General features: G+C 62.3%; 48 protein-coding genes (2 of these 48 only partly in view). 25 read left to right on the plus strand and 23 right to left on the minus strand.

Annotated elements, in window-relative coordinates; genetic code table 11:
* The 3 genes in view from mexE to C8K58_RS23820 are tightly spaced (at most 15 nt apart) and all read left to right on the plus strand, a layout consistent with a single transcriptional unit that may run on beyond the window.
* A protein-coding gene (gene mexE, locus C8K58_RS23810; protein ID WP_065927800.1) for a multidrug efflux RND transporter periplasmic adaptor subunit MexE crosses the window boundary here: on the plus strand, positions 1-786 show its 3' portion. 456 nt of this gene lie to the left of the window's left edge; only the last 786 of its 1,242 coding nucleotides appear in the window; its start codon lies off the left edge, out of view; the stop codon is at positions 784-786.
* A gap of 15 nt (positions 787-801) precedes the next feature.
* Positions 802-3,981: an efflux RND transporter permease subunit gene (locus tag C8K58_RS23815; protein ID WP_027605655.1), complete on the plus strand. Its 3,180-nt coding sequence runs from the start codon at positions 802-804 to the stop codon at positions 3,979-3,981.
* Positions 3,978-5,393 (plus strand): efflux transporter outer membrane subunit, encoded by a 1,416-nt coding sequence (locus tag C8K58_RS23820; RefSeq protein WP_092359455.1) that lies wholly within the window; start codon positions 3,978-3,980, stop codon positions 5,391-5,393. The genes C8K58_RS23815 and C8K58_RS23820 overlap by 4 nt, the downstream gene beginning before the upstream one ends.
* A 331-nt stretch (positions 5,394-5,724) precedes the next feature.
* Here the strand turns inward: C8K58_RS23820 and C8K58_RS23825 are convergent, their stop codons facing one another.
* Together C8K58_RS23825 and C8K58_RS23830 are read right to left on the minus strand one after the other, a co-directional pair.
* Positions 5,725-9,549 carry a hypothetical protein gene (locus tag C8K58_RS23825; RefSeq protein WP_133822148.1) on the minus strand — a complete coding sequence of 1,275 codons (3,825 nt, stop codon included), beginning with the start codon at positions 9,547-9,549 and terminating at the stop codon, positions 5,725-5,727.
* Between the two features lie 100 nt (positions 9,550-9,649).
* The gene (locus tag C8K58_RS23830) at positions 9,650-10,666 is read right to left on the minus strand and encodes an AraC family transcriptional regulator (protein WP_092359452.1); all 1,017 of its coding nucleotides are present in this window, start codon (positions 10,664-10,666) and stop codon (positions 9,650-9,652) included.
* A 168-nt stretch (positions 10,667-10,834) separates the two neighbouring features.
* Between C8K58_RS23830 and efeU the strand changes: the two genes are divergently transcribed.
* From efeU to efeO (C8K58_RS23850), 4 genes are read left to right on the plus strand one after another with little or no spacing between them, the layout of a single operon-like run.
* A complete protein-coding gene (efeU, locus tag C8K58_RS23835; protein WP_027607884.1) occupies positions 10,835-11,680 on the plus strand; it encodes an iron uptake transporter permease EfeU in 846 nt (281 codons plus the stop codon).
* A gap of 10 nt (positions 11,681-11,690) precedes the next feature.
* Positions 11,691-12,893 (plus strand): iron uptake system protein EfeO, encoded by a 1,203-nt coding sequence (gene efeO, locus C8K58_RS23840; protein ID WP_092359451.1) that lies wholly within the window; start codon positions 11,691-11,693, stop codon positions 12,891-12,893.
* 14 nt (positions 12,894-12,907) lie between these two features.
* Entirely contained in the window at positions 12,908-14,212 is a 1,305-nt protein-coding gene (efeB, locus tag C8K58_RS23845; RefSeq protein ID WP_108574493.1) for an iron uptake transporter deferrochelatase/peroxidase subunit, read from the plus strand.
* A 25-nt stretch (positions 14,213-14,237) separates the two neighbouring features.
* A complete protein-coding gene (gene efeO, locus C8K58_RS23850; RefSeq protein ID WP_027607887.1) occupies positions 14,238-15,056 on the plus strand; it encodes an iron uptake system protein EfeO in 819 nt (272 codons plus the stop codon).
* A gap of 36 nt (positions 15,057-15,092) precedes the next feature.
* On the opposite strand, the gene C8K58_RS23855 is transcribed toward efeO (C8K58_RS23850), so the two are convergent.
* Both C8K58_RS23855 and pssA read right to left on the minus strand, forming a co-directional pair.
* The gene (locus C8K58_RS23855; RefSeq protein WP_108574467.1) at positions 15,093-18,491 is read right to left on the minus strand and encodes a hypothetical protein; all 3,399 of its coding nucleotides are present in this window, start codon (positions 18,489-18,491) and stop codon (positions 15,093-15,095) included.
* Positions 18,492-18,850: 359 nt separating this feature from the next.
* The gene (gene pssA, locus C8K58_RS23860) at positions 18,851-20,194 is read right to left on the minus strand and encodes a CDP-diacylglycerol--serine O-phosphatidyltransferase (RefSeq protein WP_108574468.1); all 1,344 of its coding nucleotides are present in this window, start codon (positions 20,192-20,194) and stop codon (positions 18,851-18,853) included.
* Between the two features lie 125 nt (positions 20,195-20,319).
* Between pssA and C8K58_RS23865 the strand changes: the two genes are divergently transcribed.
* Both C8K58_RS23865 and C8K58_RS23870 read left to right on the plus strand, forming a co-directional pair.
* Positions 20,320-20,883, plus strand: coding sequence for a TetR/AcrR family transcriptional regulator (locus C8K58_RS23865; RefSeq protein WP_027607890.1), 564 nt, complete (start codon positions 20,320-20,322; stop codon positions 20,881-20,883).
* Between the two features lie 54 nt (positions 20,884-20,937).
* Positions 20,938-21,417: a nuclear transport factor 2 family protein gene (locus tag C8K58_RS23870; RefSeq protein WP_092359444.1), complete on the plus strand. Its 480-nt coding sequence runs from the start codon at positions 20,938-20,940 to the stop codon at positions 21,415-21,417.
* Positions 21,418-21,459: 42 nt separating this feature from the next.
* Here the strand turns inward: C8K58_RS23870 and C8K58_RS23875 are convergent, their stop codons facing one another.
* Positions 21,460-22,617: a PQQ-dependent sugar dehydrogenase gene (locus C8K58_RS23875; RefSeq protein WP_108574469.1), complete on the minus strand. Its 1,158-nt coding sequence runs from the start codon at positions 22,615-22,617 to the stop codon at positions 21,460-21,462.
* Positions 22,618-22,629: 12 nt separating this feature from the next.
* Complete coding sequence (locus tag C8K58_RS23880) at positions 22,630-22,944, minus strand: hypothetical protein (RefSeq protein ID WP_092359439.1); 315 nt, start codon at positions 22,942-22,944, stop codon at positions 22,630-22,632.
* Between the two features lie 184 nt (positions 22,945-23,128).
* Here C8K58_RS23880 and C8K58_RS23885 point away from each other — a divergent pair, with 184 nt between their 5' ends.
* Both C8K58_RS23885 and ligD read left to right on the plus strand, forming a co-directional pair.
* On the plus strand, positions 23,129-23,968 hold the full coding sequence (locus C8K58_RS23885) for a Ku protein (RefSeq protein WP_027607894.1): 840 nt from the start codon (positions 23,129-23,131) through the stop codon (positions 23,966-23,968).
* A gap of 24 nt (positions 23,969-23,992) precedes the next feature.
* Positions 23,993-26,467 carry a DNA ligase D gene (ligD, locus tag C8K58_RS23890; protein WP_108574470.1) on the plus strand — a complete coding sequence of 825 codons (2,475 nt, stop codon included), beginning with the start codon at positions 23,993-23,995 and terminating at the stop codon, positions 26,465-26,467.
* Positions 26,468-26,485: 18 nt separating this feature from the next.
* Here ligD and lpxO read toward each other — a convergent pair whose 3' ends face one another.
* On the minus strand, positions 26,486-27,385 hold the full coding sequence (lpxO, locus tag C8K58_RS23895) for a lipid A hydroxylase LpxO (RefSeq protein WP_065948679.1): 900 nt from the start codon (positions 27,383-27,385) through the stop codon (positions 26,486-26,488).
* A gap of 334 nt (positions 27,386-27,719) precedes the next feature.
* On the opposite strand from lpxO, the gene C8K58_RS23900 reads away from it, so the two are divergent.
* Positions 27,720-28,106, plus strand: a complete 387-nt coding sequence (locus tag C8K58_RS23900; protein ID WP_098479636.1) for a TIGR03067 domain-containing protein — start codon at positions 27,720-27,722, stop codon at positions 28,104-28,106.
* A gap of 137 nt (positions 28,107-28,243) precedes the next feature.
* Here the strand turns inward: C8K58_RS23900 and C8K58_RS23905 are convergent, their stop codons facing one another.
* Positions 28,244-29,056: a bifunctional 2-polyprenyl-6-hydroxyphenol methylase/3-demethylubiquinol 3-O-methyltransferase UbiG gene (locus tag C8K58_RS23905; protein ID WP_092359433.1), complete on the minus strand. Its 813-nt coding sequence runs from the start codon at positions 29,054-29,056 to the stop codon at positions 28,244-28,246.
* Positions 29,057-29,210: 154 nt separating this feature from the next.
* Between C8K58_RS23905 and C8K58_RS23910 the strand changes: the two genes are divergently transcribed.
* From C8K58_RS23910 to C8K58_RS23930, 5 genes are all read left to right on the plus strand, one after another.
* Positions 29,211-30,449 carry an MFS transporter gene (locus tag C8K58_RS23910; RefSeq protein WP_027607900.1) on the plus strand — a complete coding sequence of 413 codons (1,239 nt, stop codon included), beginning with the start codon at positions 29,211-29,213 and terminating at the stop codon, positions 30,447-30,449.
* A gap of 49 nt (positions 30,450-30,498) precedes the next feature.
* Entirely contained in the window at positions 30,499-31,074 is a 576-nt protein-coding gene (locus C8K58_RS23915) for a hypothetical protein (protein WP_027607901.1), read from the plus strand.
* Positions 31,075-31,145: 71 nt separating this feature from the next.
* A complete protein-coding gene (locus C8K58_RS23920; protein WP_027607902.1) occupies positions 31,146-31,472 on the plus strand; it encodes a DUF2388 domain-containing protein in 327 nt (108 codons plus the stop codon).
* A gap of 221 nt (positions 31,473-31,693) precedes the next feature.
* Entirely contained in the window at positions 31,694-33,280 is a 1,587-nt protein-coding gene (locus C8K58_RS23925) for an ABC-F family ATPase (protein ID WP_027607903.1), read from the plus strand.
* A gap of 352 nt (positions 33,281-33,632) precedes the next feature.
* Entirely contained in the window at positions 33,633-34,808 is a 1,176-nt protein-coding gene (locus C8K58_RS23930) for an MFS transporter (RefSeq protein ID WP_027607904.1), read from the plus strand.
* Here C8K58_RS23930 and C8K58_RS23935 read toward each other — a convergent pair.
* Together C8K58_RS23935 and C8K58_RS23940 are read right to left on the minus strand one after the other, a co-directional pair.
* Complete coding sequence (locus tag C8K58_RS23935; RefSeq protein ID WP_108574471.1) at positions 34,802-35,839, minus strand: dienelactone hydrolase; 1,038 nt, start codon at positions 35,837-35,839, stop codon at positions 34,802-34,804. The two genes, C8K58_RS23930 and C8K58_RS23935, sit on opposite strands and share 7 nt — an antisense overlap.
* Positions 35,840-36,079: 240 nt before the next feature.
* Positions 36,080-36,691 carry an FMN-dependent NADH-azoreductase gene (locus C8K58_RS23940; protein ID WP_108574472.1) on the minus strand — a complete coding sequence of 204 codons (612 nt, stop codon included), beginning with the start codon at positions 36,689-36,691 and terminating at the stop codon, positions 36,080-36,082.
* A gap of 126 nt (positions 36,692-36,817) precedes the next feature.
* Between C8K58_RS23940 and C8K58_RS23945 the strand changes: the two genes are divergently transcribed.
* Both C8K58_RS23945 and C8K58_RS23950 read left to right on the plus strand, forming a co-directional pair.
* Positions 36,818-37,726: a LysR substrate-binding domain-containing protein gene (locus C8K58_RS23945; RefSeq protein WP_027607907.1), complete on the plus strand. Its 909-nt coding sequence runs from the start codon at positions 36,818-36,820 to the stop codon at positions 37,724-37,726.
* On the plus strand, positions 37,723-38,085 hold the full coding sequence (locus tag C8K58_RS23950; protein WP_027607908.1) for an MmcQ/YjbR family DNA-binding protein: 363 nt from the start codon (positions 37,723-37,725) through the stop codon (positions 38,083-38,085). The genes C8K58_RS23945 and C8K58_RS23950 overlap by 4 nt, the downstream gene beginning before the upstream one ends.
* On the opposite strand, the gene C8K58_RS23955 is transcribed toward C8K58_RS23950, so the two are convergent.
* Positions 38,068-38,451: a DUF1294 domain-containing protein gene (locus C8K58_RS23955; protein ID WP_027607909.1), complete on the minus strand. Its 384-nt coding sequence runs from the start codon at positions 38,449-38,451 to the stop codon at positions 38,068-38,070. The two genes, C8K58_RS23950 and C8K58_RS23955, sit on opposite strands and share 18 nt — an antisense overlap.
* Entirely contained in the window at positions 38,448-39,278 is an 831-nt protein-coding gene (locus C8K58_RS23960) for an undecaprenyl-diphosphate phosphatase (RefSeq protein WP_027607910.1), read from the minus strand. The genes C8K58_RS23955 and C8K58_RS23960 overlap by 4 nt, the downstream gene beginning before the upstream one ends.
* A 229-nt stretch (positions 39,279-39,507) precedes the next feature.
* Here C8K58_RS23960 and C8K58_RS23965 point away from each other — a divergent pair, with 229 nt between their 5' ends.
* From C8K58_RS23965 to C8K58_RS23975, 3 genes are all read left to right on the plus strand, one after another.
* Positions 39,508-41,142, plus strand: a complete 1,635-nt coding sequence (locus tag C8K58_RS23965; protein WP_027607911.1) for a methyl-accepting chemotaxis protein — start codon at positions 39,508-39,510, stop codon at positions 41,140-41,142.
* A 178-nt stretch (positions 41,143-41,320) separates the two neighbouring features.
* Complete coding sequence (gene pnuC, locus C8K58_RS23970; RefSeq protein WP_108574473.1) at positions 41,321-41,884, plus strand: nicotinamide riboside transporter PnuC; 564 nt, start codon at positions 41,321-41,323, stop codon at positions 41,882-41,884.
* Positions 41,881-42,399 (plus strand): AAA family ATPase, encoded by a 519-nt coding sequence (locus tag C8K58_RS23975; RefSeq protein WP_027607913.1) that lies wholly within the window; start codon positions 41,881-41,883, stop codon positions 42,397-42,399. Before pnuC ends, C8K58_RS23975 begins: the two co-directional genes overlap by 4 nt.
* Before the next feature lie 93 nt (positions 42,400-42,492).
* Here the strand turns inward: C8K58_RS23975 and ggt are convergent, their stop codons facing one another.
* The 10 genes from ggt to C8K58_RS24025 all read right to left on the minus strand — a co-directional run bounded on the left by ggt (position 42,493) and on the right by C8K58_RS24025 (position 54,226).
* Positions 42,493-44,217 carry a gamma-glutamyltransferase gene (gene ggt, locus C8K58_RS23980; RefSeq protein WP_108574474.1) on the minus strand — a complete coding sequence of 575 codons (1,725 nt, stop codon included), beginning with the start codon at positions 44,215-44,217 and terminating at the stop codon, positions 42,493-42,495.
* Positions 44,218-44,309: 92 nt separating this feature from the next.
* Positions 44,310-47,012: a cystathionine beta-lyase gene (gene metC / locus C8K58_RS23985; RefSeq protein WP_108574475.1), complete on the minus strand. Its 2,703-nt coding sequence runs from the start codon at positions 47,010-47,012 to the stop codon at positions 44,310-44,312.
* Between the two features lie 154 nt (positions 47,013-47,166).
* The gene (locus C8K58_RS23990) at positions 47,167-47,760 is read right to left on the minus strand and encodes a cysteine dioxygenase (protein WP_027607916.1); all 594 of its coding nucleotides are present in this window, start codon (positions 47,758-47,760) and stop codon (positions 47,167-47,169) included.
* A gap of 16 nt (positions 47,761-47,776) precedes the next feature.
* A complete protein-coding gene (locus C8K58_RS23995; RefSeq protein ID WP_027607917.1) occupies positions 47,777-48,601 on the minus strand; it encodes an amino acid ABC transporter ATP-binding protein in 825 nt (274 codons plus the stop codon).
* The gene (locus C8K58_RS24000) at positions 48,588-49,271 is read right to left on the minus strand and encodes an amino acid ABC transporter permease (RefSeq protein ID WP_027607918.1); all 684 of its coding nucleotides are present in this window, start codon (positions 49,269-49,271) and stop codon (positions 48,588-48,590) included. The genes C8K58_RS23995 and C8K58_RS24000 overlap by 14 nt, the downstream gene beginning before the upstream one ends.
* Positions 49,261-49,986, minus strand: coding sequence for an amino acid ABC transporter permease (locus C8K58_RS24005; RefSeq protein WP_027607919.1), 726 nt, complete (start codon positions 49,984-49,986; stop codon positions 49,261-49,263). The genes C8K58_RS24000 and C8K58_RS24005 overlap by 11 nt, the downstream gene beginning before the upstream one ends.
* Positions 49,983-51,185 (minus strand): aminotransferase class I/II-fold pyridoxal phosphate-dependent enzyme, encoded by a 1,203-nt coding sequence (locus tag C8K58_RS24010; protein ID WP_092359421.1) that lies wholly within the window; start codon positions 51,183-51,185, stop codon positions 49,983-49,985. The genes C8K58_RS24005 and C8K58_RS24010 overlap by 4 nt, the downstream gene beginning before the upstream one ends.
* Positions 51,182-52,603 (minus strand): FAD-binding oxidoreductase, encoded by a 1,422-nt coding sequence (locus tag C8K58_RS24015; RefSeq protein ID WP_108574476.1) that lies wholly within the window; start codon positions 52,601-52,603, stop codon positions 51,182-51,184. Before C8K58_RS24015 ends, C8K58_RS24010 begins: the two co-directional genes overlap by 4 nt.
* Complete coding sequence (locus C8K58_RS24020; protein WP_027607922.1) at positions 52,596-53,402, minus strand: transporter substrate-binding domain-containing protein; 807 nt, start codon at positions 53,400-53,402, stop codon at positions 52,596-52,598. Before C8K58_RS24020 ends, C8K58_RS24015 begins: the two co-directional genes overlap by 8 nt.
* 2 nt (positions 53,403-53,404) lie before the next feature.
* On the minus strand, positions 53,405-54,226 hold the full coding sequence (locus C8K58_RS24025; protein ID WP_027607923.1) for a transporter substrate-binding domain-containing protein: 822 nt from the start codon (positions 54,224-54,226) through the stop codon (positions 53,405-53,407).
* 243 nt (positions 54,227-54,469) lie between these two features.
* Between C8K58_RS24025 and C8K58_RS24030 the strand changes: the two genes are divergently transcribed.
* Both C8K58_RS24030 and C8K58_RS24035 read left to right on the plus strand, forming a co-directional pair.
* The gene (locus C8K58_RS24030) at positions 54,470-55,321 is read left to right on the plus strand and encodes a LysR substrate-binding domain-containing protein (protein ID WP_370671275.1); all 852 of its coding nucleotides are present in this window, start codon (positions 54,470-54,472) and stop codon (positions 55,319-55,321) included.
* Positions 55,322-55,399: 78 nt separating this feature from the next.
* Positions 55,400-56,545, plus strand: coding sequence for a MalY/PatB family protein (locus C8K58_RS24035; protein WP_027607925.1), 1,146 nt, complete (start codon positions 55,400-55,402; stop codon positions 56,543-56,545).
* Positions 56,546-56,592: 47 nt separating this feature from the next.
* Here C8K58_RS24035 and C8K58_RS24040 read toward each other — a convergent pair whose 3' ends face one another.
* A complete protein-coding gene (locus C8K58_RS24040; protein WP_003173733.1) occupies positions 56,593-56,808 on the minus strand; it encodes a molybdopterin-binding protein in 216 nt (71 codons plus the stop codon).
* A 340-nt stretch (positions 56,809-57,148) separates the two neighbouring features.
* Here C8K58_RS24040 and C8K58_RS24045 point away from each other — a divergent pair, with 340 nt between their 5' ends.
* On the plus strand, positions 57,149-57,671 hold the 5' portion of the coding sequence (locus C8K58_RS24045) for an aliphatic sulfonate ABC transporter substrate-binding protein (protein ID WP_027607926.1). 449 nt of this gene lie beyond the right edge of the window; only the first 523 of its 972 coding nucleotides appear in the window; its start codon is at positions 57,149-57,151; the stop codon falls past the right edge of the window.

Consider the following 57,671-nt stretch of genomic DNA (forward strand, 5'->3'; position numbering starts at 1 on the left):
GCCGCCGTCGCCGGGATCCAGGCGCAGTTGGACCTGGCCAAGCTGAACCTGAGTTTTACCCGCGTGACCTCGCCGATCAGCGGCCGTGTCAGCCGTGCCGAAATCACCGCCGGCAACCTGGTGACCGCCGACGTTACCGCGCTGACCAGCGTGGTCTCCACCGACAAGGTCTACGCCTACTTCGACGCCGATGAACGTGTGTACCTCAAGTACACCGAACTGGCTCGCCAAGGCCGCCGTGGCGCCACCACCCCGGTGTACCTGGGGCTGTCCAACGAAACCGGCAACCCGCACCTGGGCCAGATGAACTTCGTCGACAACCAGGTCAACCCGGCCACCGGCACCATCCGTGGGCGCGCCGTGTTCGATAACAGCAAGGGCGAATACACCCCTGGCCTGTATGCGCGCCTGAAGCTGGTCGGCAGCGGCACCTACTCCGCCGTGCTGATCAACGACGAGGCCGTCGGCACCGACCTGGGCAAGAAGTTCGTGCTGGTGATGGAAGGCGACAAGCCGGCGTATCGCGCGGTGGAACTGGGGCCGAAGATCGAAGGCCTGCGCATCGTGCGCAGCGGCCTGAACAAGGACGACACCATTATCGTCAAGGGCCTGCAACGCGCGCGCCCCGGCTCGCCGGTCGCCCCGGAAACCATTCCGATGGCCAGCAAGGAAACCCTCGCCGCCTTGGCCCAACAACGACAAGCGCTTGAAGCCAGCAACCTGGAGCAAGTGGCGCCGGAAAAAACCGCGCCCAAGCTCGCAGCCGTTGCGTCTCCACGCGGTTAAGGGATACGACTCAAGATGAATTTTTCCAAGTTCTTCATTTCACGGCCGATCTTCGCAGCGGTGCTGTCGCTGCTGATCCTGATCGCCGGTGCGATCTCGCTGTTCCAATTGCCGATCAGCGAATACCCGGAAGTCGTGCCGCCGACCGTGGTGGTACGCGCCAACTTCCCGGGCGCCAACCCCAAGGTCATCGGTGAAACCGTGGCCGCGCCGCTGGAGCAAGCCATCACCGGCGTCGAGGGCATGCTGTACATGTCCTCGCAATCGACGGCCGACGGCAAGCTGACCCTGACCATCACCTTCGCCCTGGGCACCGACCTGGACAATGCGCAGGTGCAGGTGCAAAACCGGGTGACACGGACTCAGCCAAAACTGCCTGAGGAAGTGACGCGCATCGGTATCACCGTGGACAAGGCCTCCCCCGACCTGACCATGGTGGTGCACTTGACCTCCCCGGATCAGCGCTACGACATGCTGTACCTGTCCAACTACGCGATCCTCAATATCAAGGATGAACTGGCCCGCCTGGGCGGCGTCGGCGACGTGCAGTTGTTCGGCATGGGCGACTACTCCCTGCGTGTCTGGCTGGATCCGAACAAGACCGCCTCGCGCAACCTGACTGCGACCGATGTGGTCACCGCGATCCGCGAGCAGAACCGCCAGGTGGCAGCCGGTGCCCTGGGCGCCCAGCCTGCACCGTCGGACACCAGCTTCCAGTTGTCGGTGAACACCCAGGGCCGCCTGGTCACCGAGGAAGAGTTCGAGAACATTGTGATCCGCGCCGGCGCCAACGGTGAAATCACGCGCCTCAGGGACATCGCCCGGGTCGAGTTGGGGTCGAGCCAATACGCGCTGCGCTCGCTGATCGATAACCAGCCGGCCGTCGCAATTCCGATTTTCCAGCGCCCCGGCTCCAATGCCATCGACATCTCCAACGATGTGCGCGCCAAGATGGCCGAGCTGAAAAAGAGCTTCCCGGCCGGCATGGATTACCGCATCGCCTATGACCCGACGATCTTTGTGCGCGGTTCCATCGAAGCGGTGGTGCACACCCTGTTCGAAGCGCTGATCCTTGTGGTGCTGGTGGTGATCCTGTTCCTGCAGACCTGGCGCGCCTCGATCATTCCGTTGGTGGCGGTGCCGGTCTCGTTGATCGGGACCTTTGCGGTGATGCACCTGTTCGGCTTCTCCCTCAACGCGCTGTCGCTGTTCGGATTGGTACTGGCCATCGGTATCGTGGTGGACGACGCTATCGTGGTGGTGGAGAACGTCGAACGTAACATCGAGCTGGGCCTGGAGCCGTTCCCGGCGACTGAAAAAGCCATGAGCGAAGTGACCGGCCCGATCATCGCCACGGCGCTGGTGCTGTGTGCGGTGTTCATTCCAGCGGCGTTTATCAGTGGCTTGACCGGGCAGTTCTACAAACAGTTCGCCTTGACCATTGCGATCTCGACGGTGATCTCGGCGTTTAACTCGCTGACCCTGTCCCCTGCCCTGGCCGCCGTGTTGCTGCGCGGTCACGATGCACCGAAGGATCGTTTCTCGAAGGTCCTCGACAAGCTCCTCGGTGGCTGGCTGTTCCGTCCCTTCAACCGCTTTTTCGAAAAGTCCAGCCATGGCTACGTGGGTACCGTACGCCGGGTGATTCGCGGCACGGGCATTGCCCTGTTCGTGTACGCCGGCCTGATGGTGCTGACCTTCTTCGGGTTTGCCCACACCCCGACCGGTTTCGTACCGGCCCAGGACAAGCAATATCTGGTGGCCTTCGCCCAACTGCCCGATGCTGCGAGCCTGGACCGCACCGAAAACGTGATGAAGCGCATGTCGGAGATCGCCCTGAAGCAGCCCGGTGTGGAAGCTGCGATTGCGTTCCCTGGCCTGTCGATCAACGGGTTCACCAACAGCCCGAACAGCGGCATCGTGTTCGTGACCTTGAAGCCGTTCGATGAGCGTAAAGACCCGAGCATGTCCGCCGGTGCGATTGCCGGTGCGCTGAACGGCCAATACGCCAACATCGAAGAAGCCTACATGGCGATCTTCCCACCGCCGCCGGTACAGGGCCTGGGCACCATCGGCGGGTTCCGCCTGCAGATCGAAGACCGTGGCAACCTCGGCTATGACGAGCTGTACAAAGAAGTGCAGAACGTCATCACCAAGAGCCGTGGCGTGCCCGAGTTGTTCGGCCTGTTCACCAGCTACACGGTCAACGTGCCCCAGGTCGATGCCGCCATCGACCGCGAAAAGGCCAAGACCCACGGCGTGGCGATCAGCGACATCTTCGACACCCTGCAGGTCTACCTGGGTTCCTTGTATGCCAACGACTTCAACCGCTTCGGGCGTACCTACCAGGTCAACGTGCAGGCTGAACAACAGTTCCGCCAGGACGCCGACCAGATCGGCCAGCTGAAAGTACGCAACAACAAGGGCGAGATGATCCCGCTGGCGACCTTTATCAAGGTCAGCGACACCTCGGGGCCGGACCGCGTGATGCACTACAACGGCTTTATCACCGCTGAAATCAACGGCAACGCGGCACCGGGCTACAGCTCCGGCCAGGCCCAGGCGGCGATTGAAAAACTGTTGAAGGATGAACTGCCCAACGGCATGACTTACGAGTGGACCGACCTGACCTATCAGCAAATCCTCTCGGGCAACACCGCGCTGTTCGTGTTCCCGCTCTGCGTACTGCTGGCGTTCCTGGTCCTGGCCGCCCAATACGAAAGCTGGAGCCTGCCGCTGGCGGTGATCCTGATCGTCCCGATGACGCTGCTGTCGGCCATTACCGGGGTAATCATCTCGGGTAGCGACAACAACATCTTCACCCAGATCGGCCTGATCGTACTGGTGGGCCTGGCGTGCAAGAACGCGATTCTGATCGTCGAGTTCGCCAAGGACAAACAGCAGGAAGGCCTCGACCCGCTCGCTGCGGTACTGGAAGCCTGCCGCCTGCGTCTGCGGCCGATCCTGATGACCTCGTTCGCCTTCATCATGGGTGTGGTGCCACTGGTGTTGTCCAGCGGCGCCGGTGCCGAGATGCGTCATGCCATGGGCGTGGCGGTGTTCTCCGGGATGATCGGGGTGACCTTCTTCGGTCTGTTGCTGACACCAGTGTTCTACGTACTGATCCGTCGCTATGTGGAGCGCAGCGAAGCGCGCAAAGCGGCCAAGGCCTTGAAGCTGGAGACACAGCAATGAGTGTGAAAGTATTCCTGCCGAGCTTGCTGGTCCTGGCGCTGAGCGCCTGTGCCGTGGGCCCGGACTACAAGACCCAGACCCCGGAGGCGGCGAACATCACCGCCGCCGCGGACGCCAAGCAGTATGACCACGCCAAGTTCGAAGGCATCTGGTGGCAGCAGTTCGACGACCCGACCCTCAACCAGCTGGTCACGCAATCGCTGCAAGGTAACCGTGATCTGCGCGTGGCGTTTGCCCGTCTGCGTGCTGCCCGTGCAATCCGCGATGACGCCAGCAATGACGCCATGCCGACGATTACCAGCCGCGTCAGCAGCGACCAGGGCAAGGGCCAGATCCCCGGCCAGACCACCAGCCGGGTCAAGACCGAGCGGTACGACCTGGGCCTGGACATGGCCTGGGAACTGGACCTGTTCGGGCGCATCCAGCGCAACCTGGAAGCCACCGATGCCGACCAGCAAGCCGCCGAGGCCGACCTGTACCAACTGCAAGTCACCCTGATTGCCGAACTGGTAGACGCCTACGGTCAACTGCGCGGCGCGCAACTGCGTGAACGCATCGCCCTCGACAACCTGAAGAACCAGCAGGACTCGCGCACCATCACCGTCAGCCTGCGGGATGCCGGTGTGGGTGACCAACTCGACGTGGAGCGTGCCGACGCACGCCTCGCCGCAGTGGAAGCCAGCGTGCCGCAACTGCAGGCCGAACAGGTGCGTGAGCGCAACCGCATCGCCACCCTCCTCGGCCAGCGTCCCGACAAGCTGAGCGTGGACCTGAGCCCGAAAGACCTGCCGGCGATTGCCAAGGCGTTGCCGATCGGCGACCCGGGGCAACTGCTGCAACGGCGCCCGGACATCCTCAGCGCCGAACGCAAACTGGCCGCCGCCACCGCGCGTATCGGCGTGGCCAAGGCCGACCTGTTCCCACGGGTCAGCCTCAGCGGGTTCCTCGGCTTCACCGCCGGGCGCGGTTCGCAGATCGGCTCATCCGCCGCGAATGCCTGGGCCCTGGGCCCGAGCATCACCTGGGCCGCCTTCGACCTGGGCAGCGTCCGCGCCCGTCTGCGGGGTGCAGACGCCGAAGCCGATGGCGCCCTGGCGACCTACGAGCAGCAAGTACTGCTGGCGCTGGAAGAGTCCGAAAATGCCTTCAGCGATTACGGCAAGCGTCAGCAACGCCTGGTCTCGCTGATCCGCCAAAGCGAATCCAGCCGCGCCGCCGCCGACCTCGCCGCGATCCGCTACCGCGAAGGCACCGTGGACTTCCTCGTCCTGCTCGACGCGCAACGTGAGCGTCTGGCCGCCGAAGATTCCCAGGCCCAGGCCGAAGTGGACCTGTATCGCGGGATTGTGGCGATCTACAAGGCGCTGGGGGGTGGCTGGAAGCCGGACACCGTCGTGGCGACTGCCCAGTAACGTAAAGAGCTCCTTTGGTTGGTCGCATCCAGCCAATTTTTAGCCCCGTGGCCTATTTGGTCATGGGGCTTTTTTTTGTTTAATGCCTCAGCCACCTAGTAACGCTCAGCTGAGATGTCGTGATTTTACCGGGCGAATTTGCCGGCTATTTTTCACTTTAGGAAATCGGCTACGCGGCGAATTCCAAAATATGTCAGTTAGAGCTCATAGAGGGAGCGACTGGGTAACCGTATTGATAAGGCTGGGCGCATCACGCCATTCCCAGTTGCCCGGCAAAGCTGATCTGCGGCTCAGACAATCCGTCTTTCCCCAGTGCATTCAAACATGCGCTTCAGTGCCACTTGAACACCTCTTGAACGACATCGCTGACAGACCGTGGAGCATGAGGCCCGTGCCCGCCCGGCCGGGGGAGACGCTCCAGCACCTGGACGATTTTGCCGGTCTGATCATGGCGCACCAGCACAAAGCGCGGCAAGGGAGCGCTGCTGACTGCACGCTTGCGAATAATCCTGACGGGCAATTGTTCGGTAATTACACCACCTGTGGCCTTGGCCTTGTCCAGCGCCTGTTGAATCGCTTTCACATTTTCCTCGTACAACGGCCGGTTGTTTTTAGCCTGGTCCAGCAACGCAATGCCGAACAGGGTCGAATCGGCGTTATGCGCCTGGGGCGCCTTGGCGAACAAGCTCAAGGTCGCCTCCTGCACCTCGTCACCCAAGTGGCGAAAGTGCTTGGGGTCCGTGGTGTTCCCCAGGTTGAGCAGGTCGGCAATGTCCTCGCGTCCGCCTTTGATCGCGCCGGAATAGACATAATCCTCATCACCGGGAAAACCATGGGCCTGCTCATGGATCAGTGTGTTGGCCATGGCATCGTCGCTACTCCCCATGCTGCGGTAATAGTCTGTGGCGCCGTTCACATTAACCTCTATGTATTTTTCCTGGCGATAGCCTGCTTTGTAACGGCTATAGGACGACGGCAGGAGCTGGGCCTGCCACTCCGAGCCTTCGTTTTCGAGGAAGTTGATGTTGGAAAGATCCAGCTTGTCCAAATCCATTTTCATGGTGCGCTGCTTGCGTGTAAAGGCAGCCACGACCTCCTCGGAATCCGCGCCGAAGAAGGTTTTGCACACGAATTTGAGGTCTTTCTCGAACTCAGGATCAGACAACGCACTCAAGGCACCATGGAGTCGCTCCCGGGCGATGGGCAGTGCTCGTTCAATGGCTTGGCGGCTTTGCTCAAGGAGGGGTGTCGGGGCGGTCTCCAGAGTGGGTAGTTGAGCCGGGTCGTGCGGACTCGGTTGCTCACCGTCAACGGAAGGCCTGCGCATTTTCCGGGGACGCTCGGTGGCAAAAGGCGGCGCGCCCAGTTGCTCCTTCATCGCGGTCTTCCAGGTCGCACGGAGCTCCCCCAGCGGCCTGCCAAGACGAAAAACAGGGCGGCTGCTCAACCATTCGTAGCCTGCCTGTAACGGCTGCTCCAAACCCGCAACAGGGTTGAACAGGTTATTGCTCAGCGCACCAAACGCTCTGGTGGCCGCCGACACCTTGGACAAGGCAGTCTCTGCCCGACTGACAGCCTGCGCCCCTTCCACAACCTCGCCAGCGACCACGGAGCCAATCATCACGGCGTCGAGCGCACAGCCGGTGAGCGCGCCCAGCTCGGTCTTCACGCGCCCGGAGGCGATGTCGTCGTAGCATCCCTTGAACGGAATAAGCAGGTCTTCAATGGTCTTGACCGCTTCCTGCGTGCGCGCCTCGAAACGCTCACGCGGCGTCGTGCCCATGGCGGAGTCCAGGAGTTCCTGGCGATTGAGCACCAGGTCATGGCGCCGCACATAGGCGGCAAAATCCCTGGTTTTCTGCGAAAAGTATCCGCCGTCTGCCAATGATCCGCGCCCGCTGCCGGCCGGCAGGGTCTCGCGCAGGGCGCGTATCTGTACCTGGGACTCCCTGGCCCCATGGCCGTCCGCGTGGGATTGCAGTTTCGTCACCCACACACGGGGCACCTGCGCTTCGCCTCGGGCCAGTGCCTTGAGGAAATCGGGACGCTCGAAGTACTCGCCCCTCAAGGGCCAAAACTCAAAACATTTCGCATTGTCACCCTGTCCCGCCTGAACGATAAAACCATAGCGCCCCTTTACCCGCTCCGTTTGTTCCGCCGCACCGCTGATGGTCTTTCCTTCGGCGGTGATGGACTCGCCCTCGACCCGGTAAAACGTCAGTTCTTCTCGCTCCAGCAGCTGTCGGTCCTGATAGGGCATTTTGCTGAACAGGTCCTTGAGACGTGTGGTGATGGCTGAGGTGAACGTGTCGACCTCCGACTTTACCGAGCGGTCGAGCATGTCTTTGGTAAACCGAAGCCGATTAAAACCCGCCTGCAGGTCGGCGAGCTCTCTACCTATGTCTGCCGTAGTCCCGCCAAAGGGGCCGTTGGCCACTTTTTGCGCATACCCACCGTTCTTCAACGCCCCCATCATATGCAGGTCGATCAAGCTCAATTCATGGGAGGGATCAGCCATGAAAAAAGGCATCGGATAGGTATCTCTCTGCACGGGCTTATCCAAGTCCCGCCCTGGGAACACCGCCTTGAGGTCCGCCTGGGCCAAGGCTCTGCGCGTCACGGGAGGGGTCTGCAGGACCGCAGTGGCCTTTTGAGTGGTCTCGATATAGTCCTTGTATTTGCCCGCGCTCTTGCGCAGATCTTCCACGGTGTAACGGTCATCGGCACGGCCCGCGATCACGCCATTGAGCACGCCCCAATCCAGCAACGCATCTGCCTCGGCTGCCTGGAACAACGGCACCAGTGGGGGTGCCGGAGGCTGGAGAGCCGCGCGTTCCAGCACCTGAGCATAGGTCAGGGTCCGACTCGATCCTGGCGCGTGGGCTTCAAGCAGGGCAACGGTTTTCCTCAACACCAGCCAGGCGGGAGAACCGATATGCACGGTGTCGGGGATATCCCGCACCAGAAATTCCGGCGCGACAGTCGCCAGGAATAGATGGCTGACAACCTCCACGGCGTCCGGACTCACGCCTTTGCGGTGCACCAGGTGCATGTGCAGGTCTTCGCGGGCATCGGCCATCTTGAGCCCGGCATTTTGCAGCGAGTACAGGTCATACCCCGCCACGTGATTTCTCTGCTGCCCCAGGTGCGGATCAATACGCAACAGATGGGCGGTAACCTGCAACTGATTGAGCTGCTGTTTGCGCCAACCATCGTGGGGAGCGTTCAGCCCTTCCAGCAAGCGGTGCTGGCGGTACACATTGAGATTCTTCTGGCTGCGTAACCGCCCAAGGATGTGCGCATCGACGTCTCCGGAAAGAGGCGGCTGCTTATCCAGCCACTGCGGGCCGACGAAGCGTTCAAAGGACCCAACCAGCGTTTGGCGGTCTTGCTGGCTGAGTTTCAGCGGCGAGTCCAGCGCCAGCCAGGGCCCGGTATAGTTGCCCATCGGCGGGCTGGAGGGAAGCGGATGGCGCTGCCAGCCAATCAGGTTGCGAATGACCTTGGCCGAGCGCGGGACATCCTGCCCGTCGGCGTTGGGCAGCGTCACGCGCAGCATCTGCAATGCATCGACTTCGCCCGTGGAGTGCAGAATATGTCCGGTGGTTCGCGCCATGTCCAACAGCGTGTCGAAGCGTTTCTTCAAGCCTGGCCGGGCGGATACAGAGTCGCTCAAATCGATCCAGCGCCCTGCACTGTCCAATACCTCCAAGCGTCCATCGAAGATGCGTAGATGGGCAGTCTGGCTGTCGATTCCATATTTTTCCAAGGCCGCCTGCATGCCGGGACGATTTGCCAAAGCGGCCAGGGCCTTGCGCCCACGCTGTACATCGGTCGCCAGCGTGGATCTCGTGACGCTTGAAAAGCGGATCTCGGCGAGGTCGATAGTGTCCTGATCCGCCTTGCCCTGCACGTGGTGCTCCAGGGCAGCGATCCAGCGTTCCTTATTTCTGGCTTCCAGTATCGCCGTGTCGAGCAGGGCTTGCGAAAAATCGCTGATGCCCTGCAATTGGCCTGGAATGTGATGAACCAGTGTCGAAGGGCGCAGCAAAGGCTCCGGACGGATGACCTCTGGGGAACGATCTGGCTGAATCCCGGCGGCCGTGGATGGCAAACCCACTGCAACAGGTTCAGGCGTAGCAACGACCTTGGACATCAGGAGAACTCGCTTTCACGATTGAAGAGTGTCTACCCTGCCCCGGAACACGAATGGATGGGATCGGAAAAGTCCTGGCCGCCAGCAGCCTGTGCGCGACTCAACGAGGTTCCCCCAGGATCAAACTGCGGTAATGCCCAGGATTGGACCCCACCCACTTGCGAAACGCCTTATAAAACGAACTGGTATCGGCAAACCCCAACCGCGCCGCGATCTCGGCAAAGCTGATCTGCGGTTCGGCCAGCCAGACAATCGCCAACTCCTTGCGCACGCTGTCCTTGAGTCCCTGGTAGCTCTGCCCTTCTTCCGCCAGGCGGCGGCGCAGCGTGGAAGCGGAGATACACAGCGTGGCCGCAAGGCCCTCGGTCTCAGGCCAGGTGTCGGGAGGCATTTGCCGCAGGTCGTGCTTGATGCGTGTAGCCAGGCTGTCGGGGTTGCGGTATTTGACCAGGATGTTGGCCGGCGCATGGGCGAGGAAGCGCTTGAGTTCTTCCGGGCTGCGCTTGATCGGCAGGTCGAGGCAGTCGGCGGAGAAGATCATCCGCGTGCGTGGCCGATCAAAACGCAGGTTGTCGGAAAACATCACCTGGTAGTCATCGCAAAAGTCCGGCTGCGGGCAGCGCAGTTCGATGGCCAGGATCGGGATGCGCCGGCCTGCCAGCCAGCAGGCGACGCCGTGCACGATCATCCAGTAGGTGAAATAGGTGAATGCGCGCTTGGGCGCCGGCTCGGGTTCGAGCAACACGATTTCCGCCAGGCTCTGTTGGCGCACCAACTGGGCCGGCAGGTGTTCCAGCATCAGCGAGAGGAACCCCAGGCCGGTGTGCAGGCCCGATGCCAGGCTGGGCTGTGCAATGGCGGCGCGACAAAGGAACTCCAGGCTACCGGACTTGAGCTTGCGCGGGTCCATGCCGAAGAACTCATCGTCCATGCGCCTGGCCAGCAGACGCCACAAACGGGCGTAGGCGGTGGCCGGAACGCGGGCCACGGGCTGTTCCAGCAATGCCGGCTCGATCCCGACCTTGCTCAAGGCTTCGACGGTGGCCGGCCCCGGTGCGCAGCTCTGCAACAAGGCTTCGCGCACGAGATGGATGGAGATGGTGTCTTTTTCCGACATGGGAGGTTGGGCAATCCGGCGGCGCTATCGATGCCGCGCATCATAAGGTGGGTTGCGATTCGCCACCACCGTTCAGCCATTGTTCAGCAAACGTCAAGTTTTCCTGTTTAGCAATGAGTATCATTATGTTACAACTTAGCCTCCTATCTACTTAAGCTGCGGTGCCCGATGCTTGTTCCCTTTTTAATCATGCTGCGCGAAGGCATTGAGGCCGCGCTGATCGTCGGCATCATCGCCAGTTACCTGCAACAAACCGGCCGCGGCCAGTGGATGCCCGCCGTGTGGATCGGCGTGTTCCTCGCCGCGGCCCTGGCCTTGCTGGTGGGCGGTGGCCTGGAACTGGTCAGTGCCGAGTTTCCGCAGAAGCAGCAGGAATTGTTCGAGGGCATCGTCGGCCTGGTCGCCGTGGGCATCCTCAGCTCCATGGTGTTCTGGATGCGCAAGGTCGCGCGCTCCATCAAGCATTCGTTGCACGCCTCCCTTGACCAGGCGTTGACCGGTTCCAAACACCAGGTCACGGCATTGATCCTCATGGTGTTCTTCGCCGTCGCTCGTGAAGGCCTGGAAACCGTGTTCTTCCTGCTGGCGGTGTTCCAACAGAGCGAGGGCCCAGGCGCACCGATTGGCGCCCTGCTCGGCCTGGTCCTGGCGATCATCGTCGGCTTCCTGATCTACACCGGCAGCATGCGCCTGAACCTCGGTGCGTTTTTCCGCTGGACCGGCCTGTTCATCCTCGTGGTCGCCGCCGGCATCCTCGCCAACTCGGTGCAAGCCCTGCATGAAGCGGGCGTGTGGAACCACTGGCAGACCGTGCTGTTCGATTTCAGCGCCGAGCTGCCGATGGACAGCCCGCTCGGTTCGGTACTGGCCGGCATGTTCGGCTACCAGGAAGCGCCGACCGTCAGCACCCTGGGCGCCTATCTGATGTATCTGGTGGTGGCGCTGGTGATGTTTTTCCTGCCCGCGGCACCGCCCAAGCCTGCCGCCAGCCCTTCTTCCGTTTCCAGCCAGTAAGGACCGTCTCTTGTCCAACCCAACGCCTCAACCCGCTTCGCCCCCCCGCGCCCTGCGCTGGGCGCTAGCCGGCTCGGTGGTCGTGATGATCGCCGCCGGTGGCCTGTTCTATTACGCCTCGCAACTGGCGGCCAGCAAGCGCCAGACCAACCACGATGAAATCGCCGTGACCATCCATGGCCATGCCTGCGAGCCCAATGCACTGACGGTGCCGGCCGGCCGTGCGAGCTTTCGCATCATCAACCGCTCTGACCGGGCGGTGGAGTGGGAAATCCTCGACGGCGTGCTGGTGGTCGAAGAGCGCGAAAACATCGCCCCCGGCCTGAGCCAGGTGATCAACGCCAACCTGCTGCCAGGCGACTATGCAATTACCTGCGGCCTGCTGAGCAACCCGCGCGGCACCCTGCATGTGACGCCAACCGCAGAATCCGACGCACAGGCCAAGGCCAAGCCGTCGATGGTGGCGTTTATCGGCCCGCTGTCGGAGTTTCGCGTGTACCTGAGCAGCCAGGGCAGTGCCCTGGTCAAGGCCGTGACCGCCCTGCAACAGGCGATCGACGCCGGTGACCTGGCTCAGGCGCAAGCGCTGTACGTGCCGGCCCGTGAGGCTTACCAACGCCTGGCCCCGGCCTCGCAGCGCCTGGCCGAGCTGGACAACGCCATCAACGCCCGGGCCGATTACTTTGAAAAACGTGAGCAAGACCCGGCCTTCAGCGGCTTCCATCGCCTCGAATACAGCCTGTTCCAGCAACGCAGCCTTGATGGCCTGGGGCCGATTGCGCAGCGCCTGGTCACCGATGTCACCCGCCTCAAACAGCAGTTGCTGGCACAGTCACTGCCGCCGGAACAACTGGTGAGCATCGTGGTGCGCAACCTCAACAGCCTGGCGGATGTACGCGCCATCAGCGGTGAAGAAGAGCGCTACAGCCATGTCGACCTGAATGGTTTCGCCGCCAACCTGGAGGCCGCGCACAAGGTGGTCGAACTGATGCGTCCGCTGCTGACCAAGTCCGCCGCCGACCTGCTGCCGACAGTCGACAGCGCCCTCGCCGCCTTCGATGCCGAGCTCCAGGGTTTCAAGCTCGATAAGGGCTACGCCACGTATGACAGCGTTACCGCCGATCAGCGCAAGCAGATCGCCGACAAGGCCAAGGCTCTGGCCGCCGCACTCGATGGAATCGACCCCGCCCTTGGCCTTTCCGGCCTGCAGTGAAGACGACCGCACACATGAGTGATTCAGAACAGTTTTCAGCACAACGTCGCCGTGTCCTCCTGGGCATGGCCGCCACCGGTGCCGCCATTGCCGGCAGCACCCTGACCTGCCCGGCCATGGCGGCCGCCGCCGAGCAAGTCACCACCGCACCGCGCAGCGACAAGACCCAGGACCACCACGATTTTTTCGGCCAGCACCAGAGCGGCATCGTCACCCCACGCCCGGCCTGCGGCATGCTCGTGGCGTTCGACGTCCTGGCCAGCGACCGCGAAGACCTGGAGCGCCTGTTCCGCACCTTGAACGAACGCATCGGCTTCCTGATGACCGGCGGCACCGTACCCCAGGTCGACCCGAAGCTGCCGCCCACCGATTCCGGCATCCTCGGCCCGGTGGTCACGCCGGATAACCTGACCATCACCGTGTCCGTCGGCGCATCGTTGTTCGATGAGCGCTTCGGCCTGGCCGCCGTCAAACCCAAGCGCCTGATCCGCATGGTGGGCTTCCCCAACGATGCGCTGGAACCGGCGCAGTGCCACGGCGACCTGAGCCTGCAATTCAGCTCCAACACCCCGGACACCAATATCCACGCCCTGCGCGACATCGTGAAAAACCTGCCCGACCTGCTGCTGGTGCGCTGGAAGCAGGAAGGCAGCGTGCCGCCCCAGGCACCGGCCAAACCCGGCGAACCGGCACAAAGCGCGCGCAACTTCCTGGGTTTCCGCGACGGCTCGGCCAACCCCAACTCCAACGACAACAAGGCCATGGACCAGATTGTGTGGGTCCAACCCGGCAGCGACGAACCGAGCTGGGCGGCCCATGGCAGCTACCAGGCGGTGCGCATCATCCGCAACTTCGTCGAACGCTGGGACCGCACGCCCCTGCAGGAGCAGGAAAGCATCATCGGCCGTGTGAAGACCAGCGGCGCGCCCATGGATGGCCAGAAAGAATCCCAGGTGCCCGACTACAGCAAGGACCCGGAAGGCAAGCTGACCAAGCTCGATGCCCATATCCGCCTGGCCAACCCGCGCGCCCCGCAGACCCAGGCCAACCTGATCCTGCGTCGGCCGTTCAACTACTCCAACGGCGTCAATAAAAACGGTCAGCTGGACATGGGGCTGTTGTTCATCTGCTACCAGGCTGACCTGGAGAAAGGCTTTATCAGCGTGCAAACCCGGCTCAACGGCGAACCCCTGGAGGAATACCTCAAGCCGGTCGGCGGCGGGTATTTCTTCACCTTGCCGGGGGTCACCGGACCTAAGGATTTCATCGGGCGCACGCTGCTCGCTGCAACGCCTTTTCAAACCACTGCCCACACCTAAAACAAACCAGAGCGGAACACGTCCCATGAAGAAGTCGACTATCGCGTTGTCGTTGTTAATGACCCTTTCGCCGCTGGCAGCGTTTGCCGCTACCGCGCCGTTGGACCTGGTAGGCCCGGTGTCGGACTACAAGATCTACGTCACCGAAGAAATCGGCGAGCTGGTCACCCAGACCCAGGCGTTCACCGACGCCATCAACCAAGGCGACCTGGCCACCGCCAAGAAGCTCTACGCGCCGACCCGCGTGCACTATGAGTCCATCGAGCCGATCGCCGAGCTGTTCAGCGACCTGGATGCGTCCATTGACTCCCGGGTCGATGACCACGAAAAAGGCGTCACCGCCGAAGACTTCACCGGTTTCCACCGCATCGAGTACGCGCTGTTCTCCCAGAACACCACCAAAGGCCTGGAAGCCCTGACGGCCAAGCTCAACACTGACGTCAACGACCTGAAAACCCGTGTCGACGGCCTGACCTTCCCGCCGGAGAAAGTCGTCGGCGGTGCTGCGGCGCTGCTGGAAGAAGTTGCCGCCACCAAGATCTCCGGTGAAGAGGACCGCTATAGCCACACCGACCTGTATGACTTCCAGGGCAACATCGACGGCGCGAAGAAAATCGTCGACCTGTTCCGTGGCCAGATCGAGAAACAGGACAAGGCCTTCCTGGCCAAGGTCGACAAGAACTTCGCCAGCGTGGACAAGATCCTGGCCAAGTACAAGACCAAGGACGGCGGCTTCCAGACCTACGACAAGGTCAAGGAAAACGACCGCAAGGCGCTGGTGGGTCCGGTCAACACCCTGGCCGAAGACCTGTCGACCCTGCGCGGCAAGCTGGGCCTGAACTGATACGGCCTCCCGCGCCTGGCGCGGGAGGTCGTCGGCTCAACGGGTTGGTTGGAAGCCGTTCAGTGGCGTGCCGAAAGGCGCGCCGCTGCGCGGGTCAATCGCATACCAGCGGCCGTTGTATGGCGTGGCGTGCACGTCGACCTCCCGATAACGCCCCGCCTTGCCCGCTGTCGGTGTCACCACGGGCGCCTCCGTGCCGCTCGCCTGCCCGGCTGCAATCAGCAGATACGCACGCAACTTCTCCTCGGCGGTCACCAGATGCGGGACCGTCTTGCCCCACTTCATTGCCCCACCCGCTAGCAACGCCGGCAGTTTTACCAGTCCCTTGGTCGCGGCATTGATCATCTGCGGGTAACCATCCAGCGGGTTCAGCGCCGCACTGGTAAACAAACCGGACTGCTTGATGAAGTCAAATGCTCGATCGCTGAAACTCGCTCCAGCTTTCACCTGGGGCACTGCAATCGTCGATGGCTTGAGTCGTGTAACAAGCTGGGTCAGGCGGCTGGGCACCAGGGCCCTGGCCGAGCGGATCAGCGCCCGGGCCTGGCTACCCGCACCAATGGCCACGCCGACTACATCCAGTGCCAGGTTGGCCAGACCTGCGCTGATATTGCCTTGTTTGAACTCCTGATACGCCCCCACGAACGGCACGAACCCCAGTAGAAAGGCATGATCGCGTGCCCGCGCTTCACGGTGCTTCTCCAGCGGCAGTGACTCGCTTGCGCGTTGCAACATGCTTTCGGCGGGCTCGTAAAAGTTGTCCTGGGCGATCCTGTTGACGATGCTCGCTGTTTTTCGCGAACTGTAGGTGTCCGGGACGAACGATTCCGGCGTATGGCTGGGCGGTAATTCTCGCGCAGCAAATGCCCCGCCCAACGCCGACACGATCACCGCCTGGAATGCTGGGTTGGGATCAGGATGGGAACCGTTGGCATAGGCGTCCAAATCAAGGTTCATCTGCGCGCCGCGTACCACCGGTAAATACACCGGGCCATGGGGTGATGGAAAACCCTCGCGGTGAATGACGCCGTCGAGCTCCATCGCGTCGGGTAGATCCGTACGCTTGATGATCTTGCCGTTGGCGAACACCTCGAAATGCACGACCGTGGGTCCATGCTCAACGCGCATCAGGGTGCCGTGGCGCGCCCTGCTGGCGTCTTTGAGTGCGTCGGTCTCCTCGGCCTGGATCTTCCCGGTTTCCCGGCGCAAGGTGAACAGTTCGACCTTGCCCAGTTCCAGCAACTTGCGATCCTCCAGAGGCAACTCGGCAAACATCAGCTTAAGCTTGGTGGCGTATGCGTCCTGGAGCTTTTTCCGGTGCTGGAGCACCGAGTTTTCCAGCAACTTATCCAGCTCGGGCAGACGGCGAATACGTGTATCGAGCCTGGCCCGCGCCGCCTCGGTTACCTGGGGTGCCCGCGCGTGCTGGTAAGGCGTTTTCGCCGTCGCGGGGAAAGCAGGCATGTCGTCACTGAGCACCCATTTGCCCGGTGCCAGGTCGCCGGTCATATAGGTCTCCACCAACGAGCGGGTGCGCGGTTCCGAGATCGGCAGGTTGCGACGATCCTCTGCACTGGCCACATGCACGGTCATGCCTTCCAGTTCGGCCTGGGTGATACCAGGAAACACGCGCAGCAATTCCTTGATCGCCAGCGCCTTGCGCGTCGGCAGTTCACTGCTCGCAGTCGTGAAGGCGGTGGCGACGTCTTCACGCTGGCGGAAAAATACCCGCGCCGCCTCCTGGATATCCCCCGACGAGTATCCACTGTCACTGCGCTGCCTGATACAGCCGTTCAACACCCCCCAATCAGCGATGACTTTCAAGGCATTGAGTTGCATCAGCGTCGCCTGCGCGTCACTGACGGGTTCCAGGGTGGTCAAGTCGGTGACCTGCTGTTCATTCATCATCCTCGACGTCCCTGGCGCATTGTGATCGGCCAATGCGCAGCCCAGGCGCAGCTCCATCCAGGCCGGCGTGCCGATACTCACGGACTCGGGCACATCGCGCACGAGCATTTCCGGCGCCGCCTGCGCCAGGCACACGTGGGCAGCCAACACCGCCAGCTTGGGGTCCAGGCCTTTGTTGTGCTGAAGGTGGCGCTCGATGTCACGGCGTACCTGACTGAACGAGCGCCCCATGTTCGTCGGCTGGTAGATCGGATAGCCCGCCACTTCCCCGGGCTTGTCGGACATCGAGGGATCGACGTGCAGCTTGATCGCGGCGGTTACCAGTTGCTGGAGCAGCGTCCTGGGCAGCGTCGAGTTAGCGCCCTGGCCCACCTGCCAGCGCAGCGCGCCAGCCATTTGCTCGCCGAACGCCAAGGCATCCGGGCTGTCCAGCAGCCTGTCCAGGTGAGCCTGCGGGTCGGCCTGCAACGCCTGCAATGTGACCCCGGACAATGCGCTGAACCCACGAGCCAGGGGACCGCGCAGGCGGATGTCGGCCATGGTGCCCATGTGCTTTTGATCGTCTGCGGTCAAGGTGCCCGGCTTCCACTCCTGGGGCAACAACGCGCCGTAGTCCCCCAATGGCGGCGGCGTTGGCAAGGCAGTGCGCAACCAGGCAACCAGGTTGCGCGTTTCACTCACGGTACGCGCCGAGCCCAAGCCCTTGAAATCCAGGAGCTGGCGCATGTCGTAGCGTGGCGTCGAGTACAGGGCGTTGCCCAAGGGCACGCTGAGCGCCGCCAGTGCCTCGAACTCATCGTTCAGTTCCGGTACGGCTTCCACGTAGCGGGTCAGATTCACCCAACCGCCTACCGGACTCAGGCGCTCAAGCCTGCCTTCAGACACCCTGAATGGCGCACCGGCCCAGGCGAAGCCCTCCTGCTCCAGCAGGCGAACCATTTGCGGGCACGTGACAAACCGCTGCAAACGCTCCACCGCAGCCTGGCTATGCCGGGGCAATGACGATGCCGGTGAAAGCTCGGTCTCATGATCCGACCAGTCCGTACGCGCAGTGTCCGGCAGTTCTTCAAGTTCTGCTTCAAGGCGATCGGCCAGGGCAAGGCGCTCCTCCAGTTCGCTGATCACTTGCCAGGTCTGCTCAAGGTTGCCGGCAGTGATCTGGCCGACCCCTTGGCGCGGCAGCCACAATGCGTCGTCTGGCCCGATAAAAGGCAGCCCCTGGTCCGAGGGGTCCAGCAGTTCTCGAATCGGCCTCAGGGTGCGGGAAACTTCGTTCCAGCCGGAGTTATCGGTCAGGCTGAATCTGACGGCGCTGCGTACACCATTATGGTTGGCGTAGCCCTCGATATGATCGCGGTGAAAGGTCAGGGTCGCAGGCTCAAGGCGCTGCTCGGCAATCCACTGTTGCAACGCTGGCCGGTTCAGCAGGTGTTGGTACAAGCGCGTTGCCAGGCCCGGACTGCTGTCCGGCGGCACCTCGACCATCGTGTAGCCGCTGCTTTCAGCGGCGGCAACGCGCTCAGCCAACTGAGTGTCGGCGGCGGCAGTGCGCGCCTGATCCCGGGGAGGCAGTCGCGTCCACGGGCCAGCCGCGGCCGGCGTTGCATCGGCAGTGGATCGCCGCCTGCGCAGGGTGGGTGGTTGAGTCGGTATGGGATCAGGCGCAGCAGGCACTGCGCTGGGTGGGGTGGGAAACTCCGGAACGGATGGGCGGCTGTGAGGCAGTAGCATCAACATAGTCATCGCTCTCTCGGATGAGTCCATTAAGAATGGATCCGTCCATCCGTGAACGGTGAGAGGCAATCTAAAGACGCTTATCCCAGGCTGGATATAGGAACTGTCCGATACCCTCTACGATTGCATTGCTGATGATTTCACAAGGCGGCTTAAAGGATTCGGTACAGCAATCGCTCAATCCTCACCCGGCTGACGCGACGCAGGAACTTGCCCACCGCCTGCGGATAATCCACCAGGGTTTGCAAGTCCTGGTAACGCTCGATCCGCGTGGTGTGCTGGAAGATCTGCGCCAGCTCCGTGCGTCGCGGCTCCAGCCACTGGCCTTGGGGGTCATCGACGAGCAAGGCGTTTTCCAGGTCGAGACGAAACGCCCGTGGGTTGAGGTTGTTGCCGGTGAGCAAGGTGTAGCGCTGATCGACCCACATGCCCTTGAGGTGGTAGGTGTTGTCGCCGTCGCGCCACAGGTGCAGGTTCAACTGGCCGCTGTCGATCACCGGTTGATGGCGTTTTGCGAAACGGCGCAGGCTGATTTCGTACAGGTACGGCAGTGCCGAGATCACCTTGAAGGGTTCGCTGGGCGGGATGTAGAAATCGTTGGCGGTCTTGTCGCCGACGATGATGTCGACCTTCACCCCACGCGCCAGGGCGCGGTTGATTTCGCGGGTCACCGGCAGCGGCAGGTTGAAGTACGGCGTACAGATGGTCAGTTGGTGCCGGGCGCTGGCGATCAGTTCGAGGATCACGCGGTTCAACGGGTTGTTCTTGCCCACGCCGAGCAACGGGCTGACAGACAGGTGGCCGTTGGGCAACTGCCCTGCCGTGGTGTCGTAGGCCGCGTGCTTGAGCCGGCTGCGCAGGTCGCCGATGTCGTTGCGCAGGCTGCGGGTGGTCGGCGGGTTCGGCAGGTCGAGGCGGTGCACGGCCTTGGAGGCCACCAGGCCGTGCTCCACCAAGTGCTGCATGGAATCCGCCAGGGGCTGGCTGTGGATCAGGTGGTAACGGTCGAAGCGGTATTTATCGAACTTGTGCAGGTACACGTTGTTCAGGCTGGCACCGCTGTACAACACGTTGTCATCGATCACAAAGCCCTTGAGGTGCAGCACGCCGAACAGCTCGCGGGTTTGCACCGGTACGCCGTACACCGGCACTTCACTGGCATGGCGCTGCGTCATGGCCTGGTACCAGGCGCTGTTACCCGGTTGCTTGCCGGCACCGATCAGCCCGCGCTGGGCGCGCAGCCAGTCGACCACCACCACGATGTCCAGCTCCGGCCGTGCGGCCTTGGCGGCGTGCAGGGCGTCGTAGATCTCCTGCCCTGCCTCGTCCTGCTGCAGGTACAACGCGACGATGTAGATGCGGCGGGTGGCCGTGGCGATGTTCTCCAGCAGGCAGCGACGGAACGCGTCAGCGCCGGACAGCACGTCAATGGCGTCGGGGGTCAGGGGAAAACCGCGCAGTTTGGGCAACAGGGAGCGTTTGAAGAACGACGGCATAAGGCTCGCAATGGGTCGAATCCGAAGAGGCCCCGAGCTTACACCATGGGGGTGCTCAGGTCTCGCAGTGGCAGAGAGTAAAATTCCTGTTGACCAAGAAGAACGATCGTTCTACTTTAGCAGCCATGAACGATATGACCCCCAATGAAACACGCGACATTATCCTCGACGTCACCGAGAAGTTGATCTATCGCCACGGCATCGCCGCCACCGGCATGGACTTCCTGGTGAAAACCGCCGGCGTCTCGCGAAAAAGCATTTACCGTTACTTCGCCAATAAAGATGAGCTGGTGATCGCGGCCCTGCAGCGCCGTGACGAGCGTTGGATGCACTGGCTGCGCGCCGAAGTGGAGCGCGTCGATGGCAGCGGCGCACGCTTGCTCGCGCTGTTCGACGCGCTCAAGGCCTGGTTCGGCTCGGCGGATTTTCGCGGCTGCGCCTTTATCAACACCAGTGGCGAAACCGGCGACCCGCACGACCCGGTCCGCCTGCTGGCCAAGGCCCATAAACAGAAACTGTTCGAGTACGCACTCGAACTGTGCCAAGCACATGGTACCCCCGACCCCGAACGGCAGGCCGCGCAACTGCTGATCCTGATCGATGGCGCCATTACCGTTGCCCTGGTCATGGGTGATTCAACAGCTGCCGATAATGCGCAATGCATGGCGCGAACGTTATTGGGACTGTGAACGCACCCGCCTGGCAACTTTCGATAACGCTGTATGGTTTTGAGGAGCCGCCTGATGTCATCTACCGCAGAAACACGTCCGCCCTTGCCGCCGTTTACCCGTGAATCGGCGATTGAAAAAGTGCGCCTGGCCGAAGACGGCTGGAATTCCCGCGACCCGCATCGGGTGTCGCTGGCTTACACCCTGGACACGCAGTGGCGTAACCGCGCCGAATTCGCCCATAACCGCGAAGAGGCCAAGGGCTTTCTCACCCGGAAATGGGCCAGGGAGCTGGAGTATCGGCTGATCAAGGAGCTATGGGCCTTTACCGACAACCGCATCGCCGTGCGCTATGCCTACGAATGGCACGACGACTCGGGTAACTGGTTCCGCTCCTATGGCAATGAGAACTGGGAGTTCGACGAGAATGGCCTGATGGCCAATCGTTTTGCCTGCATCAACGACCTGCCGATCAAGGAGAGCGAGCGCAAGTTCCACTGGCCGCTGGGACGGCGCCCGGATGAGCATCCGGGGTTGTCCGAACTCGGGCTTTGACTGAAGCCGCAAGCTTGAAACTTCAAGCTTGCGGTTCATTGCTCAATCCTGATTGAGGCCCACTCGATACAGCACGCCATCGTCCTCATCCGTCAGCACATACAGAAAGCCATCCGGCCCCTGCCGCACATCGCGAATGCGTGCCTTCAAGCCGCCCAGCAAGCGCTCTTCATGGATAACCTTGTCGCCATCGAACTGCAGACGAATCAGTTCCTGGCTGGCCAGCGCACCGATGAACACGTTGTGCTGCCACGCCTTGAACCGGTCGGCGTCGTAGAAGGCCATGCCACTGATGGCCGGTGATTTCTCCCACACATGATGGGGCGCCACGGTGCCTTCTGCGGTCTTGCCCCTGGCCTCGGGAATCGGTGTGAGCGAATAGTTGATGCCGTGAGTCGCCAGCGGCCAGCCGTAGTTCTTGCCCCGCTCGATAATGTTGATTTCATCACCGCCGCGCGGCCCGTGTTCGTTTTCCCAGAGCGTGCCACTCCATGGGTTCAGCGCCAGCCCTTGCGGATTGCGCTGGCCGTAGGACCAGATCTCGGGACGTACCCCGGCTTGACCGACAAACGGGTTGTCATCGGGTACGCGGCCATCCGGGTAGATCCGTACGACTTTGCCCTGCAGCTTGTCCAGGTCCTGGGCGGTCGGGCGGTCGTTGTTTTCCCCCAGGGTCACGAACAGGTAGCCATCGCGGTCGAAGGCCAGGCGCGAACCGAAGTGGTTGCCGGTGGAGAGTTTCGGCTCCTGGCGCAGGATCACGTTGAAATCGGTCAAGCCACTCAGGTCCGGCGCCAGGCGCCCGCGACCCACAGCGGTGCCGGCCGTGCCGCCCTTGCCGCCGCCTTCGGCGTACGTCAGGTAGACCATGCGGTCCTGCTTGAAGTCCGGCGACAGCACCACATCGAGCAAACCGCCCTGCCCCTTGGCCCACACCTCAGGCACGCCGGTCAACGGCGCAGACAGCTTGCCGTCCGGACTGACAAAGCGCAGGTGGCCCGGACGCTCGGTCACCAGGAAACCCTGCTGGTCGGGTAGAAACGCCACGGCCCACGGGTGATCGAGGCCCTTGGCAATCGGAGTCGCGGTGATGCTGCCTTGTTCACTGGGGAACTGCTGCCCATCGGCGGCATAAACGGCCGTCCGCGCAAGCAGCGCGGTGGCGCACAGGGTGGCGAGCAGGGTTTTGCGTATAAACATAAGACAGCGTCCTTACCGGCGATTGCCGTTGGCATCATAGGTGGGGGCTTTGGTTTCGGTGGCGGGACGGCTGGGGGCCGCATCGCGTTGCGGGTAGCGATTGCCGATACCACCGTTTTCCAGGGTCGGTGTGCGCGGCGTTGGCACGGTCTGAATACCACGCACCACCGGCGTATTGGGCTGGGTGCCCTGCATGCTGTTGGGGTTGGCCCGGTGGATCGGGCCGGTATTGGAATCGCTTCTGCCGGGCAGGTTTTGCGCGAGGGCAACTGGCCCAAGTGCCAGGCCCAACACCAGCACCGCGAGATGACGCACACAGCTGTTCATGACAAAGCCTCTCTGGGGCGAGGAGTACGTGCTTTCGATACCACGCTACGCCCTGGGTTCGGCTTTCGTAACTAAATAGTTTCTGATCAGGTGTAACGAGATCTGTCCACGCATCTGCCCGGCGAAACTTTTCACGCAGCCTTCGAGTCACCAGAACACAGCTTCTTGTTAAGGAATCGCACGTATGCCACGGGCAATCTGGAAAGGCGCCATCAGTTTCGGCCTGGTTCATATTCCGGTATCGCTGGTCTCGGCCACGTCCGCCCAGGGCGTGGATTTCGACTGGCTGGACAAGCGCAGCATGGACCCGGTGGGCTACAAGCGCATCAACAAGGCCACCGGCAAGGAGGTCACCAAGGAGAATATCGTCAAGGGCGTAGCGTTTGAGAAAGGCCGCTATGTGGTACTCAGCGAAGATGAGATCCGCTCTGCCCACCCCAAGTCGACCCAGACCATCGAAATCATCGCGTTTGTCGCCAGCGACCAGATTCCGTTGCAGAACATCGACACGCCCTACTTCCTGGCCCCGGATAAACGCGGTGGCAAGGTCTACGCACTGCTGCGCGAAACGTTGAAGAAAACCCGCAAGGTGGCCCTGGCCAATGTGGTGTTGCACACCAAGCAACACCTGGCGGCACTGATGCCCCTGGAGTCGGCGCTGGTGCTGGTGATGCTGCGCTGGCCGGCTGAAGTGCGCAGCCTGGATGAATTGGAACTGCCCAGCGATGTGACCAAACCCAGCCTGGCCAAGGGCGAGCTGGACATGGCCAGGCGCCTGGTGGAAGACATGAGCGCCGACTGGCAGCCCGAGGCATATCGCGACAGCTTTCAGGAAAAGATCATGGCGCTGGTGGCCAGGAAGGCCAAGGCCGGCAAGATCGAAGACGTCGAATCCCAGGAAGGCAGCGAGGAACGCAAGTCCGCCGATGTGATCGACCTGACCGAGCTGCTCAAGCGCAGCCTGGCCGGCAAGCCGACGACGAAAAAACCGGCCGCGAAAAAAACCGGCAAAAAGGCCTCTTGAGCCTGACGTATGCGGGAGAACCACATGGCCAAGCCCCTGAGCGAATACAACCGTAAACGCGATTTCGAGGTCACCGCCGAGCCAGCAGGCCGCGCACCGGGCCGTAAGCCCAAGGCGTCGGCCCTGAGCTTCGTGATCCAGAAGCACGACGCGCGCAACCTGCACTATGACTTCCGTCTTGAGCTTGACGGAGTGCTGCTCAGTTGGGCAGTGCCCAAGGGGCCGAGCCTGGACCCGAGCCAGAAACGCCTGGCCGTGCACGTTGAAGATCATCCCCTGAGCTATGGCGGTTTCGAGGGCAGCATCCCGGCCGGCCAGTACGGCGCCGGCGATGTGATCGTGTGGGACCGCGGCATCTGGCAACCCCATGACGACCCGCACAAGGCCTACGCTGCCGGCAAACTCAAGTTCACCCTGGTCGGTGAAAAGCTCTCCGGTGACTGGGCGCTGGTACGTACGCGCCTCAAGGGCAGCGGCGACAAGGAGCAGTGGCTGCTGATCAAGGAAAAAGACCAGCAGGCCCGCCCCGCCACCGAATACGATATCGTCCAGGCCCAGCCAAAGAGCGTGCTCAGTGACGCCTCGGTCGGTGAACCCAAGGCCAGGCCTCGCGCCAAACCACAGAAGCGGGCAACTGCCCTCCCCGAGCAATTCGCCCCGCAACTGGCGACCCTGGTGGACCGTGCGCCCGAAGGCGACTGGCACTACGAGATCAAGTTCGATGGTTACCGCATGCTCGCCCGCATCCGCGACGGCGAGGTACGCCTGTTTACCCGCAATGGCCACGACTGGACCGAGCGCCTGCCACGCCAGGTCAAGGCCCTGCAGGCCCTGAAGCTCAAGGACAGCTGGCTCGATGGCGAGGTGGTCAGCCTCAATGACGACGGCCTGCCGGACTTCCAGGCGCTGCAAAATGCCTTTGAGCTCGGCCGCAGCCTGGACATCGTCTACTACCTGTTCGACGCGCCGTTTTTAAACGGCAGCGATCAGCGCCAGGCGCCACTGGAGGAGCGTCGCGCCGCGCTCAAAGACGCCTTGTCCGGCAGCCGCAGCAAATTGCTGCGTTTCTCCGAGGCGTTTGCCGCCAACCAGCGCGATATTGTCGAAAGCGCATGCGAGCTGGCCTTGGAAGGCGTGATCGGCAAACGTAAGGGCAGTCCCTACGTCTCCAGTCGAAGTACCGATTGGATCAAGCTCAAATGCCGCCTGCGCCAGGAGTTCGTGATCGTCGGCTACACCCTCCCCCAGGGCTCACGCAGCGGTTTTGGTGCGCTGCTGCTGGCCGTCCATGCCGATGGCGCGCTGGTCTATGCCGGGCGCGTGGGCACCGGGTTCGACCAGGCCTCACTGAAAAATATCCATGCCCGGCTCAAGCCTTTGGAACGCACCGCGTCGCCCCTGGCAAAACCGCTTACCGGCGCCCAGGCGCGCGGCGTACATTGGGTGGAGCCGACACTGGTGGGCGAGGTGCAGTTTGCCCAATGGACCCGAGAGGGCGTGGTACGCCAGGCAGCGTTTGTGGGGTTGCGCACGGACAAACCCGCCGCGCAGGTCATCCGGGAGCAGCCCCGCGCGGCCAAAACCCTGAAAGCACCGGCGGCCCGCAAAGCCAGCGGGGTGACGATCACTCACCCCGACCGCGTCATCGACCCGCAAAGCGGCACGCAGAAACAGCAATTGGCGCAGTTCTACGAAGGCATCAGCGAATGGATCCTGCCCTTCCTGCGCCATCGCCCCGTGTCCCTGCTCAGGGCTCCGGAAGGCATCGAGGGCGAGCAGTTCTTCCAGAAGCACGCGGAGCGCCTGGCGATTCCGAACATCAAGCAACTGGACCCGGCACTGGACCCAGGCCATGCGCGCCTGATGGAGATCGACACGACAAAAGCGCTGATTGGGGCCGTGCAAATGGGCACCCTCGAACTGCATACCTGGGGCGCCACCTCGGACAAGATCGAAACCCCGGACCTGTTTGTGCTGGACCTTGACCCGGACCCGGCGCTGCCCTGGAAAACCATGCTGGAAGCCGCTCAGCTCACCTTGTCGGTACTCGACGAGCTGGGGCTGGAAGCCTTCGTCAAGACCAGCGGCGGCAAAGGCTTGCACCTGGTCATACCGCTGGCGCGGCGGGATGGCTGGGACAGCGTAAAGGCCTTTGCCAAGGCCATTGCCCATTTCATGACCGAGCAACTGCCCGAGCGTTTCACCGCCACCTCCGGGCCGAAAAACCGTGTAGGCAAGATCTTTATCGATTACCTGCGCAATGCACGAGGCGCGAGCACCGTGGCGGCTTATTCGGTGCGCGCACGCCCTGGGCTGCCGGTGTCGGTGCCGGTCAGTCGCGAGGAATTGAAGGGATTGCGCGGCGCTCAGCAATGGACGGTGGCCAACCTGCACCAACGCTTGCAGGAGCTGAAGGTTGATCCTTGGGCCGGCTACGCCAATCGGCAGAAGATCAGTAAAAAAATGTGGGAAAAGTTGGGCGCAAAGCCACCGGAGTGACTAACGCCCGAATCGACTTCAAATCAGTATGAAGATGAGTGCCAGGGCCGCGAAGATCGCCCATTTTTCCAGGTAGTAACGTGTGCGGTTGCGTTTTTTCAGCTCTTTGCCACGCAAGCGAATCTTGTACAGCCGGTTAAATGCGCGATTGAGCCCGCCGGTCTTGTCGCCTGCATCGTTGGGCGAGCCTGCAGCGGCCATGACGTTACGACTGAACCAACGGTTGAACGTGGCAGCCCAGCGATATTTCATCGGCCGCTCGATATCGCAAAACAGGATGATGCGGTTCTGCTGCGTGGTGTTTTCGGCGTAGTGGATGTAGGTCTCGTCAAACATCACGGCCTCACCGTCACGCCAGTAATAGTTCTCGCCGTCCACATTGATATAGCAGCCCGGATCATTCGGGGTCACCAGACCCAAGTGATAACGGTACGAACCGGCGTAGGGGTCACGGTGGCGCACCAGCTTGGAGCCCGGTGGCAACTCGGCGAACATTGCCGCCTTGATCGAGCCGATGCCCTGCAACAGCTCGGTAGTACGCGGGCACAGTTTCATCGCCGAAGGATGGCTTTCGCCGTACCATTTCAGGTAAAAGCGTTTCCAGCCAGACTTGAAGAACGAGTTGAAACCTACATCGTTGTACTGGTCCGAGCGCTTGATTTCACCCATGTGCATGAGGTTCAGGCCCTCCTCGCGAATCTCTTTCCAATGCGCCTCAAGGGGGCTCAAGTCAGGAAAGTCACTGGGTGACAGGTAGGGACGGCCGGGTAACCTGGAGCACAGGTACAGCAAGCAGTTGATCGGGGCCAGGAAGGTCGAATGATCACTGAGTTGGCGGCCCAGCTTATGCCGCACCCGACCACGCAGGTGTACATACGCAATGGAGGCAACGTAGAGAACAACAATGATGAGTTTCAAGGGATTTCGTCACATGTCAGGAGAAAACAGGCTGCTCCTGCGCGCCCACAACGGCTGAGGATGGATAGCAGCATCTGAAATCACAATTCACACAATTGGCACGAACGGCTGAGTAATGTCCCGATACGTGGTCCGTGGCAGTTATTTAGCCACAGTTTGTAACCAAAAGTTAATCAAGAATTGTGAAAACCTGTCTACCGAATGTGCCTTGCAGACGCCTCGACGGGCTGGCCTTGGGGCCCGGCAACCACCGATCATCGAACGGCGAAAGATGGTAAAAGGCAGCACCGCCGGCAACGTCCGGCAATTACTCCTGCAGCAAAAAGGAATTTGTATGTCATCCATTTCAGACCCAGATATTCAAGCCCTTCAAGGCGCCTGGGAGCAAACCTCACTCGAAGACAGTGGCGTACTCAATCCCATCGATGCCCACAGCGCTCCGGGTGCTTTAACCACTATCAGCGGCGACCGCTTCGAAGTGAAGACCGTCAGTGGCGAGGTGTTGTTGGCGGGTCGGTTTTTCCTCGACAGCAGCACGGTTCCCAAAAGCATTACCTGGGTGGACGCCCTGGGCGATGACGCCGGTAAGCACCTGCCCGCCAGTTATCGCCTCGAGGGGGATTCATTTGTGTTCATTGCGGCGGATGAAGGTATGCCCAGGCCCATCGTGTTCAGTACCGGCCCAGGCCAAACCATGCGCACTTTCGTGCGCCGCGCTTGATGCTGTACGCCATCCGAACGCGCGACAGCATTTTCACAAAGCCTTCACTTTCAGCCCTATAGGGTAAAGCCTACCTACTCCAGTAAATCCCTTGGCCCGCCAGTTCGCGGGCTTTTTTTTGCCTGGTGCGAATCGGCTCAGGCGGGACGCTTGGTGGCGGCCAGCGTGAAGCACAGGGGCAACTGGGCAGGCTGGTGCTCGTACTGGTCGTAAAGTTCTTCGCGATTGGAGTGGGCATATTCCTGCAGATGGTCGATCTGCAATTGCGCAGCAATCGCCGCGCTCACCACATCCCCCAGGGTGTGCACATACCAATAGGAGGTCGGCCCCGCCACTTCGCCCTGCCCCTCATAGACAATCGACTCCTGCAGCACAAAAGGCTCACGCTGGAAGTACGAACTGGCCGGCAACAGTGGGTCTGGCGCGCGCGGGTCGAACATTTCCAGAAACGGGTGGGTTTCATACATCACCAGCGTGCCACCGGGTTTCAAGGTCCTCGCAACATGGCGCATGAACAGCGCCACATCCGGCATCCAGCCCAGCACGCCGATGGTCACCAAGGCAATGTCGAAGCGCTCGTGCAAGCGGGATGGCAACTGGTGGATATCGCTTTCGATGAATTCCGGGTTGTGGGGCGAAACGTCGGCAAGCTCACGGGCCTGCTGCAGGAACGCCCGGGATTGATCCACACCGACCACCAAACGCGCGCCCAGGCCAAACAGCGACAGGCTTTCGCGGCCGTTATTGCAGCACACCTGCACCACCTCTTTGCCGGCAACGCCGATGTCTTGCAACAGCCCGGTAAGGGTGGGGTCCAGGCACGAAAACCCAGGGTCGCGGACCCCGTTAAGCAGGGCGCTCCAGGTCTCGGTGGTTTTGTGCAGGTCGGCGGATTGATCCCAGGCGTCCTTGTTGCAGGCAATCGCCTGTTGAGCTGAGGGCATGTCCATTGCGTCTCCAGATAAGTCATACGGCGAGGCAAAGAAAATAAGCCACAAGCCCGCAGATTAAAACCCCAGCAGCAGGCGAAACTAAATGAACTGCGCGCAGGTCACTAGCGCAATGAGTGTTCAGCCTTTGAACGCCCCCTGCGAAGTCCTGATCATGGCCACACACGCCGACCTGCGTAATACCCTGTCCCTGGACAGCCTGAATTTTTTCCTGGCGGATGTGCGCGACGGCCTCGGTCCATACCTGGCCATCTACTTGCTGGCGGTGCACAAATGGGATCCGGCCAGTATCGGCGTAGTCATGACCCTGGCAGGTATCGCCGCGCTGATCACCCAGGGCCCGGCGGGTGCCCTGATCGACCGCACGCGCAGCAAACGCGCGGTGATTGCCGTTGCCGCCCTGCTGGTGACCGGCAGTTGCCTGTTGCTGCCCTTCGTCAGTTCATTCAGCCTGGTTGCCTTGACCCAGGCGGCCAGTGCCATCGCTGCCTCGGTGTTCGCGCCGGCGATTTCCGCGATTTCCCTGGGCATTACCGGGCCACGTGCGTTCACCCGGCGCACCGGGCGCAACGAAACCTTCAACCATGCCGGCAACGCTGTGGCGGCGCTGTTGGCCGGTGGCCTGGCGTACCTGTTCGGACCCGTGGTGGTGTTCTACCTGATGGCCTTTATGGCGGTGGCCAGCGTCGTCGCGGTCAGTTGCGTCTCCGCCAAGGCGATCGACCATGAGGTGGCCCGGGGCTTCGACCCTGCCCACCACAGCGACCATGAGCAGCCGTCCGGCATTGCGGTCTTGCTGGCCAACCGGCCGTTATTACTGTTTGCCGTCTGCTGCGCCCTCTTCCACCTGGCCAATGCGGCGATGCTGCCACTGGTCAGCCAGAAGCTCTCGCAGATCAACCTGCAGATGGCCACGCCGCTGACCTCGGCCTGTATTGTCGCCGCACAATTGGTGATGGTGCCGATGGCCTGGCTGGTGGGCAGCAAGGCCGACGTGTGGGGGCGCAAGCCGCTGTTGCTGTTCGGCTTCATGATCCTGCCGCTGCGTGGCGTGCTCTATACCCTGTCCAGCGATCCCTACTGGCTGGTGGCCGTGCAGATGCTCGACGGTATCGGCGCAGGGATCTTCGGTGCGCTGTTCCCGGTGATCGTCAAGGACCTGACCCAGGGCACCGGGCGTTTCAACGTCAGCCTGGGGGCGCTGTCCACCGTATTTGGGCTGGGCGCGGCCTTGAGCAGCAGCCTGGCCGGTTTTGTGGTGCAGCAGGCGGGCTACAATGCGGCCTTCCTCACCCTGGCCGGGGTGGCGGGCGTCGCGTTGGCGCTGTTATGGCTGGCGATGCCGGAGACGCTGGCGAAGCCCATCTTGGCCCCCCACGCATCTGCCGCATGATATAAGCGACACTGTGCGCCGAACCCAAACAGCAAATGGAGTTGCCCCTATGAAGAAATACATCCTGTATCCGCTACTGCTTCTGCTCGCAGGATGCAGCACGGGGCCCTATCTGCATCCGGAGTCGACGGTGGGCAGCAACGCCCTGCTTTCGCGCACCTGCCCCGGCCCGAAAGCGGCGATGAGCTATGCCCCACTGGCAGAAGAACTCAACTGGGTTCATGTGCTGGTCTATGTGGCGCCACCCGGCACATCCAGCTGGCCGGGTAACCAGCGCTCAACCGCTGCTGAACTGCGCCTGTTCGGACGGCTCTACCCATCCAATAGCACAGCAGCCGTCAAACAGGCCGACCCGGCGCTTTGGGTCAGTGCAGCGTCGCCCGTTGTCACGGTCACCCTGGCGAATGGGCAAAGCTATCCTGTCACCATTGAACAACTCAAAACCGGTTTCGACCCCAGGAAAACATTCCACAGCGAGTTCAAAGGGACAGCATTGGGCCAAGGCGACATGGATGATTTCACGCTCACCTTCCCGGACATATTCGTCAACGGTGAAAAAGTCCCTATGGCCCCGATTCATTTCAAGAAACGCGAAGAGCGTTATGCGCCTGTGTTTAATTGCTGACGGGCCGGGTTTCTGGCGCTCAGCCGACTCTGTTACCGTGCGTCCTTCGACCGCAATGGAAGCATCGAAGAATGAATTCCTGGAAGACGCTGGCAATCGCCCTCATGGCATCGATCAGCACCAACGCTATGGCATGGTATGTGGAGAACCCGGTCGAGAGAGCGCTGAGCGCCACCACCCTGTTCCCGACCATTGTCCTCGGCGGGACCACGGCATTCACGGTCTACTCGCCCTCAGTAATGAAAAAAGCGAAGGATGATGCCCTTGCATTCATTGGCTCCGAGGGCGAAATTCGCGGCGCTCAGTTTGAGCAGGCATCTCTACACTACCGCTCGGCCCCTCACACGCGCCCCATGACCGATATGCAGCTCGCACAGGCAATCGCAACAACTTACTGAGCGCGGCCTCGTCGAGAACGGCTTGCCACATTCAAAACGCTGAACATCCGTCGTCGGCCGCCATACAACTGTCGCCTGACATATGCGACAATGCGCGCCAAATTCCAACACACATCCCCCATTTTTTGCTCAGCGACCGGGTTTCGCGCCTTGATGTCGCTGTTGATGCATGCCTGAAGGCTCCTGCCGCCACGCTCGCAACCCATTGATAGGTAAAGTAATTGATCTCCACAGCTAACATCACCATGCAGTTCGGCGCCAAGCCGCTCTTTGAGAACGTCTCGGTCAAGTTCGGCGCCGGCAACCGGTATGGTCTGATCGGTGCCAACGGTTGCGGCAAGTCGACCTTCATGAAAATCCTCGGCGGCGACCTCGATCCGTCCGGCGGCCAGGTCATGCTGGAGCCGAATGTGCGCCTGGGCAAGCTGCGCCAGGACCAGTTCGCCTACGAAGAATTCACCGTGCTCGACACCGTGATCATGGGCCACGAGGAGCTGTGGAAGGTCAAGGCCGAGCGCGACCGTATCTACTCGCTTCCGGAAATGAGCGAAGACGACGGCATGGCCGTGGCCGAGCTGGAAACCGAATTCGCCGAGATGGACGGCTACACCGCCGAATCCCGTGCCGGTGAACTGCTGCTGGGCCTGGGTATTCCCCTGGAACAGCATTTCGGCCCGATGAGCGAAGTCTCCCCCGGCTGGAAACTGCGTGTGTTGCTGGCCCAGGCGCTGTTCTCGGACCCGGAAGTGCTGTTGCTCGACGAACCGACCAACCACCTGGACATCAACACCATCCGCTGGCTGGAAAACATCCTGACCCAGCGCTCCAGCCTGATGATCATCATCTCTCACGACCGTCACTTCCTGAACAGCGTGTGCACCCACATGGCTGACCTGGACTACGGCGAGCTGCGCCTGTTCCCGGGCAACTACGACGAGTACATGACCGTGGCGACCCAGTCCCGCGAGCAACTGCTGTCGGACAACGCCAAGAAGAAAGCGCAGATCTCCGAGCTGCAGTCCTTCGTCAGCCGCTTCTCGGCCAACGCCTCGAAAGCCAAGCAGGCCACTTCCCGCGCCAAGGCGATCGACAAGATCCAACTGGCCGAGGTCAAGCCTTCGAGCCGTGTGAGCCCGTTCATCCGTTTCGAACAGAACAAGAAGCTGCATCGCCAGGCGGTCATCGTCGAGCGCATGGCCAAAGGTTTCGACGGCAAGCCGCTGTTCAAGGACTTCAGCTTCCAGATCGAAGCCGGCGAGCGCGTGGCGATCATCGGCCCGAACGGTATCGGCAAGACCACCCTGCTGCGCACCCTGGTCAACGAACTGACCCCGGATGCCGGCAGCATCAAGTGGACCGACGCCGCGGAACTGGGCTACTACGCCCAGGACCACGCCCACGACTTCGAAGACGACGTCACACTGTTCGACTGGATGGGCCAGTGGACCCAAGGCGAGCAAATGATCCGTGGCACCCTGGGTCGTATGCTGTTCTCCAACGATGAAATCCAGAAGTCCGTCAAGGTGATCTCCGGTGGTGAGCAAGGCCGCATGCTGTTCGGCAAGCTGATCCTGCAAAAGCCGAACGTGCTGATCATGGACGAACCGACCAACCACTTGGACATGGAATCCATCGAGGCGCTGAACCTGGCGCTGGAGAACTACCCGGGCACGCTGATTTTCGTCAGCCATGACCGTGAGTTCGTATCGTCCCTGGCCACCCGCATCATCGAGTTGAGCGCCAACGGCGTAATCGACTTCAGCGGCACCTACGACGATTACCTGCGCAGCCAGGGCGTGGTGTTCTAACAGTAGCGACGTGAAACCCTGGGGAACAGGCTCGTTGTGGTGAACGGGCTTTTGTGGTGAGCAGGCTTTTGTGGTGAGCGGGCTTGCCCCGCGCTGGGCTGCGCAGCAGCCCCAATAAAAAACACCGCATTCTGCCAGGCAAAACGCGGTGTTCGTTTTCAGGGCTGCTGCGCAGCCCAGCGCGGGGCAAGCCCGCTCACCACAACAAGCCCGTTCACCACAACAAGCCTGCTCACCACAAAAGCCCGCTCGCCACAGTAGGCCGGTTTCTCAGCCAAAGTAGTTAGCCTGCTTCCTTTTCCCCCAAGCCCTTGCCATGATGCATTCACCGCCCGCCCGCGAACGAGTGCCCATGTCCAACGCCGCCCCCTCCTCCCTGTCGATCACCCTGCAGATCGTCTCCATCGTGTTCTACACCTTCATCGCCTTTATCTGCATCGGCCTGCCGATTGCGGTAATCCCGGGCTATGTCCATGAGCAACTGGGCTTCAGCGCGGTGGTGGCCGGGATTACCATCGGCTCGCAGTACCTGGCAACCCTGCTCAGCCGCCCCATGGCCGGGCGCATGTCCGACAACGTCGGCACCAAGCGCGCGATTGTGCTGGGGCTGGCGGGCATCCTGGTCAGCGGTGTATTGACGTTCTTCGCCACCCTGGTGGACAGCCTGCCCAGCCTGAGCCTGGGGATTCTGATCGTCGGCCGGCTGTTACTGGGCGTGGCCCAGGGTCTGATCGGCGTGGGCACCATCAGTTGGTGCATGGGCCAGGTCGGGGCGGAGCACACGGCGCGGTCGATTTCGTGGAATGGCATTGCCTCCTACGGTGCCATCGCCATCGGCGCGCCGCTCGGAGTGGTGATGGTCGCCGAATATGGCTACACCAGCCTGGGTATCGCGCTGTCGGTGTTGGCGGCGCTGGGCCTGATGCTGATCCGCAACAAACCCTCGGTGCCGGTGGTGCGTGGCGAGCGCCTGCCGTTCTGGGCGGTGTTCGGGCGCATCGCACCCTTTGGTGCCAGCCTGTGCCTGGCATCCATCGGCTACGGCACCCTGACCACCTTTATCACCCTGTATTACCTCAATCGCGGCTGGGCCGGCGCGGCGTACTGCCTCACGGTGTTTGGCGTATGTTTTATCCTCTCGCGGCTGCTGTTCATCTCCGCGATCAGCCGGTTTGGCGGCTTCAGGGCGGCGATTGCCTGCATGATCATCGAGACCCTGGGCCTGACACTGCTATGGCTGGCACCATCCACCGGCGTAGCCTTGATCGGTGCAGGGCTGACCGGCTTTGGCTTGTCGCTGGTGTACCCGGCGCTGGGCGTTGAGGCCATCAAGCAGGTGCCCAACAGCAGCCGCGGTGCCGGCCTGAGTGCCTATGCGGTGTTTTTCGACCTGGCCCTGGCGATTGCCGGGCCGTTGATGGGCGCCGTGGCGCTGAACCTGGGTTACAGCTGGATTTTCTTCTGCGCAGCGCTGTTATCGGTCACGGCGCTGGGCGTGACCTTGCTGCTCAAGCGCCGCGCTTACTGATCGGCGGTCTGCAAGCCGGCGCGGGTAGCCTGGCCGAGGGTGTGGCTGAAAAAACGCCCGGCCTCGGAGATCAGGTCGCGGTGGATGCCTTCACGGTCGACGCCGTCCGCATCGGTGCAGATGGCCGGCATCGCGGCCAGTTGGTCGCTGTCGCACGGCGCCATGAACACGAAGTGCCCTGCCCCCGCCAGCAGCTTGAAGTCCGGTGGCTCCGGCAGTTTGCGTGCCAGGGCGGCGGCATTCTTGTCGACCGCCACCAGCTTGTCGCCATCGCCGCTGTAGAGCAGCACCGGCACATGCACGTCGGCCAGGGTGTGGCGGCCGAACATCAGGCTCAACGGCGCCATCAACATCAAGGCATGAATGCGCGGGTCGGATTGCGGTTGCAGGTCGTCACGGTCCACCACCAGTTCGCCCTTGGTGGTGCAGGCATCACGATCTTCGGGGCGTTCCTGGCAATAGCGGCGCAGGCGGTCGAAGTCCGGCTTGGCTCCCGCCAGGATCAACGCGGTTTCGCCACCGGCCGAATAGCCGATAACGCCCACCTGATCGACGTTGACGAACGGCGACAGCATCGGGTCGGCCAGGGTCGCGGTGATCGCTTCGGAAATCTGGATCGGCCGGCCGTACAGGTTACTCACCGTGCCCAGGCGGCTGTGGTCCTTATAGTTATCGCCGGGATGCAACACCGCGACCACCACAAAGCCTTTGCGCGCCAGGGAGGTGGCCAGGTCATGCAGGGCCAGCGGCGTACCGGTGTTGCCATGGGACAGCATCAACATCGGAAAGCGGCCAATGGCGATCTTGGAATCTTCGCTGGCGGCGACGTGGTAGGGACCCAGTTGCGTGCTGTGTTCATCGTCGGTGGACGGGTAGAAGGCCACGGCTTTCATCGGCTGCAGGTCCAGCGGGTCGAGAAAGCTCATGCGGTGGAAGCCCACACTCCAATGGGGGTGCGGCGCGGGCGCGGCGTGCACTGAAATCAGGCCGCCGAGCAGGGAAAGAACCATAACAGCACAAAGACGCATCATGAGGATGTCCACCTTTGCTGCGTGACCACGTTCAACACCCGCGGCATGTCTATATGAAAAGTCCATGGTTCAAGGCACTCGCATCGGGTGATAAACCCATGCGTGCATAACCTGGGCCAAAGTAATGACAGCGGGTAAACGAAAAAACTCCGTACTCCGGTCGTTTCAGGCGACAAGAATACAGAGTTTAGGCGCCCGGCTTCGGATTGAAACCGAGCAGAGGCGAAATTTACACAAGCCTTACGCAGCAGCGAACAATTGTTCGTTGATGAGCACGTTGGCGTCGCTCAGGGATTTGCTGCGCACTTCATCACCGTAGGCCAGGCCATGGGCGCGGACGAATTCGATGTCGGTAATGCCGAGGAAGCCCAGCATCACCTTGAGGTATTCCTCGTGGGCCACACCGGTTGCCTGGCCGACATGCATGCCGCCGGAGGTGGACACAATGATGACTTTCTTGTTACCGCACAGGCCTTCAGGGCCCGCTTCGGTGTAACGGAAGGTCTGGCCGGCAACGGCGATGCGGTCGATCCAGGCTTTCAACTGGGTTGGAATGGTGAAGTTGTACATCGGCGCACCGATCACCACGGCGTCGGCGGCGAGGAATTCGGCCAGGCTGTTGGCGCTCAGGTCGGCCTCGTGCTGTTGTGCGGCGTCACGCAGTTCGGCGGCGGTGCCCAGGGCGCCCAGGGTCGCGCCTGAGAAGTGGTTGATGCCTTCGCTGGCGAGGTCACGGTAGGTCACTTCCATACCTGGCTCGGCCGCTTGCCAGGCCTTGACCACGCCAGCGCTGAGCTGCCGGGAAGCCGAGTTGTCGCCGAGGATACTGGAATCGATGTGCAACAGTTTCATGGTGGATCTCCGAGGGTGGGATCGACAGTGGCGATCAGATGGAGGGGATGCTACGCATGAAACCAATAGTCGATAAGACGCCTGAAATGCGATAGTTTGTCCCACTGACAGGACAATAGGCTGACCATGCAAGACCTCAACGACCTCTACTATTTTGCCAAAGTCGTCGAAGCCGGCGGCTTTGCGGCGGCCGGGCGGCTGTTGGGCATTCCCAAGTCGCGGCTGTCGCGGCGCATTGCCGAGCTGGAAGAGCGCCTCGGCGCGCGCCTGCTGCAACGCACCACGCGGCAACTGACCCTGACCGCCGTCGGCGAGCGCTACCTGCGCCACTGCCAGGCGATGCTACTGGAAGCGGAAATGGCCGACGAGGCCGTCGCCAGCATGTCCAGCGAACCCCGTGGGCGGCTGAGGGTGACGTGTCCGGTGGGCCTGGCGCAAAACATGATGCCGGATGTGGTCGCGGGTTTCCTGGCCGCCCACCCCCAGGTGCAGTTGGAGATGACCCTGGTCAACCGCCGTGTCGACCTGGTAGCCGAAGGCATCGATGTGGCGCTGCGCGTGCGCGAACTGGGCGATGAAGACCCGCTGCTGGTCACCAAGCGCCTGCGCCCGGCCCAGACGGCACTGGTCGCCAGCCCGAACTTTTTGCACGGTCGGCACATCAACAGCCTCGACGACCTCAAGCAACTGCCGATACTCGGCGCGCTGGAAGCAGACCGCATGGTGCACCAACGCATCCTCGATCCCGAAGGCAACCCCCACGACCTGGTGATGGAAGCGCGCCTGGGCGTCGATGACTTCAACGTACGCAAGGCCAGCGCCATCATGGGCCTGGGCTTTACCGTGCTGCCGATGATGTACTGCGAAGAAGAACTGGCCAGCGGCCGGCTCGTACAATTGCTGCCGGAATGGTCGTTGCCGGGCGGCTGGCTGCAGGCCGTCTACCCGCATCGCCGTGGCGTGCTGCCGGCGATTCGCGCCTGGATCGATTACCTGGAAGAAGGCTTCAAAAGCTGCGGAGACCGCCTGCTATGAAAATGACCGAAGCACAGGTCGCAACGTTCTGCCTGAGCCTGCCCGGCGCGCGGGAAGACTACAAATGGGGTGGCGTGCGGGTGTTCTCGATAGCAGGCAACAAGATGTTTGCCCTGCAAAACCTGCGCGGCGACTCGCTGGCGTTCAAGGTCGACAAGGAATTGTTCCTCGGCCATGTGGACCGTCCCGGCATCCACCCGGCGCCGTACCTGGCACGCGCGCAGTGGATCATCATGAACACGCCCTACCCGCTGGGGGCCGAGGAACTGCGTAGCCTGTTGCAGCGCTCCCACCAGTTGGTGGTGAGCAAATTGCCCAAGCGCACACAGGTGGGGTTGCTGCTAGAGAACGGACAGTAGCGTGCCACCGAGGAACAATTGGTCCAGCCAGAACACCTGGTGCAACAGCACGATCACCCAGAACAGCACCTGGTAAGACACCTTGCGTGTCTTGTGCCGGAACACCTGCTGGGCAATCAGCGCCCCCGGCCAGCCGCCCGCCAGTTCCACGGCGTGGAGGATGTTTTCCGGAGTGCGCCAACTGTCGGTGCGGGCCTTGCGCTTGTCGCTCCAGTACAGGAAAAACGCGATCATGCTGACCACCCCATAGGCCACCAGCGGGATCACGGTTTCGCCGCGTTGCCACACCAATACCGACCCCACCAGCGGCGCGGCGCACAGCAGCACAAAGATCGCCGCTTTCAAGCGCGGATGCTGAATCATCATGCCTTGGCCGCTGCCCAGTCGATCCAGCCGAATTGCCAGGTCGCCAGGATCAGCAGACCGAACGCAATGCGGTACCAGGCGAACGCCGCGTAGCTATGGCTGGCGATGAACTTGAGCAGGCCCTTGACCGCGATCATCGCGAAGATGAACGAGGTGACGAAGCCGATGGCGAACACCGGCAGGTCCGCCGGCTGGAACAGGTCGCGGTATTTGTAGCCCGAGTACACCGCCGCACCGACCATGGTCGGCATGGCCAGGAAGAACGAAAACTCGGTGGCGGTCTTGCGCGACAGGCCGAACAGCAGGCCGCCAATGATGGTCGAGCCGGAGCGCGACGTACCCGGGATCATCGCCAGGCACTGGGCAAAACCGACCTTGAGCGCGTCTTTCCAGGTGATGTCATCGACGCTTTCGGCGTGCACTTCATGCTCGCGGCGCTCGGCCCACAGCATGACGATGCCGCCGATCACCAACGCGGCGGCCACGGTGATCGGGTTGAACAGGTAATGGTGGATCAGGTCGGCAAAGATCACCCCCAGCACCACGGCCGGCAGGAACGCGATCAGCAGGTTGACCGTGAAGCGCTGGGCATTGCGCTGAGTCGGCAAGCCGGTGACCACATCGAGGATCTTGCGCCGGAATTCCCAGACCACCGCGAGGATGGCGCCCAGCTGGATGATGATGTTGAACGCCATGGCGCGTTCGCCGCCGAAGTCGAGCAAATCGGCGACGATAATCTGGTGTCCGGTGCTGGAGATCGGCAGGAACTCGGTAAGCCCCTCCACGACGCCAAGAATCAATGCCTGAATGGCGGTCCAAAAATCCATGCTTCCCCCAAAGGTCATGCGCTGTGGCATGCCTTATCAATCTTTTAATGGTTCACTGACGAGCGCACTCAAGTGCCCGGTGTTGACCATGGTCAATGCCGGCCTGCAAAAATTCTGTGAAAAATCAGGCAGTACTCAGGTTTTGCGATTTCAGGCCGAAAGCCTATCAGACGAGGCGTAAAAGTCGATGCGACGCCCACAATTATAAAAAGCCCGGAGTGACAGGACGATGAACAGTTTGCGCAATATGTCGATCAGCCGACGCCTCTGGATGATCCTGATCGTCGCCGTGCTGATGCTGATGGCCCTGGGTTTGCTGATGCTCAAGCAGATCCACGACGACCTGTACCAGGCCAAGCGCCAGCAGACCCAGCACGTGGTCCAGACCGCCAGCGGGATCCTGACGTTTTATCACAGCCTCGAAACCACCGGCGTGATGACCCGCGAAGCCGCGCAAAAACAAGCCCTGAGCGCGGTGCGCGGCTTGCGCTATGACCACGACGACTATTTCTGGATCAATGACCTCACCCCCGTGATGATCATGCACCCGGCCAACCCCAAGCTGGACGGCCAGAACCTCTCGGCCATCCGCGATCCCGACGGGTTTGCCGTGTTCAACGAGTTCGTGATCCTGGCCAAGGCCAAGGGTGCCGGCATCATCAACTACCGCTGGCCGAAGCCGGGCGCGGAGGCGCCGGTGGCGAAAACCTCGTATATCCAGTTGTTCGAGCCGTGGGGCTGGATCATCGGCTCCGGCGTGTACGTGGACGATGTGCAGGCCGAGTTCAACAGCCAAGTGTGGAAGGCCTCGCTTATCGTCCTCGGCATCGCACTGGTGATGGCCCTGCTCGTATCGCTGATTGCCCGCAGCATCGTGCGCCCCCTGCAGGATGCGGTGAACGCCATGGGCAACATCGCCAGCGGCGAAAGCGACCTGACCCGCAGCCTCGACACCCACGGCCGCGACGAAGTCACCCAGCTGTCCCAGCACTTCAACACCTTCACGGCCAAGCTGCGCCAGGTCGTCAGCCAGTTGCAGGTGTGCGCCAACGCCCTGGGCCAGTCCTCCACGGAACTGGGCAACAACGCGACCCAGGCCCACGACCGCAGCCAGCAGCAGTCCCAGCAGATGGAACTGGTGGCCACCGCCATCAATGAAGTCACCTACGGCGTGCAGGACGTGGCCAAGAACGCCGAACACGCCGCCAGCGAAATGCGCGATGCCCAGGCCCAGGCCCAGCAAGGCCAGGTCAATATCGACAGCAGCCTGCAGCAGATCGACCAGCTCTCCACCACCATCAGCCAGGCCGTGGAAGTGATCCGCACCTTGTCCAGCGAAAGCACGCAGATCGGTGGCGTGTTGGAAGTGATCCGCTCCATCGCCGACCAGACCAACCTGCTGGCCCTCAACGCCGCCATCGAAGCGGCGCGCGCCGGGGAACAAGGCCGTGGTTTTGCCGTGGTGGCCGATGAAGTCCGCCTGCTGGCCCAGCGCACGCAAAAATCCACCGCCGAGATCCAGGCGATGATCGAGCGCCTGCAAGGTCACTCGGAAGCCGCGGTCAAGGTGATCAGCGACAGCCACAGCGCCTCGCAACTGACCATCGAACAAGCCGGCCAGGCCGGTGCCAGCCTTACCGCCATCGGCCAGGCGCTGCACAACCTCAACGGTTTGAATGCCTCGATTGCCAGCGCCACCCTGCAACAGGCCCATGTGGTGGAAGACATCAACCAGAACGTCACCCAGGCTGCGAGCCTGTCCCACAGCACCGCAATGGCGGCCGAGCAGTCCAACGTGGCCAGCGTGCATTTACGCGGGCTGAGCGAGCAGCTCGACGGCCTCTTGCGCCAGTTCAAGGTCTAACACTGCTCCAAATGTGGGAGGGGGCTACACCCCGATGGCGATACATCAGTCTGCATATGTGCAGCTGACCCTCCGCTATCGGGGGCAAGCCCCCTCCCACATTTGCCTTACTGTGTTTTGAAGATTGCTGGCCTCTGGTTACAATCCCCGCCCTCTCCCACTCTCCCAAGGAACCGCCATGTCCGGGCTTGAACTGTTCGCCGCCGCCCTGGGGGTGATCGCTGTCTGGCTGACGGTCAAGCAAAACCCCTGGTGCTGGCCCATCGGCCTGGTGATGGTGTTGCTGTACACCTGGGTGTTCTATGACGTGAAGCTCTATTCCGACATGCTGCTGCAAGTGGTCTACGCCGCCCTGCAAGTCTACGGCTGGTGGCAGTGGACCCGCGCCGGCGAGGTCAGGCAAGGGCGCCAGGTCACCCGCCTGGGTTGGCCGGCAATCATGATCAGCATGACCATCGGTGCGGTCGGCAGCCTGCTGCTGGGCGCTGCGATGGCGCACTGGACCGATGCCGCCCAGCCCTGGCTCGACGCCGCCCTCACCGGTTTCAGCCTGGTGGCGCAACTGTGGATGGCGCAGAAACGCGTGCAATGCTGGCCGCTGTGGATCGCCGTGGACGTGATTTTTGTCGGGCTGTTCCTCTACAAAGGCTTGTACCTCACCGCTGCGCTCTATGCCCTGTTCACCGTGATCGCCGTGCAAGGCTGGCGTGAATGGCGCGCCGACCCGGCGTTGCAACCATGAAGGTGGTGGTACTGGCCGGCCCCGAATCCAGCGGTAAAAGCTGGCTGGCTGCCGAGTTGCACGCGCATTTCGGTGGGCTGATGGTGCGTGAATACGTGCGCGATTTCATGGACCGCCACCAGCGCGACACCAGCCTGGCGGATATCCCGGCCATCGCCCACGGCCAACTGTCCTGGGAAGATGCCGCCCGCGCCCGGCAGCCGCGCCTGCTGGTCCTCGACACGCACCTGCTGACCAACAAACTCTGGAGCCAGACCCTGTTCGGAGACTACCCGGCATGGCTCGACGACGAACTGCTGGCGCGGCATTACGACCTGCACCTGCTGCTGTCGCCGGATGATGTGGAATGGACCGCCGACGGGCAGCGCTGCCAACCCGAACTGGCCGACCGCCAGGCGTTTTTCCAGGACAGCCTGGCGTGGATGCAGGCGCATCGACAGGCGGTGGTGATCATCAGGGGGAGTTGGGAGGAGCGCCGCACCGCCGCCTTTGCTGCGGTAGAACAGCTGTTGTAGTGAGCGGGCTTGCCCCGCGCTGGGTGGCGAAGCCGCCCCAATAAAAACACCGCAGCCTGCCAGACAGGACGCGGTGTTTGGTTTTAGGGGGGGTTAGTAGCCCAGCGACAGGCCGGTATTACGACGCGGGTCATTCGCCCCATAGAAGCGGTTGTTGCCCACCGGCTTACCCTCCAGGGACGGTGCCCCCACCAGGATCGCCGCCAAGTGATTGGCATCCTGCGGCCCGGCAAACTTGTGGCCCCAGCTTTCCAGAATCTTCTGGGTGTCCGGGCTGACCGCGAAGGTCTCCAGGTTGGTGGTTTCCGGCATCCACTGCTGGTGGAAACGCGGCGCGTCCACGGCCTCCTGGATATTCATCTTGTAGTCGATGACATTCAGGATGGTCAGCAGGGTCGCGGTAATGATGCGGCTGCCGCCTGGCGTACCGACGACCATTACGGCCTTGCCGTCCTTGGTCACGATGGTCGGGCTCATCGACGACAGCGGCGCCTTGCCCGGTGCGATGGCGTTGGCTTCACCCTGGACCAGGCCGTACATGTTCGGCACCCCGACCTTGACGGTGAAGTCGTCCATTTCATCGTTGAGGATCACCCCGGTCTTGCTCGCCATCACGCCCGCACCGAACCAGTCGTTGAGGGTGTAGGTCACCGAGACCGCGTTGCCCCACTTGTCGACGATGGAATAGTGGGTGGTGTTGTTGCCTTCATGGGGCGACACACCGGGTTTGATCGCCTGGGAATCCCCGGCCTTCTGCGGCTCGATGGCGTCACGCAGCTTGGCCGCGTAGTTCTTGTCCAGCAGATGCTCGATCGGGTTCTTCACGAAATCCGGATCGCCCAGGTAGCTGTTACGGTCCACGTAGGCGTGACGCATGGCTTCGATCTGGTAGTGCAGGCCCTGGGCCGAGTGATAGCCCAGGTCGGCCATCGGGTAGCCTTCAAGGATGTTCATGATCTGGCAGATCACCACGCCGCCCGAGCTTGGCGGCGGTGCCGAGACCACGTGGTAGCCGCGGTAGTCGCACTCGATGGGCGCCAGTTCGCGGGTCTTGTACTTGTCCAAGTCGGACTGGGTGATGATGCCCTTGCCGGCCTGGCTGGAATCCACCAGGGCCTTGGCGACCCAACCCTTATAGAAACCGTCGCTGCCCTTGGCGGAGATTTCCTTGAGGGTCCTGGCCAGGTCTTTCTGCACCAGCTTCTGGCCGACCTGCAGCGGCTGGCCGTTGTGCAGGAAGATCCCGCGCATATCCTTGTCTTTTTCGAACTCACCGGTGGCGGTGTGCAGCAGGTCGATATCGCCCTGCTCCAGGGCAAAGCCGTTTTCCGCCAGCTTGATCGCCGGGGCAATCACCTGGGCGCGCTTGAGGGTGCCGTACTTGCTCAGGGCCAGCTCCATGCCGGACACGGTGCCGGGCACGCCGACCGCCAGGTGCCCCTTGGCACTCAGGCCTTCGACCACATTGCCGGCCTTGTCCAGGTACATATCGGCGGTGGCCGCCAACGGGGCCTTTTCGCGGAAGTCGAGGAAGGTCTTGCGCCCATCCGCCAGTTGCACGGTCATGAACCCGCCGCCGCCCAGGTTACCCGCCGCCGGGTACACCACCGCCAGCGCGTAGCCGACCGCCACGGCGGCATCCACCGCGTTACCGCCGGCCTTGAGTACATCCACGCCGACATGCGTGGCCAAATGCTGGGCGGTCACCACCATGCCATTTTCACCGGCCACCGGGGCCTGGGACGCGGCGTGCACGCCGCTGACCGTCAACACCAGGGCGGTGGCAATCAGTGTGCGGCTGAAGGGTTGGTATTTCATCCATGGCTACTCTAGTTATTGAGATGCACCAAAATAGCCCGTCCCGAATTTAATCCCCAGCGCAATGGCGTTTTTATTACAGAACCTGTCGGTCACAGAACGGCACGTGCAAAGCCGCGTTGCAGATCCTCGATCAACGCCGCCACATCTTCCAGACCGATATGCAGGCGCACCACCGGGTTCAGCCCACGGTCGGCCGCACTCTCGCGGTCGCCGGTGTCGGCCACGGTGACCAGGCTTTCATAGCCGCCCCACGAGGCGCCCAGGCCGAACAGCTGCAAGCCGTCGATAAACCGCTCGACGTAGGCGGCCTCGGCATTCACCAGTTCAAACGACACCAAGCCATTGCTGCCGGTGAAGTCCCGGCGCCACAACCCATGCCCCGGATGCCCGGGCAAGGCCGGGTGGAACACGCGCTTGACCTGGGGTTGCCCCTGCAACCACAGGGCGATGTCCACGGCCTGGCGTTCGTGCACATCCAGGCGCGAGGCCAGGGTGCGGGCGCCGCGCAGGATCAGGTAGGCGTCGTCGGCACTCACCGCGTTGCCGAAGGTGTCGCTCATCCTGCCCAGCGCCGGCCAGGCCGCTGGTGTGGTGCACACACTGCCCATCATCACGTCGCTGTGGCCGCCGAGGTATTTGGTCAGGGCCATGATCGAAATATCCGCGCCCAACGCCAGTGGCCGGTACAGGTAGCCCGAGCCCCAGGTGTTGTCGACGGCGAGCAGGATGTCGCGAGGCTTGCACAATGCGGCAATCGCCGGCAGATCGCACAGCTCATACAACAGTGAGCCCGGCACTTCGGCGTAGACCAGCCGGGTATTGGCTTGCAGTTGCGCTTCCAGCCCCTTGCCATCGGGTGCGAAGTAGCCGACCTCGATGCCGAACGGCTGGAGGAATTCCCGTGCCAGCTTGCGCACCGGGGAATACACCGCGTCGGTGATCAGCACATGATCGCCGGGGCGCAGGTAGGCCAGGAACACCTGGGCCGCCGCCGCCAGGCCCGTACCGTAGAGCCGTGTGCGAAAGCCGCCCTCCAGCTCGGTGACCAGGTCTTCCAGCGCATGGGAGGTCGGGTTGCCACGCGCGCCGTAGCTGAGCACCCGTTCGCTGTCGCGGCGGGCACGGGCGTCGCGCATCTGCGCCAGGTTGTCGAACAGCACGGTGCTCAGGCGCGTGACGGGTACGTTGACGGCGCGGCCGCCGTGGCCTTTTTCGGTACGCGCGGCATGGATCAAGCGCGTGCGCACCCGCGACACAGGTACCAGCGGCTTGAGACTGGCGATTTCCGCTTTGCTCATTTGTGCGAGCAGGCCGATTTCCCAGGCCAGGTACTGGCGCGCGGCGTCCTTGTTGCCGCTGTGACGGTCGTGGGTGAAAAACAGGAAGTCGATGCACTCGGCGTCCGGCGGCGTCTGCGGATCCTGGTTGACCGGCAGGCCGGCCGAGACCCAGGCAGCGAAGCCACCGTCGAGCAACCTGGCCGACAGGCCTTCGGCAGCAAAGGCCGCCAATGCCGGGTCATCCGCCACCAACACCAAGGGACGATGATCGGTCTTGAGCCGCGCACGAATCGACCAGCGGGACCCGGCAATATGGCCCTTGCGGTAGGCCATGCTCGGGCGCAGGTCGATCAGGTTCACATCGCTCAATTCCAGCGCCAGGGCCTGGGCGCTGATCAGCGGCAACGGCTCGTACGCCACCGTCGGCAACACCGGCAGCGCCAGGCCGCTGTCGATACCACCGCTGAGCACATAGGCTTCGTGCCCGAGTTGACGCAGCCAACTGGCGACAATCGGCGCACGCACACCATCGCTGTCCACCAGCACGATGCGTGCCTGGCGCACGCCGATATACAAGTCGGTGGACTGGATCAACTGCCCGCCCGGTGTATGTTGCGCGCCTGGCAACGAGCCAAGGGCAAACTCTTCAGCGGTGCGCACATCACACAGGAACAGGCTGCGTTGCGCGTCCTCGGCCCATTGTCGAACCTGATCCGCCGATACCGTCACCACCCCTGACCGCTCTGCCAATTGCCGCGCAGCCAGGCGCTGCCGAGCCAGGTCAGTGCTGACCTGATCGGCATAGCGCCGAGTACTGCCATGTTCCAGCTGGAAATCTTCCAGGTACCAGCCCTGGGTCCCGTTTTCCAAGGCATAGACAGGGTTTTTCAGGCCCAGGTTGATCAGGGTCTGGGCGCCGATAATGCTGCGGGTGCGTCCTGCACAGTTGATAACGACGGGCGTGCTTTCATCCGGCACCAGGTCCTGTACGCGGTAGCCCAGCTCACCGTTGGGGCAGCAGATGGAACCGGGGATGGTCATCTTGCGGTACTCCTCGAACGGTCGTCCGTCCAGCACCACCAGCGGCTCGCCGCGCGCCTGCCAATCCGCCAGCTGCCGCGCAGTGACATGGGGCGTGTGACTGGCCTCTTCCACTAACTCACCAAAGGCCTTGGACGGTACGTGCACACCGGCAAACAGCTGCAACCCCGCCGCCTGCCAACCCTCGGCACCGCCCTCCAGCACATGCACGCGGCGGTAGCCCAGCGCCTGCAAACGCGCGGCAACCAGCGCCGCCACCTCGCCGCCATCCTGGTCATAGATCACCAGCCGCACCTGCGGGTTGGGCGCCAGGCGGCGTACTTCCAGCTCCAGGCGGCTATAGGGCAGGTTCACCCCATGGAACAGGTGGGCTTCGCCGTATTGCCCGTGCTCGCGCACGTCGAACACGGCGATTTCCTGCCCATCGAACAGCCATTGCTGCAGTTGAAGTGGGGTGATGGTCTGGCTCATGGAAGTCCCAACAATTAAGAGAAAAGTGACTGCAACACCAACTGTGGGGGGGCTTGCCCCCGATGAGGGCGTGTCAGTTAATCCATCCGGTGACTGGCACTCTGCCATCGGGGGCAAGCCCCCTCCCACATTTGATCCGGTTGACACCCCGCGATCAGTAAGCGCGAATAGACGGCGCCATCTGCGAGGCGTTGTAGTTGAGGATGCGGCCGTCCGCGTCCACGCCGTAGCGGCCATTGAGGGATTCCAACGGCAAGCCATACAGGTGGAAATGCAACGTTGCCTGCTCACCTTCAACCTTGATGCCATGCAGGTCTTCACCGAGGAACGAGATCGACGTGCCTGGCTGCACGATCACTTCTTTCTCCAGGCTGAGGGTGGTGAAGCCCGGTTCGCGGCCTTCGTCATTGCGCGCATAGACGTAGTTGATCTCCTGGCCTTCCACCGCGCTGATGATCGCCCAGGTCTCATGGTTGTGCGGGAGCGTGCTTTTGCCCGGCAACAACGAGTTGAGGTACAGGGTCGGCGTATCGCCGTCGTCGTTGAGGCGATAGCGGAATGCGCTGCTGCCCTGCCCTGGCACAGGTGCGGGGAATGCCTCGAAGTTGAACAGGTCGCGGCGCTCGGCCAATTGCTCCAGCAGGCCGACGATTTCCACCAGGGCCGCACGGTCTACGCCGCGCTGGTTGATGACGCGGATCTGCTGCAAAAACGCCTCGATCACGGCGGCACGGTTTGCGTTGCTCATCACGGTTTTCCTCTTATCAGACTGACAGGCTGTAACGGCTCAAATGGGTCAACAGGTACGGGTCATGGTGGATGGGGCCACGGCGCCCCGAATCGCCCAAGGCATGGCGCAGGAACGTCTGGGTGCGTTCGTTGCCAGGGTTCTGGAAGATCTGCGCGGCGCTGCCATGCTCGACAATCACGCCGTTTTCGGTGAAGTACACGACGTCGCTGATCTCTTCGGCGAAGCGCATTTCGTGGGTGACCAGCACGCAGGTCATGCCCTCTTCGGTCAACTCGCGGATCACCGTCAGCACTTCGCCGACGGTTTCCGGGTCGAGCGCCGAGGTCACTTCGTCAAACAGGATCAGCTCCGGGCGCATCGCCAGGGCGCGGGCAATCGCCACGCGCTGCTGCTGGCCGCCGGACAACTGGCCCGGGTACGCATCGGCCTTGTGCTCCATGCGCACCTTGGCCAGCAGCGCCCGCGCGTCTTTTTCCGCATCGGCACGGCTGCGACCGAGCACCTTGCGCGGGGCGATCACCAGGTTTTCCAGCACCGACAAGTGCGGGAACAGGTTGTATTGCTGGAACACAAAGCCGACGCGCTTGCGCAACTCGATGCGCTGGGCTTCCTGGACCAGGCTGTCGACCTGGGTCTGGTCCACGCGAATGCTGCCGCGCTGGGGCTGCAACAGCCCGGTGATGCAGCGCAGGATCGTGGACTTGCCCGAGCCCGACGGGCCGATGATCGACACGGCCTGGCCGCGCAGCACGTCGAGGTCGATGCCCTTGAGCACCGGGTTGGCGCCGAACGACAAGTGCACATCCCGCAGGCTCACCAGGGGTTCAGTAGAAGGCATAACGGCGCTCCAGGTGTTGGGTCAGGCGGGAAATCGGGTAGCAGTACGCAAAGAACAGCACCAGCAGGCTCAGGTAGATCACCACGGTAAAGCCGGTCATGTTCACGGTGTTGCTGGCGATCTGCGCGGTGTCGATCACATCATGCACGCCCACCAGCGAGGCCAGCGCGGTGCCCATGGTGACCACCGCGTAGAGGTTCATCCACGGCGGCAACATGCGCTTGAAGCACTGCGGCAGGATGATCGAGCGAAACAGCTGGCCACGGGTGAACGCCAGGGACCGCGCGGCTTCCCATTGGGTGCTGGGGATCGAACCGATGGCGCCACGGAAGATTTCCGCGACATTGGCGCTGGCCGGCAAGGCCAGGCCGATAGTGACCTTGACCCAGTCGGGGAACGACACGTAGCCGCTGCCGATCCGGATCTCGAACGGGAACACATAGGTGGTGAAGTAGATCAGCACCAGCCATGGCGCATTACGAAACACCTGCACCCACAGCCGCGCCACAAAGCCCAGGGGCGACAATGCCAATGCACCGATCAACAGGCCCAGCACCGAACCAATGCCGATCGCCAGCAGGCTGATCAGAATGTTCTGGCCAAAGCCTGCGACCAGCGCCGGCGACCATTGCCACAACGCCGACAGCACGGGAAATGAATCAATGGCCATAGCCGGGCATCCTCAGGCGCGCTTCAAGCCAGCGCCCCACACAATTGACGATAAAACTCAGCAGGCCGAAAAAGCTCAGGATCAGGAGCATCAGCTCCAGCACGTTGTCACTCTGGGTCCAGATCATGATCGCCGCGTAGGTGATGTCGCCCACCGCAATCGCGGAGGCCACGGCGGTCATCTTCACTAGGTCGATCAGGTTATTGATCAGCGACGGCAAGGCGAAGCGTAGCGCCAGGGGCAACTGCACATTCCACAGCAACTGGCGGCGACTGAAGGCCAGGGAGCTGGCGGCCTCCAGCGTGACGGCCGGCACCGCTTCGATGCCGGCGCGCAGGGCCTCGGCATGGAACGCGCCCTTGTGCAGGGAAATCACGATCACCACCCAGGCAAACGGCGTCAGCGGATTGGCCGCGCCGACCGCCTGGGTCAGCAGCATGTTCAACACCAGGAACGCGCAATAGAGCTGCACCAGCGTCGGCGTGTTGCGCGTGACTTCCACGAACACCCGCGCCGGCTTGGCCAGCCACGGGTTGCCTGAGGTCAGCATCGCAGCCAGCGTGATCCCCGCCAGCAAGCTGCCGAGGATGGTGAACAGGCACAGCAGGCCGGTGGTCAGCGCGCCCTGGACCAGGCTGCCGCGCTGATAGGCGTCGAGCAGGAAGGTGTAGTTCAGGCCGATACGCGCGGCCCAATCGACGAAAAGCTCCATCATTGCAATTTTCCGCAGGCTGTCACGATACGCCGCCCGGCTTCGGCAACGCTGTCGGTCGCGGTGGCGATGGACAGGCGGAACCACGGCGACAGGCCATAGGCACTGCCCGCCACGCCGGCCACGCCTTCCTCCAGCAACCAGGCCACCACATCGGCGTCATTGTCGATACGCTGGCCGTCCGGACGAGAACGCCCCACCAGCCCGGCGCAACGCACGAAGACGAAGAAGCCGCCTTGGGGCTCGAGTACGTCCAGTCCATCGATGTTTTTCAGCGCCTCGACCAGCATGTCGCGGCGCAATTGATAGGCTGCGACCTGCTCCGCGAGGAAGTCCAACCCGCCGGTATACGCCGCCAACGCTGCCGCCTGCCCCACCGATGAGGCGCCGGAAGTGGATTGGGATTGCACCACCGCCATGGCGTCGGTGAGGGTTTTCGGCCCCGCCCCAAAGCCGATGCGCCAGCCGGTCATGGCGTAGGTCTTGGACACGCCGCCCACCAGCAGGCAGCGCGCCTGCAAATCCGGCGCGACATTCAACAGGCTCTGCGCCGGGCGACCATCGAAGCGGATGTGTTCATACAGCTCGTCCAGCAGGATCAATACGTGGGAATGACGCCGCAGCACCTCGGCCAGCGCCTGCAGCTCGGCTTCGCTGTACACCGCGCCACTGGGGTTGCCGGGGCCATTGAGGATCAGCCAGCGTGTGCGTGCGCCGATGTGCTGCTCCAATTGCGCCGGCAGCAGCTTGCAGCCCTGCTCCAGGCCGCATTCGATAAACACCGGTTCGCCGCCATTGAAACGCACGCTGTCCGGGAAAGACGGCCAGTACGGCGTCGGCACCAGCACTTCATCACCGTCATCCAGGGTAGCGGCGAAGGCATTGAAGATGATCTGCTTGGCGCCATTGGCAATCACGATGGACGCCAGCGGGTAGTCGAGTTGGTTTTCTTCGGCCAGCTTGCGCTGCACCGCGACGCGCAAGGCTTTAACGCCCGGCGTCGGTGTGTATTTGGTCGCACCGGCAGCGATGGCTGCGCAGGCGGCCTGCTTGATGTGCTCGGGCGTGTCGAAATCCGGCTCGCCGGTGGTGAGGTCGAGGATGTCGCGACCGGCATCGCGCAATTCAGTCGCGCGGGATTTGGCCGCGGCGTTGGCGGACAGCGACACTCGCTGCACGCGCCGGGACAGGCGTACGGTCATGGCTGAACCTCGAGGACTTTGCCGGGGTTGAGCAGGTTGTGCGGATCCAGCGCCTGCTTGATGCGGCGCATCAGGTCCAGCTCCACCGGGCTTTTATAGCGGCCGAGCAGGCCGACCTTGCGCTGGCCGATGCCATGCTCGGCGCTGATCGAACCGCCGTGGGCGTTGGCGCTGTCATGCACCAGCGCGCTCAATTGCGCGTAATGGGCCATATGCGCCTCCACCGTCGAATCCAGCGGATGGGCCACGTTGTAATGCAGGTTGCCGTCGCCCAGATGGCCAAAGGTGAAGTTGCGCACGCCGGGGAAATGTTCCTGGAGCACTGCATCGGTGTGGGCAACGAAGGCCACCACCTGAGAAATCGGCACCGAGATGTCGTGCTTCATGTTGCCCCCGGCACGTTTCTGCGCCTCACTCATGTTCTCGCGCAGCAGCCACAAGGCGTCGCTTTGCGCCAGGCTTTCGGCGATCAGGGCGTCGGCGATCAATTCGTGCTCGAAGGCTTCGCCAAGCACGTGTTCAAAAGCCTCGCGGGCATGGCTTTCGCCATGGTTATCCGAGAGTTCGATCAAGGCAAACCAGGGTTGGCGCGCGCTGCTGAACGGCTGGGAGCCTTCAGGGAACTGGTCGCGCAGCAAGGCCAGGCAATCGGCGCTGAGTAATTCGAAAGCGGTGAGATTGGCGCCAAAACCGGCACGGGCGTGGGACAGGAACGCCACCGCCTGGGCCAGCTCGTCAAAGGCCAACAATGCGGTGGCCTGGGCCTTGGGCAGCGGGAACAGCTTCAAGGTGGCGGCAGTAATAATGCCAAGGGTGCCTTCGCTGCCGATGTACAGGTCGCGCAGGTCGTAGCCGGTATTGTCCTTGCGCAAACCGCGCAGGCCATCCCATATCTCGCCTTCGGCGGTGACGACCTCCAGGCCCAGGGTCAGCTCACGGGTGTTGCCATAGCGCAGCACGGCGGTGCCGCCGGCATTGGTACCGAGATTGCCGCCGAGGGTGCAACTGCCTTCGGCGCCCAGGCTCAACGGAAACAGACGGCCGGCCTCGCGGGCCAGGTCCTGGATGTTTTGCAGGATGCAGCCGGCTTCTACCGTGAGGGTGTCATTGTCGGTATCGACATTGCGCACACGGTTCATGCGGTCGAGCAACAGCAACACCGAGCGCCCGCTGGCATCCGGCGTCGCGCCGGCCATCAGGCCAGTGTTGCCGCCCTGCACCACGATGGGCGCTTTCAACGCCACACAGGCGCGCACCACCGCGGCAACTTCTTCGGTATTCCCTGGGTGCACCGCCGCTACCACCCGCCCGCTATAACGGCCCTGTTTATCGGTGAGGCGGTGCGCCGCCTCATCACTGGTTTGTACATGGGCCGCGCCGAGCAGTTGTTGCAAGGTGGCGAACAGCGCATCACTCATGGCTGAACTGCTCATGCAGGTCGCGCAAGGCCTGGGACGGTGCCATGCCGGTGCGCTCGCCGAGGGCGATCAGGAAGCCGCTTTTATGCCAGCTCTTCACGATGGCATCGAGTCTGGCCTGGGTGTCGTGCTCGCCCTTGCGAATCCAGATCACCGATTTCGACGGGATCAAATCGCCAGGCAACGGGATTTCATAACCGGCCCACTCGGCATCGCTGAGCAGCGCATGCATGGTCGGGCTGACATGTACGGCGGCCACGCAACCATTGCCACGCAGCGAGAGCAGCGATTCGGATTGGCTGCGGAACGCCTTGATCTGTGCGCCGTAGGTCTCCTGCAAAGGCTTGATGAAGTTACTGCCCTGGGACACGCACACCGGCTGGCCCTTGAGGTCGGCCCACTGCTGGATGCCGGCGCCTTTGCGAATCAACGCAGCGCCGCCGACTTCTTCATAGGGCGTAGGCACGTAGTCGAGGATTTCGGCGCGCTCTTCGGTGAACTGCATATTGGCGATCAGGATGTCGACCTTGCCCTGTTGCAGGAACTGCACGCGGTTGGGCGCCAGCACCGAGACAGTCTGGGTCTCGACACCCAGCGCCTGGCCGATGCCTTTGGCCAGCTCGACGTTGTAGCCCAGGTGTTCGCCGGTCTTGGGATCAATGGTGCCGAACGGCGGACCGCTGAGGATCACGCCGACGCTGACGACGTGGCGTTGCTGGATCTTGTCGAGGGTGGCGTCGGCATGGGCGAGGCCCGCGCACAGGGCCAGGCCGAGTGCAGTGAAGGTTTTCAGGTTCATGCTCAGGCGCCCTTGAACTGTTTCTGCAATTCCACCAGGGCCGGTGATGCCGGACTGATGCGGTTGCGGGTCTGGGCGTCGATCAGCCAGCCGCTGCGGTGCAGTTCCTTGACGATCGGGTCGAGCCTGGCCTGGGTGTCATTCTCGCCACGACGGGTCCAGATCACCGACGGTGCCGGGTTGAGCTCCGGACCAAGGACGCGGTAGTCCTTCCATTCGGCACTGTCGTTGATCAACGGGTTGATCAGGGTAGAGTCGTGTACCGCCGCGACGCAGTTGTTGCCCCGCAGGGCCAGCAGCGATTCGGACGAGCTCTTGAACGCCTTGAGTTGCGCGCCGAACCCGGTCAGCGGCTTGACGTAGCTGCTGCCCTGGGAGGTGCACACGGGTTGGTCCTTGAGGTCTTCCCAGCGGGTGATCTGGCTGTCTTTGAGCACCGCAGCCGCACCGCCGACGCGGTAGAACGGCGTCGGCACGAAGCCGAGGATTTCACCGCGTTCGGCGGTCCATTCCATATTGGCGATGAGCAGGTCGACCTTGCCCTGTTGCAGGAACTGCACGCGGTTGGCCGGCAATACCGGCACCAGTTGCACTTCGGCCTTGAGTTGACGGCCCAGCTCATTGGCCAGGTCGACGTTCAAGCCCTTGGGCTGTTGCGTGGCCGGATCGATGCTGCCAAACGGCCCGCCGGACAACAACACGCCCACCACCAGCACATGGCGCTGCTCGATCTTGTCCAGGGTCGCATCGGCCTGCGCCGCCACACTGCCGCCCAGGGCGATCATCGACCCCAGGGCCACCGGCAACCATTTCTTCAACATCATTGGACTTCCCCCTGGCGAATGATCGGCGTACCCCGACCTGATGGAGGGGCATGCTAGGGAGAGTGCGCGGGCAACGGAAATGCAAATATCTCATATCGTTATAACTTGCCGTGTCTACCCCGCCTTCGTTTTTGGCATAACCCTTTATTTATTGACCCACGCAAAAATAATCTTCAGAAAAGCATAAATATCTGTAATGTTTAACTTCACGTCCTTGATATAAAACCGCCCCTGGAAATGGCCATGTCGACCCTCGATCTTGAACTCCTGCGCACCTTTATCGCCGTGGTCGACCACCACAGTTTCGCCGAAGCCGGCACGCACCTGGCGCGCACCCAGTCGTCCGTGACCCAGCATATGCAGCGCCTGGAGCAGCAAGTGGGGGTCAGCCTGTTCGAGAAGCGCGGCCGGCAAAAACAACTGACCGAGCCCGGCCTGCAACTGCTGCGTCATGCGCGGCAGATGCTGGCGCTGAATGACGATGCCTTGAATTCCCTGCGCGAGAGCAGCCTGAGCGGTGTGCTGCGCATCGGCTCGCCCCACGATATTGCCGACACCATCCTGCCGCCGATCCTCAGCCATATCGCCCGCTCGGCGCCGCGCCTGCGCCTGGAGATCGACGTGGGCCGCAGTCCGTTCCTGATGGACGACCTGCACCGGGGCAAGGTGGACATGGTGATCTCCACCCGCGCCGACCCGAACCTGGAAGGCTTTGCGCTGCGTACGTCGCCGGTGTGGTGGATCTGTTCGGCGCAGTACATCCACCAGCCGAGCGAGCCGCTGCCGCTGATCCTGGTGGATGAGCCGAGCATCTACCGGCGCTACGCGCTGGAGGCGCTGGAACGGGCGAACATTCCCTGGCGCCAGGCGTACCTGGCGTCGAACCTGATCGGGATTAAAGCGGCCACTCGCGCGGGCCTGGGGGTGACGCCGCGCAGCATGGAAATGCTCGGCCCGGACATGCGCGTGCTGGGCGAAACGGATGGGTTGCCGAGGTTGCCGGAGGTCACGTATTACCTGTGGATTCGGCCGAATACGGCGAACCCGATTGCGCGCAAGGCGTATGACTTGATTCGGGGCAGCCAGGGCCTGTAAAGACGGGGCTGGCATCTGGATTTTATCCCGTTAGAATCATCGCCATTCCCGCCTGCCCTCCCTGACACGAGCCCCTTCATGAGCTTTGATTTCGACACGATCCACCCCCGCCTCGGCACCGGCAGCACCAAGTGGAACCGCTACCCGGCCGATGTGTTGCCGATGTGGATCGCCGACATGGACATCGCCGCGCCGCCCGCCGTGCTGCAGGCCCTGCACGCGCGCCTCGACCAGCAGATTCTCGGCTACAGCGTGGCCGGCCCGGATGTACGCGAGGCCATCGTGGCCGACCTGTGGGCCAAGTACGCCTGGCGCGTGCAGCCCGACGACCTGCTGTTCCTGCCCGGCGTCGAGCCTGGCTTCAATATGGCGCTGCACGCCTTCGTCCAACCGGGCCAGCCGGTGGTGCTGCAAACCCCCAACTACCGGCCGATTCGCCTGGCGCCCGGCCACTGGAACCTGCCGCGCATCGAAGTACCGTTCGAATTGAACAACGCTGAATACGTCACCCCCATGCCCGCCCTGCGCGAGGCCCTGAGCGGCGCCGGCGCACTGCTGCTGAGCAACCCGCACAACCCGATCGGCAAGGTCTTCCCCCGCGAAGAACTGCTGGCCCTGGCCACTGCCTGCCTGGAAAACGGCGCGCTGATCATCAGCGACGAAATCCACGCCGAACTGTGCTTCGACGGCCGCCGCCACATCCCCACCGCCAGCCTTAGCCCTGAGATTGCCCAGCGCACCATCACGCTGATGTCGGCGAGCAAGGCCTACAACGTGGCCGGCCTGAAGACCTGCTTTGCGGTGATCCAGAACGCCGAGATCCGCGAGCGCTTCAACCAGGCCCGCTGCGGCATGGTCGACAGCGTCAGCCCCCTGGGGCTGGAAGCCACCCGCGCTGCCTACAGCCAGTGCGGTGAATGGCTCGACGCGCTGAAGCACTACCTGCAAGCCAACCGCGATTACCTTCTCGACGCCGTGCAAACCCGTTTGCCCGGCGTGGTGATGCATGCGCCGCAAGGCACCTTCCTCGCCTGGCTTGACTGCAGCGCCCTGGGCCTGGACGACCCACAGCAGTTCTTCCTCGAACAGGCCAAGGTCGGGCTGAGTGCGGGGATCGAATTCGGTGACGACAGCCAGCAGTTCGTGCGCCTGAACTTCGGCTGCCCACGGGCTTTGCTGGAAGAGGGTCTGCAACGTATGGAGCGTGCGCTGCAGCAACGCTGAGGCAGGCTTTATGGATGTGGGAGCAGCGCTCCCACATCCGGTGGGCTTCACAGCTTGGCGATGGACACTTCGGTGGACTTCACGAAGGCAATCACTTCGCTGCCCACCTTCAATTCCAGGTCACGCACCGAGCGGGTGGTGATCACCGAGGTGACGATGCCGGACGCGGTTTGCACGTCGATTTCGGACACCACCTCCCCCAGCAGGATTTCCTTGATCACACCCTTGAACTGGTTGCGCACGTTGATCGCTTTAATGGTCATGTCGGCTTTCCTTTTGGCTGTTGGGTCAATCCGCACGAATGCGCAGGCCCTCAAAGTGCGCCATCACGCAGAACATTAAAAGGAATATATAACTCTTTATTTATTCCATAAAAATATATGTGCACTGTTGCCCCACCAACAGCCGATCAACAATTTGCTACCCCCGTAGCAGCTGCGGATTTGGATAAGGCGATATTTACGGTTAAGACGATCTCTACGCGGGGTAGCGGTAACCTTGGCATAGAGACTGCATATTCCTGTAAAGCATGATGAGACATTAAAAATCATCTTTCTGAATATAAGAAAAGCCTTCTCTCAACGCCTTGTCCGGAGCTGTTCCATGAAACCCTTCACCCAGCGTCTACTCGGCGCCTGCGCCCTCATCCTGAGCCTGCAGGCACATGCCTATGCCGCCGAAACCGATCCCGCCGAAGTCAACCTCGACTACGCCTACTACTCGCCGGTCAGCCTGGTGCTCAAGCACTTCGGCTGGCTGGAACAGGCCCTGCCCCACAGCAAGGTCGGCTGGGTACTCAGCCAGGGCAGCAACCGCTCCCTGGAATACCTCAACAGCGGCGGCGTGGATTTCGCTTCGTCCGCAAGCTTGTCCGCCGTGTTGAGCCGCGCCAATGGCAGCCCGATCAAATCGGTGTACGTCTACAGCCGCGCCGAGTGGACCGCCCTGGTGGTGCGCAAGGACTCGCCGCTCAACAGCGTCAGCGACCTGAAGGGCAAGAAAATCGCCGCGACCAAAGGCACCGACCCGTACCTGTTCACCCTGCGCAGCCTGCAACAGGCCGGGCTGAAAAAAGACGACGTGGAACTGGTGCACCTGCAACACCCGGACGGCCGCACCGCCCTGG

The organism is Pseudomonas sp. GV047 (assembly GCF_003058245.1).
Classification (GTDB): Bacteria; Pseudomonadota; Gammaproteobacteria; order Pseudomonadales; family Pseudomonadaceae; genus Aquipseudomonas; species Aquipseudomonas marginalis.

Coding starts and splice junctions, on each gene's coding strand:
- C8K58_RS23815 (WP_027605655.1), top strand. CDS start 802: ATGAATTTTTCCAAGTTCTTCATTTCACGGCCGATCTTCGCAGCGGTG.
- C8K58_RS23820 (WP_092359455.1), top strand. CDS start 3,978: ATGAGTGTGAAAGTATTCCTGCCGAGCTTGCTGGTCCTGGCGCTGAGC.
- C8K58_RS23825 (WP_133822148.1), bottom strand. CDS start 9,549: ATGTCCAAGGTCGTTGCTACGCCTGAACCTGTTGCAGTGGGTTTGCCA.
- C8K58_RS23830 (WP_092359452.1), bottom strand. CDS start 10,666: ATGTCGGAAAAAGACACCATCTCCATCCATCTCGTGCGCGAAGCCTTG.
- efeU (WP_027607884.1), top strand. CDS start 10,835: ATGCTTGTTCCCTTTTTAATCATGCTGCGCGAAGGCATTGAGGCCGCG.
- efeB (WP_108574493.1), top strand. CDS start 12,908: ATGAGTGATTCAGAACAGTTTTCAGCACAACGTCGCCGTGTCCTCCTG.
- efeO (WP_027607887.1), top strand. CDS start 14,238: ATGAAGAAGTCGACTATCGCGTTGTCGTTGTTAATGACCCTTTCGCCG.
- pssA (WP_108574468.1), bottom strand. CDS start 20,194: ATGCCGTCGTTCTTCAAACGCTCCCTGTTGCCCAAACTGCGCGGTTTT.
- C8K58_RS23865 (WP_027607890.1), top strand. CDS start 20,320: ATGAACGATATGACCCCCAATGAAACACGCGACATTATCCTCGACGTC.
- C8K58_RS23870 (WP_092359444.1), top strand. CDS start 20,938: ATGTCATCTACCGCAGAAACACGTCCGCCCTTGCCGCCGTTTACCCGT.
- C8K58_RS23875 (WP_108574469.1), bottom strand. CDS start 22,617: ATGTTTATACGCAAAACCCTGCTCGCCACCCTGTGCGCCACCGCGCTG.
- C8K58_RS23880 (WP_092359439.1), bottom strand. CDS start 22,944: ATGAACAGCTGTGTGCGTCATCTCGCGGTGCTGGTGTTGGGCCTGGCA.
- C8K58_RS23885 (WP_027607894.1), top strand. CDS start 23,129: ATGCCACGGGCAATCTGGAAAGGCGCCATCAGTTTCGGCCTGGTTCAT.
- ligD (WP_108574470.1), top strand. CDS start 23,993: ATGGCCAAGCCCCTGAGCGAATACAACCGTAAACGCGATTTCGAGGTC.
- C8K58_RS23900 (WP_098479636.1), top strand. CDS start 27,720: ATGTCATCCATTTCAGACCCAGATATTCAAGCCCTTCAAGGCGCCTGG.
- C8K58_RS23905 (WP_092359433.1), bottom strand. CDS start 29,056: ATGGACATGCCCTCAGCTCAACAGGCGATTGCCTGCAACAAGGACGCC.
- C8K58_RS23910 (WP_027607900.1), top strand. CDS start 29,211: ATGGCCACACACGCCGACCTGCGTAATACCCTGTCCCTGGACAGCCTG.
- C8K58_RS23915 (WP_027607901.1), top strand. CDS start 30,499: ATGAAGAAATACATCCTGTATCCGCTACTGCTTCTGCTCGCAGGATGC.
- C8K58_RS23920 (WP_027607902.1), top strand. CDS start 31,146: ATGAATTCCTGGAAGACGCTGGCAATCGCCCTCATGGCATCGATCAGC.
- C8K58_RS23930 (WP_027607904.1), top strand. CDS start 33,633: ATGTCCAACGCCGCCCCCTCCTCCCTGTCGATCACCCTGCAGATCGTC.
- C8K58_RS23935 (WP_108574471.1), bottom strand. CDS start 35,839: ATGATGCGTCTTTGTGCTGTTATGGTTCTTTCCCTGCTCGGCGGCCTG.
- C8K58_RS23940 (WP_108574472.1), bottom strand. CDS start 36,691: ATGAAACTGTTGCACATCGATTCCAGTATCCTCGGCGACAACTCGGCT.
- C8K58_RS23945 (WP_027607907.1), top strand. CDS start 36,818: ATGCAAGACCTCAACGACCTCTACTATTTTGCCAAAGTCGTCGAAGCC.
- C8K58_RS23950 (WP_027607908.1), top strand. CDS start 37,723: ATGAAAATGACCGAAGCACAGGTCGCAACGTTCTGCCTGAGCCTGCCC.
- C8K58_RS23955 (WP_027607909.1), bottom strand. CDS start 38,451: ATGATGATTCAGCATCCGCGCTTGAAAGCGGCGATCTTTGTGCTGCTG.
- C8K58_RS23960 (WP_027607910.1), bottom strand. CDS start 39,278: ATGGATTTTTGGACCGCCATTCAGGCATTGATTCTTGGCGTCGTGGAG.
- C8K58_RS23965 (WP_027607911.1), top strand. CDS start 39,508: ATGAACAGTTTGCGCAATATGTCGATCAGCCGACGCCTCTGGATGATC.
- pnuC (WP_108574473.1), top strand. CDS start 41,321: ATGTCCGGGCTTGAACTGTTCGCCGCCGCCCTGGGGGTGATCGCTGTC.
- C8K58_RS23975 (WP_027607913.1), top strand. CDS start 41,881: ATGAAGGTGGTGGTACTGGCCGGCCCCGAATCCAGCGGTAAAAGCTGG.
- ggt (WP_108574474.1), bottom strand. CDS start 44,217: ATGAAATACCAACCCTTCAGCCGCACACTGATTGCCACCGCCCTGGTG.
- metC (WP_108574475.1), bottom strand. CDS start 47,012: ATGAGCCAGACCATCACCCCACTTCAACTGCAGCAATGGCTGTTCGAT.
- C8K58_RS23990 (WP_027607916.1), bottom strand. CDS start 47,760: ATGAGCAACGCAAACCGTGCCGCCGTGATCGAGGCGTTTTTGCAGCAG.
- C8K58_RS23995 (WP_027607917.1), bottom strand. CDS start 48,601: ATGCCTTCTACTGAACCCCTGGTGAGCCTGCGGGATGTGCACTTGTCG.
- C8K58_RS24000 (WP_027607918.1), bottom strand. CDS start 49,271: ATGGCCATTGATTCATTTCCCGTGCTGTCGGCGTTGTGGCAATGGTCG.
- C8K58_RS24005 (WP_027607919.1), bottom strand. CDS start 49,986: ATGATGGAGCTTTTCGTCGATTGGGCCGCGCGTATCGGCCTGAACTAC.
- C8K58_RS24010 (WP_092359421.1), bottom strand. CDS start 51,185: ATGACCGTACGCCTGTCCCGGCGCGTGCAGCGAGTGTCGCTGTCCGCC.
- C8K58_RS24015 (WP_108574476.1), bottom strand. CDS start 52,603: ATGAGTGATGCGCTGTTCGCCACCTTGCAACAACTGCTCGGCGCGGCC.
- C8K58_RS24020 (WP_027607922.1), bottom strand. CDS start 53,402: ATGAACCTGAAAACCTTCACTGCACTCGGCCTGGCCCTGTGCGCGGGC.
- C8K58_RS24025 (WP_027607923.1), bottom strand. CDS start 54,226: ATGATGTTGAAGAAATGGTTGCCGGTGGCCCTGGGGTCGATGATCGCC.
- C8K58_RS24030 (WP_370671275.1), top strand. CDS start 54,470: ATGTCGACCCTCGATCTTGAACTCCTGCGCACCTTTATCGCCGTGGTC.
- C8K58_RS24035 (WP_027607925.1), top strand. CDS start 55,400: ATGAGCTTTGATTTCGACACGATCCACCCCCGCCTCGGCACCGGCAGC.
- C8K58_RS24040 (WP_003173733.1), bottom strand. CDS start 56,808: ATGACCATTAAAGCGATCAACGTGCGCAACCAGTTCAAGGGTGTGATC.